Origin of the sequence: Leptolyngbya sp. CCY15150, assembly GCF_016888135.1 — a bacterium.
GTDB lineage: Bacteria > Cyanobacteriota > Cyanobacteriia > RECH01 > RECH01 > RECH01.
The window spans coordinates 1-57,671 of sequence record NZ_JACSWB010000122.1 but is presented as its reverse complement, the minus strand read 5'-3'; the positions used below and the strand labels follow the sequence as shown (position 1 = coordinate 57,671).

The window sequence follows — 57,671 nt, the reverse complement described above, 5'->3', positions numbered from 1 at the left end:
GCCATAGACAACGCTGCCATCTCCTCCTCAATATCGTTCAGGATGTTTTGTAGGCAGCAGGAAAAGCCAGGGGCTGTGGTTTGAATATCGAGCCGGGATAGCAGCAGCAGATCGCTGACTAAACGGGTTAAGCGATGGTTTTGGCGGGCAATTACCTGAAGCGTATCTCGCGCCTCGGCATCTGAGATATCTGGCAGTCGAATCACCGACTCGGTAGTAGCCTGAATGGCAGCCAGGGGGGTTCTCAGTTCGTGGGCGGCGTCTGCTGTGAACTGCTGGATGTTGCGGTATGACATTTGCACCGGCTCTAGCGCCACTCCCGCCAGCCACCATCCCGCCGCTGCAATCAAGGCCAGCGCCAAGGGTAAACCTAAGGCCATATTCCAGCGAACAGTAGCTAAGTAGGCTGCAAAGTCGTTAAGCGAACGACCTACCACGACCCGACCCACTAACTGCTGATCATCTAGAGCATACAGAGGCAGAACCACTTGGCGGTAGGGCCGACCGGATGAATCATGCAACGTTTTCCAGAGAGCGGCAGTATCGGGGCTGGATAGCCCTTGGGGGTAATCACCAGCGCTGGCTACTAATTGCCCGTTGGTGCCTAGCACCCGGATATAGTAATTGCCGGAGTATAGGTCATCGGGATGATAGTGGTTTTGGCTGTGCTCAAAGGGGGCCAGGCAGGGATCCCCCGTTAGGCAAAGGTTTGGAAGCAGGTCAGAAGAACCGCTCTCAATCTGACTATTGGCCGTGAGAGATTTCTCTAAGTTATCGTGAACGGCTTCGGCGACCGACTTTAGCTCTCGATCGGCTGCTACCCGATGGGCATGGGCAATGGCCTCATACATGCCCAGGGCACTAATGGCCAAGACGACGGCCATCACACCGGTATACCAACCGGTGAGTTGCCAGCGGCTGCGGCGAAATAGTCTATTCAGTTTTGAACCGGTATCCCATGCCATAGACGGTTTCAATCATGTGGTCACAGTTATACTGCCCCAATTTGCGGCGCAGTAGCCGCACCTGGGCTGCTACGACGTTGCTGATGGGGTCAGCGCCAAATTCCCAAAGCTGGTTGAGCACCTGCTCTTGGGTAAGAATCTGATCGGGGTGCTCCATCAAATATTGCAGAAGCTGAAACTCTTTTTGGGTCAGTGACATCGTCTGCTCAGCAGCGGTGCCACTATAAAGAAGAGCAATTCTGCGATCGCAATCCAGCGTCAGTGGCCCAACTTGAATTTGAGCCGGTTTAAAGTCAGCGGGGCGACGTCTCAAAGCCCGCAACCGGGCCAGCAGTTCATCCATGCTAAAGGGTTTGACCAGATAGTCGTCGGCCCCGGCATCGAGCCCTGCAATGCGGTCTTCGATGCGATCGTTTGCGGTCAGCATGAGAATCGGGAGAGCATTCTGCTGCGCCCGTAGCCAGCGACAAATCTCCAGACCATTTAGCCCCGGCAGCATCCAGTCAAGTACTCCCAACACGTAAGTGACAGTACTGCTCTCCAGATAGGTCAGCGCTTCATCCCCAGACTGCACCCAGTCCACCACGTAGGCTTCTTGGGTCAGCGTGCGCTTAATCGCTCGTCCTAGGTCGGGCTCATCTTCAACCAGCAAAATACGCATTAATCATTGCTCAAGCTATAGGCAGAAGCGGTAGCAGCAAGTAGCTGCACAACATTGCTACCCAAAAATACGCTACCCAAAAATACCACCTGATCATGAAACCACAATGAAATCGAGCACGGCAGCATTGCTACTCCAGTCAGTGCAGAGACCTTGAAAGAAACCCGGCTTTTCGGTCATGGCTGCGATGCGAAAAGCATTGACCGCTCGATGGCTCATGCGACAAGTCATGGTGGAGCTTTTTCGTTTGCTCCCCGAAACGGCACTGCCCGGACGTAACCCGAGCTAGGAGGTAAAACATAGATTTGGGTCTACACAATCTTGGTGTCGTCTTATGGTGCTAGCAAGATTTCGGCATCCGCAGGCATCCCCGGTTTGGCAAAACCACTCGGTTGGTCAATGCTTAGTTTTACACCAAATACTTGCTCTACGCGATCGCTTTGGAAATAGACATTTTCGGGTGTAAAAGATGCATTGGTATCAATGGCGATCACCGTTGCACTGAGAGGATGTTGATGGTGCGGATCATTGTCGAGATAGACTCTGGTTGCTTGCCCAACCCGAATTTGGGCGATCTGCCCGCCTGGAATGAACCCCCGCATATAAACCTGATCTAAGTCTACGATTCGCAGGAGGGGGCGGCTGGGCAGCACGACGGTGCCTGGTTCGACGCTACGGGTGGTAACGACCCCATCGATCGGGCTATAGACCGTCAAATGTTGCAAACGGCTCTGGATGAGCTGTCGGTTTGCCTCTGCGGTTTGGACATCGGCTTGCGCCCCCAACAACACGACCCGGGCTTGGTCTACCTGAGCTTGCAAACGGCTAATAGTTGTTTCCTGGCGATTTGGATTCAGCGTTGTGGTTTGGGCTTGGGTTAATTTCCCTTCCGCAATTTCGATCGCATGACGAGCAACCTCCACCGCAGCCTGACGACTGTGAAGTGCAGCCTGGGCTGTGTTCAGCACGGTTTGTGCCAAATCAGCGCGTTGTTGGGTTTCGGCACCTAGACTGGCCAGGCTCACAAAGCGATCGCGATCGACCCGCGCCTGTTCTAGCAACGCGATCGCTTCTTCGACTCGGGCTTGTTCCTGCGTTACAGCAGCCCGTGCTGTCGCCACCAAAGCCTCGGCTTCGGCAACTTGTCCCGTCGTATTGCCTTCCGCCTGCTGGAGGTTCAGCCTTGCATCTGCCACTTGGCTCTCTAGCACCACAATTTGTAGACGAGCTGCTGCTTCACGTTGTTTCGCCGCCTCAACCTGTGACTGAGCGGCTACCAACTCAGACTGTAATTCATCGTCGTCTAGACGCACCAACACTTGCCCCTGGGTGACGGTGGCTCCTTCGCGAACGGTGACTTCCTCAACCCGACCCGCTCCTTTCGTGCTGACATCCGTTTCATAGCCCTCAATGCGCCCACTCAACTGAATCAGGTTATTGGGTTGAGAACGGAGCCATAGATACCAGAGTCCAGTGCCGATGGCGGCGATCGCGACTAATCCGACGAGAATCCAGACCCAATGGCGAGACGTGGGTTTGGGCGCAGGGGGCTGGGGAGTTTCGGGCGGTTGGGGTTCTGTAGCCAGTTTCGGTGAAGTTTTTAACTGAGTCATGTTGAGGCGCATCCTTCAATTAGAGATAGAAAAACGTAGGATTGGAAAAGAGCTGAAAAAATGGATGAGTGTTAACTGAGCTGTCTGCGATAACGATTGGCGCTGATCAGGAGAGTGGCGATCGCAAACAAAAGCATGGCGATCGCGTGTAGCCACCAGACCTCCAGCCCCGTACCCTTGAGTAAGATGCCGCGCAGAATGACCAGGTAATGATACAAGGGATTAATTTTGGCAATCCAACGAAAGAGCAGGGGCATACTGTTAACGGATGTGACAGCGCCCCCTAATAAAATGATTGGGATATTTAAAAAGATGCCAACTAAAATTGTTTGCAATTTGTTATTAGAAAAGGTAGAAATCGCCAGTCCAATTGCTACACCAATTTGGATGTAGAGCATCGAGAATATTAACAACAGCAGCAGATTGCCGCGAAAGGGCAGTTGAAATACCCCATAGGCAACGGCAAAGCACATCAGCAAGGTGCCTGTGAGCAGCCCGGAAATAGGTACGATTTTGGAAATAAGAATGGCTGTAGACGCGACAGGAGTCATCAGGAGTTGCTCTAAGGTTCCCTGATCCTTTTCCCGCACTGCTTCCACAGCGGCTGCCAGGATTGCGCTCAACGTTAGGATCGTGCCAATCACACCAGGGACAAAGAACCAGCTATCGAGCGTTCCGGGATTGTAACGAAAGCGAATATCTGCCTGCATGGGAACGGCTAATGGCGTTGATAGGGGTTGGTTTTGCGCCAGCAGAGTTAAGTTAAATTGAGTGGTAATCTGAGCCACATATCCCTTGGCTAGACCAGAGCTGTAAGCATTAATGCCATCGATGGCGATCGCCACTTCTGATGTGCCGGTTTGCAACAGATCGCGGCTGAAGGTGGAGGGAATGATCAACCCAGCATCGACGTGCCCCTGTTCAATGTGTTGCGTCAGGTTTTGCTGGTCATAGGTGTAGCTCTTCGCAAGAAACACCTGATTGGCCGTGAAGGCATCGACTAGATCACGACTGAGCGCAACCTGATTTTGATCCAAAACGCCCAGCCGGAGGTGGGAGATATTGGAGTTGAGGACATAGCCAAAAATCACCATTGAAAGGATGGGGGCGATCGTCAGGAAAATCACCAGTTGACGATTTCGCAATAACTCCGTGGATTCTTTAATCAGGAGAGCCAAGAGACGACGATTCAGCATAAATTAACTCGCTAGTTGCATCCGACGCATACCCCACCAGGCAAGCCCAAACTCAGCCAGTCCCAAGATCAGCATGGCAAGAATCAAAGACCATGTGCCAAACCACCCCGATCCCCGCACAAATACATCCCGACAGAGTTCGATGTAATAGCGCACAGGCACCAGATAGGATGCAATCGAAAACGGAAAGGGCACACTATTGAGCGGAAATAGAAACCCTGCCAGGAGAAATGCGGTTAACACTTTAATGGTGCCGATCGCCTGCACCGCTGCACTCTGGGTCGTGGTAAAAATGCCAATGATCAACCCCAACTGCACACCCGCTAACAGAAACACCGGGGTGCCAAGCAGCAGAGGGAATGGATCGCCGACCAATCGAACGCCAAAGCACAGGAAACCCACGATAAACAGCAGGAGCGCTTCCCCTAGCCCCACAGCGATGTAGGCCAGGGATTTGCCGATTAGCAGTTCCAAGGCGCTGAGGCTGGAGGCATACAGTTGCAGCATCGTACCCTGTTCTTTTTCCCGCACCAGGGCGATCGCAATCAAGAGCGGTGGGAAAATGGCCAGGATTACCCCATAACTTCCTGGCACAATGAACAGGGATTCTTCCCGGCCTGGGTTAAACCACAGCCGCACCTGAGCCACGATACCCAAGGTTTTGGATAGTTCCCCCAACTGTTCTTGCACAACCGCCAGGGTGGTTCCTTTGATAGCCAGGTCGATCACACGGGCATTGATGGTGTCGCTACCATCGATCACCACCTCCACAGTACCTGTTCTCCCTGCCGCCGCATCGGCTGCAAACCCCGCAGGAATGGTAATTTGGACTTGAGCCGTGCCGCGATCGAGGGCATCCGGAAAGCGTCGCCCTTGCCACTCCGCTGGAACAAAGAGATTGGTGGCATAGAGTCGTTCGATATAGCTGCGACTTAGCGTCGTTTGATCTAAATCGCGCGCCACCAGCGGGATATTTTTAGCCTCCAGGCGAATCGCAAAGCCAATAATCAATAAGGCAATGACAGGTAGAATGAACGCCAGTGCCACCCCTAAGCGATCGCGCTGAAACTGCTGCAATTCTTTGAAAAACTGATTGCGAATCCGGCGAATGATCATGGCGGTGCGCCTCCGGCTCGTTGAACTTCGCCAATAAAGGCATCTTCTAGTGAAAAGGCAATGGGTTGAGCTTCACTGAGAGGTAACTGGGCTTGTTCGAGCCGCGATCGCACCTGGGGTAATTCCTGATTGGGATCGTCCAAAACAACGTGGAGGCGATCGCCAAAAATAGAGACGCGCCAGGGTTCCAGGTGTTGTCGCAGGCAATCATAACTGGCTTGCAGTTGCCCCACCCGCAATTCAAATAACTGACCGGGTTGAGCCGCTTTAATGGCGCTTGCCGACCCCTCTGCCACCTTGCGACCCGCTACCATAAAACACATCCGGTTGCACTGTTCCGCCTCATTCATGTAATGCGTTGTGACCAGAATCGCGGTGCCATTGCGGGCAAAGTCGTTGATCAGTTGCCAGAACTGCTTTCGGGCTAGCACATCCACGCCAGAAGTGGGCTCATCGAGAAATAACAGCGTCGGTTCATGCATGACCGAGGCACCAAACGCAACCCGCTGTTTCCATCCCCCCGGTAATTGCCGAGTCAGCAGATGGGACTGGTCTTCCAAGCCACAAATCGAGAGCACCCAGCCAATCTTTTCCTGCCTTTGTCGAGCCGAAAGACCATAGACTCCACTGTAAAACTGCAAATTTTCGAGAATGGTCAAATCATCGTAGAGGGTAAACTTCTGGCTCATGTAGCCAATCTGCTGGCGCAGGGCCGCACTCCGCAGATCGCCCGTTTCCCCGGCGATCGCAATGTCTCCTGAACTGATCGGCAAGAGCCCACACAGCATCTTAATCATGGTGGTTTTGCCCGCTCCATTTGCGCCCAGCAAGCCATACACTTCGCCATAGTGAATGTCTATATCTAGATCGACCACCGCGTGAAATGCCCCAAAGACACGGTTGAGGTGACGGGCAGAGATAGCGATGGCAGAGGTAGATGGGTGGGTGGATGGGTGGGTAGATGGGGGCGATCGCGGAAATGAAATGAATGGAGGAACGCCCCCTTTTCGTTGCAGCAGGGTTGTAAACACATTCTCTAGCGTGGGTGCTTCGGCTTGAATGCGATCGCAGCTCACGTCATTTTGCACGAGGCGATCGCGCACCAACTCTTCCCCATGCTTAGCATCGTTGACGAGTACTTCAATGCGATCGCCAAAGGTCGATACTTCAGCAAGTTGTACGGCGCTTGACCCGTGATCGACCAGCGGCAGTAAGGCCTGTTCAGCGTTTACTAATTCAGTCGTCCGAATCACCAACCGTTGCAGCCCCAACTCTGCTTTTAGGCTGGCGGGCGTGCCCACTTGCTGGATTTGTCCGTCATAAATTAACGCTACGCGATCGCATCGTTCGGCTTCATCTAAATCAGGAGTCGCCACTACAACCGTAATCCCTTGAGCAGTTAAGCTTGCCAGAATATCCCAAAATTCCCGGCGAGCAATCGTATCAACGCCTGTGGTGGGTTCATCGAGCAACAGGACTTGGGGTTCAGCGATCAGCGCACAACAAAGGGCAAGTTTCTGTCTCATACCCCCCGATAGTTGTCCAGCAAGGCGATCGCAAAACGGATCTAATTGCATGAGTTTGAGATACCGATTGCGGCGGGTCTCCAGTTCTTGTTCTGGGACTAGTCGCAGTCCGGCACTGTAGTTAATATTTTCCATCACACTCAAGTCAGCGTAGAGAGAAAACTGCTGGGTGAGGTAGCCCATATCGTTGCGGGCATCCCGAGCGGGCAATCCCAAAATAGTTGCCTCCCCAGCCGTTGCCTCCATCACGCCACCCAGAATATTAAAGGTGGTGGTTTTGCCCGCTCCGTCGGGGCCAATCAAACCAAACAGCTCGCCCCGATTAACGTCTAGATTGAGTCCGCGAATGGCAGCCGTCTTACCGTAGTGTTTGTATAAACCTTGAATACAGATGGTGATATCTGCAAGGGTGGGAAAAGTCGTTGCGATCGCTGAATGTTCAAGGGAAACAGGCATAGAAAAAGCCACGGTATGTTGAACAAAATTAGCTGAAATGAGCAGCGGACAGAGCCTTAAAAGAGAAATTGTCCTAAGGAATGAGACTGAAATAATATCGACTTTTGTAATGGCATAACACAGCTAACGTAGTGTATTAGAGAAACCTGAAAAGCATATTTCAAGAAGACTTGCGATTATTCCCTAATGCATTATGTTAACTGTGTGGCGTTGCTGAATGGCAGTATGATTCCGCAACATGTTGCATGGAGGTTCAGATCCTGTAGCTAGAGGTTCATCTCTCAGTTCAGCAACACCAACAGTGTTATACCACTATGAAAATCGCAGCTTATTCAATCCACGATCCTAAATCACTACGATAGTGATACCGCCACGCGATCGAGGAATGTACGTAGACTTAGGACATCACGTTGGCTTCTACAGCTATCCCTTTTATTTTTTGAACCGCGTCAACGCACGTTCCCAAATAGTGGAGTGCATTGTGACTAACTTACTTCTTTGGAACTTCCGTAGCCGCTTCTACATCCAGCCTGGAGGCGATCGCCTCCAAAGTGGCTTTTTCAGCTTCTTCCATCATCGCTACCTGGCTGTTTGACACAAGTGCCTCAAAGCCTCATTCTGGCGCTAATCGGCGTCCCTAAGTTGCGAGATTGAGATCGATGGCTGAAAGCCCTGATGTGAGGCACTTACAAGATCTGCAGTTTATGAGAATTCAAGGGTTTGACATAGACGTGCCAGATAGTCAGGATATTTCATCTATTATTGTTAGATTTCCAGTAATTATCAGTGTGACAGCCTAATGGTTGATATCAGGGTTGATTTGTTGCTTGAATGAACCAATTAATCGCGAAGTTTGGATCGAGTCTACTCCCTCTGTTGCCGCCGAGTGAACCACTTTTCTGGCGCGATCGCCCAAAAGATGATAGTGCTCAATCCAACACAAATCTCAAGATCGATGGCAGACAGTGATGTTGTTTGGAACAGGGGTTGCAAAACCGGACTATACATTACGGACATTGGTAGCCCAATGGTTAGCACAACAGCGGCTAAAAGCGGTTTGTTGGAAAACAGCCCCAAACGAAACAGCGAATCTCGATCAACGTATCGCTTCAGCCAGCTCAACTCGTGATAAGGTAAGCGTTGTAAATACATCGTCTGCCAATTTGCCTGCTCTGTAGACCAGTTGTGATAGGCAATGGCCAGCAAAAGTAATCCCAGCAAGAGTCCAATCTAAACAAGTTCCCGACCGACTCCACAATTAAACACACTCCCATATCAAGTCGGCTTGAATTGGATAGCGTCGGTGATGAAAACAGCACACATAACATTGGAAGCCAGCAAAGATCTCCTTCTCTAAAAAATGTTGACCGTCTATTGGTTATTTCTTGGAGTGATTTGGTTGATTTGGTTGACTTTGATATCAAATGTAAGAAAAGGATATTAGAGATAGAGCTTTAATGGAGGGGAGGGGCAATGGCTAAGGCTAAAGTTTAGGGTTCGATCAGGCGATCGCCACTCTTCCTATCTCTCTTAGCTTCCTTTTAGCTTAAGCGCTATATATTCATGCCTGAAAGTAACGTTGCAAAACTGTATCAGATATTTCTTTAGTGAGGCCATTGCATGTACTACATTGTCGAAACCCCCAAAACGTTTGACCAGGCAGCAAAAGATCTGGCGGCAGCGGTGACGAGTCATGGCTTCGGGGTGCTCCACATCCACGATTTAGGTGCTACTCTGCGCGGTAAAGGGATTGACTTTGCCGAAGACTGTCAGGTGTTTGAAGTCTGCAATCCAGGACAGGCTGCCCAGATGTTAGCCACCGATATGCGGCTAAACATGGCGTTGCCCTGTCGCATCTCAGTGTTTACAGAAAAGGGCACCACCAAGATTGGTCTAATTAAACCAGGGCCAATGCTGTCTGCTCTGTCAGACAATGCAGAACTGGTGCAGGTTGCCCAAGCGGTTGAGGAAAAAACCATTCAGATGGTTGATGCTGCAATCTGAGCGATCGCAAATTATGCCCAACCCTGGAGGACAGCCCTGTAGTGAAGAAATCAACCATGAGTAAGGCCAAGACGATCAAGGGCATCGGCTCGATTCTCCACCACAAAGGGGTGGCCTTTCGCCTGTGGGCACCCCACGCCCAAAAGGTCTCCGTCATTGGCTCCTTCAACAACTGGAACGGCACCAAGCACAACATGCGGGCCGAGCCAGACGGTTACTGGTACATCAACATCCCCAAGGTTCAAGCGGGCGATCCGTATCGGTTTTTGTTGACTACCCCCCAGGGCGAGTTTCAGCGCATTGACCCCTACGCCCGCGAGGTGACCAGTTCGGTGGGCAATGCCATCGTCCACGACCCCAGCTTTGACTGGCAGGGCGACGACTTTCATATCGCCCCATGGAATGAACTGGTGATCTACGAACTCCACGTCGGCACCTTCAACGATCTGGAAGACGAGAACCATTCGGGCCAGTTTTCTTCGGTGTCGGCGCGGCTGGGGTATTTAAAGAAGCTGGGCGTCAATGCCATTCAAATTATGCCCATTGGCGAGTTTGCGGGCGATCGCTCCTGGGGGTACAACCCCGCCCATATCTTCTCGGTCGAGATCACCTACGGGGGGCCGCTGGCATTTAAGCGGTTTGTTAAACGCGCGCACCAGGCGGGCATCGCCGTGATTCTCGACGTGGTTTATAACCATCTTGGGCCCAGCGACCTAGACCTGTGGCAGTTTGATGGTTGGAGCGAAAACAATCGGGGCGGCATCTACTTTTACAACGACAACCGAGCCGCCACCCCCTGGGGAGAAACCCGCCCCGACTACGGCCGGGGCGAGGTGCGCCAATACCTCTCCGATAACGCTCTGATGTGGTTTGAGGAATACCGCGTCGATGGGCTACGCTTTGACGCCACCCAGTTTATCCGCACCTTCCAGGCTGAGGATGTACGGGATTTGCCCGAGGGCTGGAGCCTGCTCCAGTGGATAAACAGCCAAATTGTGCAGAAATACCCCGGCCGCATCTCCATTGCCGAAGATCTGCAAAATAACCGATGGCTGACTAAAGACGTGGGGGCGGGCGGGGCCGGGTTTGGCAGCCAGTGGGATGCTAACTTCGTGCACACTATTCGCCAGGCGGTGATTGCCGTTGAGGATGGGCAGCGATCGCTGATCGCCATTCGCAATGCCATTCAGTACCGCTACAACGACAACGCCTTCGACCGGGTGATCTACAGCGAATCTCACGATGAGGTGGCCAACGGCAAGGCGCGGGTCCCCCAGGAGATCAGCCCTAGCGACCCCAAGGGCTGGTACGCCCGCAAGCGATCAACCCTGGCGGCGGCGATGGTGTTTACCGCCCCTGGCATTCCCATGCTGTTTCAGGGACAAGAATTTCTTGAAGGCGGCTGGTTTCGCGATACCGTGCCCGTTGATTGGGATCAGCGCGATGAGTTTCACGGCATTGTGCGGCTCTACCGCGACCTGATTGGGCTGCGGCTCAACCGCGATGGCCTGACCCACGGGCTATGCGGCCAGTTCACCCAGGTCTACCACCTCAACGACGATCGCAAGGTGATCGCCTTTCACCGTTGGGATCAGGGTGGCCCCGGCGATGATGTGGTGGTGGTAGCCAACTTTTTCCACGATGCCCAGGATGGCTACACCCTTGGCTTCCCAGCAGGGGGCACCTGGCGGCTGCGGTTTAACAGCGATTGGCAGGGCTACAGCGATGACTTTGGCAACCACCCCAGCACCGATGCGACCGCAGATGAGGGCGATCGCGACGGGCTACCCTGGCACGGGACGGTGTCCATTGGCCCCTACTCTGTGCTGATTTTTTCCCAGGAGTAGGGCTGGCTGGGGCTGGCGGCCCGGCGGGGCGATCAGGCGTTTTTAACCCTGCTAAACGCTGTTTAGTCGAAGCTCGTCTTGCCAACCATCAGCCGATTGCAATGAGCGATCAGGCTGCGACCGGAGAACAATCTGTCAGTGGTGCGGCGGAGAAAATGAAACATTTGCTGAACACTACCCTCTGGCAGTTCATCCATCACTACAATGCATCATTACTTGCGTAGCACTACCGAATTCGTACCGTTTCTGATCCGGTTGCCCATCCAAAGTCTATCCATGCGGTTGAGCGATCGCAGGCATCTCAGGTGCAGCCATCATGCTGTCGTCCAATAGTTCAATAACCTCAGTTCGGGTTAAGCCGAGTGAGGTTAGATTATGGTTTCGGTATGGGTTCAGTCTGCAAGACGGCTCCCCATTTCACCACGCAAGATCTGCAAGTTAAGCACAGAGTTAAGATGTTCGCGTCGCGCACCCAAAGGGCATTCGCTTCACAGGGCGATCGCTCCTAATGCTTTCAACGTCGCCTCTTGAGCTTTTGTCAATCCGATCGCGCCCTGAATATTCATGCCTTCATACAGCCGATCGACCATCAAGGTCTGAATGCAGCGTCCAGTGGCCACATCCCACACCTTAATCGTGCGATCGTCACTGCCACTCACTAAAAACTGACCATCTGGGCTAAAGTTGACCGCCGTCACCCAACTGGTGTGCTCATGCAAGACGTTCAAACAAGCTCCAGTTTGCAGATTCCAGAGCCGAATCGTCTGATCACCACTGCCACTCGCTAATTTCTGACCATCCGGGCTGACGGCAACCGACCAGATCCCACCCGTATGTCCCCGCAAGACATTTACACTTTCGCCAGTTTGCAGATTCCAGACTCGGATGGTTTGATCAAAACTACCGCTGATTAACTGCTGATCGTGGGCTGCAAATGCCAGGGCGAAAACGCCTCCTGTATGCCCCTGAAATATATGCCGACAAACCCCAGTTTGGACATCCCACAGTCGAATCGTTTGCTCAGAACTGCCACTCGCCAAGTGTTGATTGTCATCATCAAAGGCGATCGCGCACACATTGTGTTTGTGCCCCTCCAGCACTTGCAAGCATCGATGGGTTTTGACATCCCATAGTCGCACCGATTCGTCTTTGCTACCGCTGGCCAGAACATTCCCGGTTGCATCAAAAGCGACCGTCCATACAGGCGCATCATGACCAACCCACTGATGCAGCAAACCCATGGACACATTCCATAACAGCAGCGAACCGTCCTGTCCATTTGTCGCGACAGTTTGACCATCTGGGCTAAAGCTTAGGGAAGAAACCCAACTGGTTAACGGAGATGTTAAACCCGTTCGTCTCTGCAAAATTTTGTCGGGGCGTGAGGGGGAGAGGTTGGCATCAAACCGCAACTGCCACAGGTAAATGGCTTCATCCAAACCCCGGCTTGCCAGAGTTGTTCCATTCGGACTGAGGCTGAGAGAACGAATGCCGCTAGTACAACCACACCATGTTTTGAGGCTTTGTCCTTGCAAATTCCACAACCGCACGGTTTGATCCTGGCTCGCACTGACCAGGAGTTGCCCCCGAAGGGCGATCGCCAGCACATCATCCGTATGGCCATCTAAAACATTAGTGCATTGCAACCCTTGCACATGCCAAAGGCGCAGCGTGCCGTCATCACTCCCTGTCGCCAGAATACGACCATCTGAGCTAAACGCCATTCCCCAAACACCACCGGTATGGCCAGACAACACCGTTGAACTCACCCTAGATGGATGACGACTCGTAACCGTCTGCCCGTGCCAAAGTCGAATTGACCCGTCAAAACTACCACTGGCGAGGAGTTGACCATTGGGGCTGTAACGCACACAATGAACCCCCTCACCATAGCCTTGCAATACATTCAGACAGGTTCCACTGCTCGTGTTCCAAATCCGCACCGATTCGTCTTTGCTACCGCTGGCTAGGGTTTGGTTATCCGGTGAGAAGTGGACAGAATAAACGTTTTTAGTATGCCCTTGCAGAACATGAAGACAATCTCCCTGAAGATTCCACACTCTTACCGTTTGGTCATCACTGCTGCTGGCTAAGCGGTGCCCATCCGGGCTAAAGGTCACCGACCAAACGCAGCCTGTATGCTCGGTAGCCACCCATAAACACTGACCGCTCTCCACATCCCATAGCCGCACCGACGTGTCACTACCGCTACTGGCTAGCTGGCGACCATCGGGACTAAAAGCCACACACCAGACCCAACTTGTATGGCCCACAAACGTTGCCAGTAATTGAGTGGTTGCGATCTGCCAAAGATAGATCAGCCCAGTGGAATCTCCCACGGCCACAATCTGTCCATCTGGGCTAAGGTCGATCGACATGGCGCTATTTAAGCTCTCGGAAAAAATGGATTGGGTCAAATCGGCATCTTTAAAGTTGACTCCGGCTAAGTTGACCTGCCGCAAGTCAGCTTGCTGCACAACCAGCCCTGAAAAGTCGGAGCCTCGCAAATCGACCTGAAGCTGTACCAACAGATTGATCAGATTACCTGCGGCATAGCCTGCTCTAGAACTGGATGGGTGTTGTTGCTGGGCGAGGAGTAATTTTGCTCTGGCTTCCACCTCTAATGCATTGGGATAGGAGGATAATAGCCACTCGATCATAGGCTGCATGATCAGTCGCAATTGAATCTCTCGAACATAATCTTTGGCCCGGACGCGAATTAAGGAATGGCTTTGCCATACATCTAGCTGCCGCGTTGTAAATTCGGTGCAAAGCCGTTGAATCAATCGCTCTGTCACATATTCCATGACAACAGGCTGGAGAAAGAAAGCTCCCTCTTTTTTTTGCGCAGGCTTTGCCTTCTCGATGAGAGATCGCCGGAGTAGGGAATTGATGTGTTGAGGAACGCTTTGCTGCTGTACAACTCCCATCACACTATTTTGAATGTCTGTGAGGGTCAGAGGTTCATGGTGAATAGCAAACCAAAATAATGTTTTTTGTTCAGCTTCGGATAAGCGACTGAACTGGCGATCGAGTAAATCACGGATATCTTCAAAGATCAGGATTCTCTGACTGAGGTACGCTAAAAAATCATGAATACTGCTGTTGAATAAATCCTGGGTGGCAGATGCGACCATCTTTAGCGCTAGGGGATTGCCGCCATAGTGATTCACCAAGTCCTGCCATTCTGCTTCTGAGCCTGTAAATATGCCCTTTTGTCGGAAAATGGCGCGTCCATCGTCAGGCGTTAGTCCGCTGAGCGGCAACGTTTTAACCAGGCTTTGTTCTCCTTCCATCAAAGCCATTACGCGGGGTTTCTCGCGGCTGGTAAGTAATAGACAGCTTTGGTGAGGTATTTCACCCAGCATTCTCAAAAATTGCCCGTAGGCTTCATAACCCGATCGCCACTGCCCCACCTGGTCACTCTGCAAAATAGTTTCAGCGTTGTCTAAAATGAGCAGACATCGCTGCGATCGCAAGTATTCCATCACCTTAGATAACTTGCCATCCAGTGAAGCAGGAATAATTGGATCATCCCCTTGAAGCGGCATCAAAAATTTCAGCAGACTGGTTAGCAGGTCATCAAAGGAGGGTGCGTTGGCCAGCGATCGCCACACCACCACCTCAAACTCAGACTGCATTTGCAGGGCTGCTTTGACGGCGATCGTACTTTTGCCAATGCCGCCAATGCCAAACAGTCCTACCACGCGGCAGCGATCGGCCACCATCCACTGCCACAGCTGGGCCAGCTCGGCCTCGCGTCCGTAAAACACCGAAGCATCGGCTGCGTTATCCCAATCCTGCCAGGCATTGCTTCGCGGTAGCGCTGAGGGTGCGGCAAGGGTAGAAGGCGTCGTATAGTCGGCGCTCGTCAACTCCAGCCCAAAGGCTTGAAAGAGTAGTTCCAGGGATTGGCGATCGACCCCCAGTTCACGTTTGATAATACGAGCCAGGGTATTGAGGGATAGACCAGTGCGATGACTCAGCTCTTCCTGGGTAAACCGCTTACCCCAACCCTCGGTAGATTCGGCTTGCTGTTTAACCGTTTGCCACCGCTGCCAACCTTGGGGTGAAAGGGCGACGCCTCGCACCCGCTTAGGAGGTCTGCGATCGCGCTTTGATCGTTTCGGGTTGGCATCCATAGATCAGTATCGGTTCGAAAGAGCAAAGCGAGCCTATATACCAGTCTTTTCTGCCTAAGGGGAAGAACCAGGCTGCCAGGGCATTTCTAGCAACCATAGCCTGCGTTGATTAAAAAATTTATTAGCAAAACTTATCAGTCAAAATCTCTCTGCCTGAAGGATATCACGCCCATTTCCATAAGTCACGTGCTAACTCAACGATTTTGAGTGGGCCGAAAAGGTATGTGGCTGAAGAATGGGGACATATCAGCAACCTAATGACCCTTTTCATTTCTACTCTTAATTTATCCCCAAGGAAAATGTCATGGCAACACTCACCACCCAAGATGGTACTCAACTCTATTACAAAGACTGGGGCGCAGGTCAGCCCGTTGTCTTTAGCCACGGCTGGCCCCTGAATTCTGACAGTTGGGAAGCGCAGATGCTGTTTCTGTCCGACCATGGATTTCGGGCGATCGCCCACGACCGCCGCGGCCACGGACGATCAAGCCAGCCCTGGAACGGCAATGAGATGAATACCTATGCTGACGACCTGGCCACGCTGATCAACACCCTAGGCCTAACTGATGCCACGCTGATTGGCTTTTCAACTGGCGGCGGCGAGGTGGCTCGCTACATCGGTCGTCATGGCACCCGTCGAGTTTCTAAGGCAGCGCTGATCTCGGCGATCCCTCCGTTAATGGTGAAAACGGAGGACAATCCCGATGGTCTGCCCATTGAGGTGTTCGACGGGCTGCGGACGGGCTCCCTTGCCGATCGCTCCCAGCTCTACCGCGACCTGGCCAGCGGCCCCTTCTTTGGCTTCAACCGTCCTGGAGCCAAAGTTTCCCAAGGCATGATCGACTGGTTTTGGCTCCAGGGCATGCAGGCGGGCCACAAGAACGCCTTCGACTGCATCAAAGCTTTCTCTGAAACTGATTTCACTGAAGACCTGAAAAAGTTTGACGTGCCCACGCTCATCCTGCACGGTGATGATGACCAGATTGTGCCGATTGGAGCTGCTGCGATCGCCGCTGCAAAATTAGTGAAAAATTCCACCCTGAAAATTTATCCTCGCGCACCTCATGGACTAACCGACACCCACAAAGATCAACTCAATGCTGACCTGTTGTCATTCCTTAAAAATTAACGCTGGATAGTTAGAAAACGTCCAAATCAGAGCGATGAACATCGATGTTGTCGAAAACGGATTTGGCGATACGTGCTACGCACAAGCTGCGCTAACGCAGACATCGCCTTACACGTCGGCTTTTCCAGGCAAAGCCATTTGACACAGCAGTTTAAGCGACTTGCTGGAGTAACACCTAAACAGGCTCGCCAATATGATAAGAATCTGACAAACTGACCTAAGAATCTAAAAACCGTTTCGTTACCAATTGTGGAGACTATCATGGTAGATTTCATTCAGCATATTATCGCGCCCCATATCCAAGATTTAGGAGGGTTGCAGGCCCGTCGTCTGCTGCCTTCAGACGTTCTTACTCTGGTAGGCCCGTTTATCTTTTTTGACCATATTGGGCCTGCTACATTTCCACCTGGCAAGGGTGTTGATGTCAGACCCCATCCGCACATCAATCTGGCAACCGTCACCTACCTATTTGAAGGTGTTTTGATGCACCGTGATAGCGTAGGCAGCGTCCAAGCGATTCGTCCCGGCGATGTAAACTGGATGACCGCTGGCAGAGGAATTGTCCATTCCGAACGAACCCCTGACTATGAGCGCAGTATTGAAACAACGCTGCACGGAATCCAAACTTGGATCGCCCTGCCGGATGAGCATGAGGAGACAGATCCCTGGTTTCGGCATCACCCCGCTGCCGAGTTGCCTACTTGGGAAGAGGACGACATCTCCTTCACTCTAATTGCCGGTGAGGCTTATGGTCGTGTTTCTCCAGTGCAAACCTTTTCACCGATGATTTATCTAGATGTACAGCTAGCTGGGGGAGCACAGTTTACATTGCCAGATGGCTATCGTGAGCAGGCTGTTTACAGCGTGACTGAAGGGTTGAAAATTAATGATGTTCCGCTGGAGAAGCACCGGCTAGCTGTGTTGACTTCTGGCACGGCAGCTCGCATATCTGCTGAACAGGATGCTCGCTGTATTGTCGTTGGGGGAGAGCCTGTTGGAAAACGAGATAAGTGGTGGAATTTCGTTTCCAGCCGTCATGATCGCATTGAACAGGCCAAGCAAGATTGGCAAGCGGGCCGATTTGATCAAGTTCCCCAAGAAACAGAATTTATTCCCTTACCTCAGGAGATAACTACTCGTAAAGAACAGCCGTTGTAGCCTGTCTAAACGTTGAAAGGTTGAACAACTATTCGCACTTGATGAGAAAATAACCTGACGAAGCCATTTTGAGCGGCAGTTGCCCGTTAAATTCCCATTCGATACATCAACGATTATGGGGTGAAACTCCTGGACTAAGAAGAACATGAGATTTTAGGGCAATCCTTATCTTACTAGGCATGAGCGAACGGGCGGAGCGCATCGACGCACAACCCATGATTAGGAATCAACCTGGATCAGGAACAGAGATACTTGTTACCGTTAATCGGGAGTAGCAGCACGATGAGTCAAGCCACGACCCTTCGGATTCTAATTGCGGACGATCACGCCATTTTTCGGCAAGGATTAGCTACGATTATTAACCGTGACCCAGAGATGCAGGTGATTGCCCAAGCCAAAAATGGGGAACAGGCGATCGCCTTATTTCATGAACACCAACCGAATGTCACGCTCATGGATCTGCGAATGCCGGCAGTGGAAGGAGTTGGTGCCATCGGGGCAATTTGTGCTGCTGCTAAATCTGCTCGGATTATTGTACTGACTACCTATGATGGCGACGAAGATATTTATCGAGGGTTGCAGGCAGGCGCAAAAGGATATCTGTTGAAAGAAACTGAACCAGACGAGCTTCTGAATGCGATTCGTACCGTTCATCGGGGTCAGAAGTATATAACCCGATGTGGGAGCAAAGTTGGTACAGCGCCTCCGCAACCCAGAACTGAGTGAAAGAGAGCTAGATGTACTCCGCTCACTGGCGCAGGGGATGAGCAATGCTGATATTGCGGCTGCTTTGAATATCGGTGCAGGCACGGTTAAGTCTCATGTTAATCGGATTTTGAATAAGTTGGACGTCAGCGATCGCACCCAGGCTGTGATTGTTGCCGTTAAGCGCGGCATTGTCAGTTTATAGGATATACTTTCGATCAAATTCGAACTCTAACTTAAGTTAGAGTCAGCATTCTACTGAGCGATAGCATAGCTACTCTATCAATTTGTACTGCAAAGGTTTTACCTCACTGTAGACGACAGCTTGAAAGCGATCTCCTATACTGGGCTTATTCTGAAAGCAGCTAAGTATTAGAACTAGCCACACTTCAGATAGATAGGAAAGAATGACATCGACTGAATTTAAATGAAAAAGGAGACCAACCCATGAGCAACACCATCGACACAATGATCGATCCCAACGACGCCGTGCTGCTGCTGATTGATCATCAGAGCGGACTCTTCCAACTTGTGCGTGACATCGAACTCCCAGTCCTCCGCTCCAATGTCACGGCGCTCGCCAAGATTTCCCAACTCGCCAAGATTCCGACCTTCACAACTGCTTCAGTGCCCGATGGACCCAATGGGCCCCTGATTCCCGAAATCCACCAGTACAATCCTGAGGCGGTTTACATTCCGCGCACAGGCCAGATTAACGCCTGGGATAACCCGGCTTGGGTCGATGCTATCGAGAAAACCGGGCGCAAGACCCTTCTCATCGCCGGAACTCTCACCAGTGTGTGCATGGCGTTTCCGACCCTGAGCGCACTGGCTGCTGGTTACAAGGTCTTCACGATCATTGACGCTTCCGGCAACTGGAGCCAAATGGCGACCGACCTCACTCTGGCCCGCGTCGTCCAGGCGGGAGCCATGCCCATCGACACTTACGCAGTCATCGGCGAACTCATGAACACGTGGAACCGTCCGGACGCAATGGAGTTTGCCGCTGTCATGGTTGACCACATCGTGCCGCCTTACCGCGCCCTGATGGAGAGCTATGACAAAGCTCAATCTGTGCAACGAGATGGACTAGAGACCAACCTCGATCGGCAAATGGCACATGTGTAAAAGCGTTTAGTTACAATGCGCACGCACAAAATAAGGGAAGGGAAGGCAAGGAGTTGGTTATCCGTTCCTCACCCTGCATTCCCGAGCTGAATTGATAGATGATTTGCCCTCATCCCCAACCCTTCTCCCCAGGGAGAAGGGAGCTAGAACTCCTGTCCCCTCTCCCTAGGGCTAGGGAAAGGGAGAGGGCGGATTGGGCAATTCATACTTGTATTCAGCAACGCCGGAATTTACATTGATTGGCTACGGATTGTTGCGATCGCGCAGCCTGTGCACAGCACGTATCGTCTGTTCCAACCCATCTAAATATGTCTGTTCCCGTTGCTTCACTAAGTCCAAAACCAGTCGATGCAGTTTTTGTTCCCGCGATGCAGTCGGATGACTCAACGATAGGGACGCGATCGCCTCACACTGGGCTAGCTTTTCTTGCCGTGCTTCCAGTTCCTGCTCTAGCAGAGACACGATCGCTTCGTTAGGCAACTGAGCCGCAAAATAGAGTTGCACCAGCAACGGCTCTCGCAACACAGGCAACGGATGATGCGTCTGAAGCCAGTGGGTTAACTCTGCTTCGCCTGCTTGGGTAATTCGGTAAACCTTGCGATTGGGGCGATCGCGCTGAATCTCAACGGTACAGGTAATCCACCCCTGTGACTCCAGTTTGTCTAACGTCCGATAAATCTGTGCCTGATCTGCTGGCCACAGATGGGACATACCATCGTCAAAGCAATCGGTTTTGAGGTCGTAGCCGGTTCGCTCCTGTTGTTGGAGCAGACCCAGAATCACATGGGCAAGAGACATAGGCGGTTTACCGAACGAATAGGGAGGACAAGCCCTACCCATAGAATTTATATCCTTCTATGTTACTATATGACTAGTCATATATAGGACAAATCTTATAACCTGTCTGCTTGGAGGCAACTGTATGACCACTCAAACGCTCCGAACCGTTGCTGGCATCATTAATAGTGTAGAAACCCTTGAAGGAGCGGGCTTCCTGGTGCGTCGTCCCTTTCCTAAGAGCAGTTTCTCTGAGTTTGACCCCTTTCTCCTCCTCGATGAATTGGGGCCCGCGACTATGAAACCTGGTCAAGCGAAGGGCGCACCGGATCATCCCCATCGTGGCTTTGAAACCGTCAGCTACGTCCTGGATGGACGACTGGAACATAAGGACTCGGTCGGTCATGCCGGACTGCTCAATCCTGGTGATGTGCAGTGGATGACCGCTGGGGTAGGCGTCGTGCATTCCGAAATGCCAGAGGCTGAGTTTACCCGCACGGGTGGGCGCCTGCACGGCATCCAACTATGGGTCAACTTGCCGCAGCGAGACAAGATGATTGCTCCTCGCTATCAGGAGATTCCATCAGCGCAGATTCCGGTAGCTCAGACCAAGGATGGGCTCGTGACCGTGCGCGTGATTGCGGGAGAGGCGTTGGGGGCGAAAGCGGTGATTGAAACCCGCACCCCGATTATCTACCTGCATTTCACGCTACAACCAGGAGGAAGCATTGTGCAGCCGGTACCGAACGAGTACAACGCCTTTGCCTATGTCCTCGATGGGTCTGGTTTGTTTGGCACTGAGCAGGAACGGGGTGAGCATGGGCAAATGGTGATGTTTGCACCGGATGGTGACGACGTGGCGATCGCCAATCCGGTGGATGCCACCCGCCCCCTGGATCTACTGCTGATTGCTGGAGTGCCGCTGAATGAACCTGTAGTGCGCTATGGCCCCTTTGTGATGAACACTGAAGCTGAAATACAGCAAGCGATCGACGATTACCGAAATGGAAGGATGGGACATATTTATGCCTAACACACCTCAACACCGCATTCCCCAACATCAACTGCTGACTGATCTACGCATCAAGTTATTGCATTTGCATAAGTTGTTGTTGGATACAGAGCGTATTCGTTACGAACAGGTGCGCGGACAGGTCTCTAAAGGTGAGTTGCTACAACTGGTGATCAATCACGATCAATTTGCCTGGTTGCGTCGCCTCTCAGAATTGATTGTGCAAATTGATGAGGTAATCCACTCCGATGAGCCGATCACCTCCGAAGCGATCGCTGCTCTCATGGCTGATGTTCGGATTCTACTCACACCTGATGAAGCTGGCAATGACTTTGCTGTGAGGTATGATGCAGCGCTTCAACGCAATCCCGATGTGGTGTTCGCTCATGCTGATTTGGTCACACTGCTAGCAACTAAAGTTCAACTATAAATTGAGCCGTTCGTCCAGATTGAATTTGATCTGGACGAACTACTTTTATGCATTGTATTTAGAGAATCGTAAGCATTCGCAGCAGATTTATGTTTATTAATTTCCTAGTTCAACGATTTGGGAATCCACTCTATTGGGAAAAAACGCTTGACGGACGACACTGCCCAATCTGACAGTTCATCTGCGAAATGATGTATGTCCTAGACGCATCGATGCGCCCGATTCTAACTTAAGTTATGGCTAGCCTTCTACTCTGCGATCGCATCATGACTCTATCAATTTATACTATAAACATTTTAACTTGCTATAGACGACAGACGGAAAGCGATCGCTTATATTGAATTTATGCCAACAGTCATGCAGTCAATTAATTGCGTAAGTTAATTGCTAGATTTCATGGCTGATACTGATTTAAACCTATGAGCGACGATCGTAGCCAGAGTTCCTTACTTGTACCCCCTTCAACCCAAGATTGGATTCAAGGTGTACTAAGTGCCAAGGTCGTGCTGGTGATGTATGGAGACTATCAAGACCCTAGAAGTGCAGATGTTTACAAGCTGATTAAAGCCATCAAACAAGAACTGAGTGCTGCTTTTGGAGAGGATTATGTATGCTTCATCCTCCGTCATTTTCCACAAACAAAGATTTATCCCCATGCTCAACGGGCAGCGCAAGTCGCCGAAGCCGCCGCCGCCCAAGGAGAGTTTTGGTTAATGACCGATACTTTATTTGACCATCAACAAAGATTGGAGAATGGTTATCTTGTCGAGTACGCCAATGATTTAGGGCTTGACATTCCTCAATTTCTCAAAGAGCTGTCTAAACAAGTGCATATCGATCGCATCAATGAAGACATTGAAGGCGGAATACAGAGCGGAGTAACGACTGCCCCAGCCCTGTTTATCAATGGACGTCGGTATATCGGGCACTGGAACACGACGGAGTTGATGACAGCTATGACGGCTGCAAGTCATTAAATCCCCCAATCTTTGCTCCCAATTTATCTTTGACTTGCTTGTTCGTGCTAATCAGCGATCGCATGAGCGATGGCTAGCTTTTGTGTGTTTTGTTGAGCAAATTGCCATTTTTTGAACCATGCTAACAATTACGACACCAACCCTTGAAGCCAAGCGCAAAGGCTTAACGCAAACCCGATTGCAGCAAGTACTCGATTATATTTGTACTCACCTTGATCGAGATTTGTCGCTAACTGAACTTGCAGACGTGATCAATATCAGTCCGACTTATTTTGCGAGTTTGTTTAAGCAAACAATGGGGATTTCTCCCCGTCAGTACGTGATTCAACAGCGCGTGGAACAGGCGAAATTGATGCTGTCGAAAACAGATTTGGCGATCGCAGACATTGCCCTACAAGTCGGCTTCTCCAGTCAAAGCCATTTAACACAGCAGTTTAAGCGTCTCACTGGCATGACCCCAAAACAGATTCGCTAATACCCCAAAAATTCGATAAGACATCGCAAGAACCTGAAAGAAACTGAGCGCTGAAACTCCTTATATTCAAGTTGAGTTAGGCTCACGCACTAGAACGTATCTGCAAAGTAAAGACTGAATGGAGACTCATAGCCATGTCTAAAAATCCAAAAATCGGACTAGAAGGTCTGCTTCGTCCAGACGATAGCATCCTGGTACTTATTGACCATCAGCCTTACCAGTTCACCAACTTGAACAGCTATGAACCTACGATGATCATTAACAACGTTATTGGTCTTGCCAAATCGGCAAAGTTGTTCAATGTGCCAACAATTCTTACCACAGTAATTGAAGAAAGAGGGGGTTATATCATTAAGGGATTACAGGATGTTTTTCCTGATCAAAAGCCGATCAACCGTACTCTTATCAATACCTGGGAAGATCCAAGCGTTACAGATATAGTGAAGAAAAGTGGCCGCAAGCAACTTATACTTGCTGCGCTTTACACCGAGATCTGTCTCGCAATGCCAGCAATCCAGGCGCTTGGTGAGGGTTATGAAGTATTCATCGTTACCGATGCTTCGGGAGGTGTTACTGCGGAAGCTCATGATATGGCTGTTCGCCGTATGGTTCAGGCTGGCGCAATTCCAATCAACTGGATGGCTGTACTTGCTGAATGGCAACGTGACTGGGCACGTACAGAAACAACTGCGGGTGTATCAGACATTACTCTTGAGCATGGCGGTGCTAGTGCGGTTGCTCTTGCATGGGAACTTCAGCTCCTTGCCACCACTCCTCCAGTGGCCTCTGGTGGACATTAATACATGAGTTTGGTAGTGCTCAAGATGTAATGCTGTCTATCACTAGAAACCTTAAGAATCAGAGGTTTCATTCCCCTATCATTACCAATTTTGAGCACTATCCATGAGTTTTTCTCGTTTATTCTAAATCAAGGAGAGTTGGCACAGATGGAATCTATGAAAGCAGCCGTATTAACTGCATTTGGTGATGCCGAGAAGTTTGAGATTCAAACGGTTCCCATACCAACCATGAAGGCAAATCAGGTGTTAGTCAGAGTTTGTGCAACCTCCATTAACCCGGTCGATTACCAAACTCGTCGTGGTGATTACAAAGAACTGGTTCAATTACCCGCTATCATTGGAGTCGATGTTTCAGGGGTGATTGAGGCCATTGGCAAAGCTGTGACTGATTTCAAGGTGGGAGACAGCGTGTATTACTCGCCGCAAATTTTTGGAGAATTCGGTAGCTACGCCCAATATCATGTGGCTGATGCAGCGATTGTTGCATTAAAGCCTGCAAATCTATCGCACATTGAAGCAGCTTCTTTTCCGCTTGCAGGCGGAACTGCTTGGGATTGTCTAGTGACTAGGGGCAATCTACAAGTTGGTGAAACAGTTCTCATCCATGCGGGTGCGGGTGGAGTGGGTTCGATCGCCGTTCAACTCGCCAAAGCGAGAGGGGCATACGTTTTTGCGACCTGTAGTTCTAGAAACCGAGATTTCGTGACAGAACTGGGTGCAGATCGGGTAATTGATTACAAAAATGAAGATTACGTAGACGTCATTCATCAAGAAACAAATGGACTGGGCGTTGATTTAGTTCTAGATACGATCGGCGGAGAAACCATTCAGCGTAGTCTAGACATCCTTCGTCCCTTTGGTAGGCTGACCAGCATTGTGGACATTGCAATACCGCAATCGCTTCTTAAAGCCTGGGGTAAGAATCTGACGATTCATTTTGTTTTTTCACCACAGTACCGAGCAAAGCTAGAGGCTTTGACAAAACTCATTGAGCGTCATCAGCTTCGCCCAGTGATTGATTCAGTATTTTCTTGGGATCAGGTCGTTCTGGCACATCAACATCTAGAGCAGGGAGGAACACGGGGCAAAGTTGTGCTGACGTTTACAGAAAATTAGACCAGCTTTACGGCGTTGGCAATTGCTAAACGGATCGGAGTTTGATTGGGTGCTGAAGGTCAATTTGAACAGAGGAGAGATTCAAATGTCAGCCAAAAATAAAGCCATCTTAGAAGCGGCAAACGCGGCGATCGCCCAAGGCAACACTGATTCTCTCTATGACTCTAAAATTAACTCTGTCCTGATTGCGATCGCGCAAGAAGTTGCCGAGTTGCTGAAACAATCCTATCTAGTACAAGCTGATGAAATCGATAGCGTAGAATTGATATCTGATAAATCACCGCAAGTATCTGAAAGAAGCTGAGCATTGGAACGCACTACACTCAAATTAGCTAAGAACAAGACAATCTGTATAAAAAGTAATCCCGGATATAGTGGCAGTCGCCAGGAGTGCCCTCACCCCTAGCGACTGTGACGGAGTCTCTCAGATGTCATTCCCTTACCGGCATGTCCAACGCCTGAATAGCTAGTTGCCCACATGAAACTTGCTGCTTGGCAAACCAACCTCTTGCCAACAAGTGTCACTTAGCGCTATATTGTCATTTAGTGACAGTTATTAAATGAAGACTGTTGTGAGGAGTGACGGTGCCAAGGATATGACGAAGAACAAGCGCAAACCAGGGAGGATGAGTGAGCAGCGGCGCGAGCGAATACGTCTGGAGATTTCGCGCGAGGCGGCACGGTTGTTCTGGGAGCAAGGCGTCGCCGCTACGAGCGGTGAGCAGATCGCGGACGCAGTAGGCATTTCGGTACGCACTCTCTGGCGATACTTCCGCAACAAAGAGAGCTGTGCCGAGCCAGTCTTGGTACAGGATGCCGAGGAATTTGTGTCAGTCTTGCGGCGCTGGCCGAGGGAGATCTCTCTTGAAGAACATCTCACCACATGGGTGACGGAGCGCCCCAAAGATCCTGATACGCAGGCTTACGACCAGGCTGTGATCAGGATGACCGTCCTGGCCAACACAGAGCCAGCGCTCCGCTCGGCCTGGCTGATGGCTAACGATCAAGTAGAACGCGAGTTTGTCGAGATCATTGCGAACCGCCTACGACGACCTACCGACGATCTTGAGGTGCGGATGCACGCAGCGGCGGCCACCTCGGTTCTGCGTGTGATCAGCGAAGACATCAGCGCCGCCCTGATGGCAGGTGCCGACCATGCCTCTATCAAAAACAGTAAACCACTCGAACGCATGGCCGATGCCGTGCGTGTAGCCACTGACGGCGTCCTCGGCGACCCTGTCGAGCCGTGAAACTATCAGCAACTAGAGCATAAGGAGCGAATCACCATGTCTCACGATCGCCATAACCACCACAAGCGATGGACTGGAATGACACCGAAATAGGTTTGCTAAAGTCAATAAGAATCTAACAAACTACTGTAAGAATCTGAAAGCAGTGAAGTGTTGAAATTCATTACACTTCAAGTACACAGAACCCAAGCACTTAAAACAGAAATCATGAAATCTAGTCAAAGCGTCGTCATAGAGCAACTGCAACCAGCACAGAACGAACATGCCCCGGAAGCACGTTTAACCTGTTTTATATCCGACGTTCAAGGTAATCATCCACGCCATCCTGATCGAGCCTTCCAGGGGATTGAGCATGGCTGTAAAAATTGGTCTATCATCTTCCAGGACATCCCAAACTTTCCCGCAGAGTGGCTCCGTTCGGCAGTTGTGGGTGGCACTACCTGGATTGCAGGCACAGAAGCAGATCAGATTAAGTGGAGCCATTTGTACATGGAATCTGTGCAGGCATCTGGTAGGAAGTGGTCTAAATCACGTCTAACCACCATCCTTGCCGCAGTGTTGATCGGGGTTTTTCTGCCCAATGGGGCGATCGCTTCCAGTTATCCCCAAACACCGGAATTATCTCAAGAATCACCCGTTTTGATGGCGACCGCCTATACCGATAGCACCCTACCCACGCTGCAACGGGGCGATAGTAGCAGCAGCGTTCAACTCCTACAGCAGATTCTCCTAGACAATGGTTTTTTGGGAGCCGCCGCAGTCAGACTGGGAAATCCAAGTGGTGTAGCGATAGATGGAATTTTTGGCCCTGTGACTGAATCTGCGGTGAGGGATTTACAGCAACGATATAACCTTCCAGTTACAGGGCAAGTGGATCCTCTTACCTGGGAAGTGCTGGATATGCAAGCAAATCCCTATCGCTCTCCCCTTCCCTGGAAATAATAGACGCCATCGGCATTGGAAAAAGCAATTAATTCTTAGCCCGAAACCTATCGATCTTATGGCTAGTACATCCATGTAGATGTCGGGTAACTAATTGCCGATAAGGTCTCATGATTCTCGATGATCGCCTGAAGCGCACTGGAAGCGATCGCACAAACACTTGTCCCATAAACCAATGAGAAATTCCTCATGAACAAGATTCTCTCCAAAATCCAACACCTTTCGCCAATCGTTGCAGCAACAATCTTCCTCGGGATACTCTTGCTGTTCAATTTTCCATCCTTAGCTCAGGTGCATCCAAACATCATTCCTCGAATTGAAACCATTGAGGGTTCTGAAAATCTTCCACCCGCCTACCGTTTAATCATCAGTCAGCCACAAGATAATGTATACGTCTTCTGTCCTTCTAACTTTGAGCCTGAACTGACTTATCTCCGAAACGTTGAGACGCTTCAATGCAAGCCATTTACCACTCCCTAAAAGGCAATATCCTGTTGTCAGCCCTAGCCAGAAGGAAAAACATAAGGTTACTTCAAGATACAGTCCGCGCCTTGAAGTAGCCCATGGCGGAAGCATCGATAACCCATCAGACCCTGAAAACAATAGAAAAGACAATTAGCAACGAGATCTAAGCGCTACATGCACGCGTAAAGAACACAAAAATAAGGATCATGACAACCCAGGGAAAACAGGAAATCGTAATAGACGTGAACGACGCAACTTACGTTTCTTCTAATCACCCACGCGACGACCTGCACCCTATGACCGCAAGATCGCGAAGGCTTGATAACACCGCAGATCAATACTTTCATCTACTCGGCACGTTCGACCGTGTCATTGACTTGTACAGGCCAATTCTAGAATGACGTTGAGGATGAGTCATGGCTAAGCATAAAAACATTCGGCTGCAACTGTTTGGGCTGCTGTGGTTGGCAGGCATGGCTGGGGTGATGTCCCTGGTGTTGCTGCCTTTGCCCTCGCTCCCAGAGGGTGCTCCACCTGCCGCCGTGGTCAGATTACTGATGCTGGTGCAGCCCACGGTTTTGCTGTCGGTGGCGGTGCTGATAGGCGTGCTCTTGACTCCCCGGCTAGGGCTCATGGCACCGGGGGCAGAGGCGCTGGCCATTGGGCGATCGTGGCGGAAAGCCATGGTTCCTCAACTGTTGCCCGGCGTGGTGGGCGGGTTGATCAGCGGCGCACTACTGACGGCGATCGCCCTGCTGTCTCGCCCGCTGCTGCCACCCGCCTATGAGGCGGCTGAGCCCACGCCGCTGCTCGTGCGATTTCTCTACGGCGGTATCACCGAAGAACTTCTGATCCGTTGGGGACTGATGACGCTGCTGGTATGGCTGGGCTGGCGATTTGGGCAGCAGCGCCAGGGTAAACCCCAGATCCGATGGGTGGTCGTCGCCATTGCCGTCTCCTCCCTAGGGTTTGCTATGGCCCACTTACCCTATGCGATCGCCCTCGGACTGCCGTTAACCCCAGCCCTAGTGGGGCTCTTGCTGATCCAAAATTCTTTGTTTGCAGTAGTTGCGGGGTATTTATTCTGGCGCTACGGGCTAGAGACCGCCATGATTGCCCACTTGACGGTTCATGCCGTGCTGGCCCTCCTAGGTTGAGGCATGGCAAGGCCGTTCTGGATATCGCCAGTAAGCCGACGCTCGCCCTCAAGCCCGGCGAGGGGTTCGATGATCTCGAATCCCCGCCACAGTTAAGGCGTTAAACACCCTGTCTCACGTTTCCCTTGACCCCTTCCAGGATTCTAGAAAGACACCCGCCTCGCCCTCGGAACGGCCTGCACTTAGCAAAGCCTCGCGCCTGGTCTGTCCCGCTGTCGCCGTCCACGTCGTCGTCAACCTGCCCACGGTTCCGGTGATGGTGCTCGCCGACATGGGCTGAACTTGCTAGCCCCTAGATGAAAAGGATCGATCCCTATGAAACTTTTTTCTGATCACTCGCGAGAACGAAACCTAGACAAGGTGATCGAGTCCGATCGATCTTGGCTAGACCGCCTTTATAAGCGATGGCGATCGCCCTGGATCACCTCCGGCCTCATCATTGCAGTTGTGGCTACCGCTGGCATCGGCATGGCAGCGTTCCAGTTCGGCCTGCCCTGGTGGATGCAGGAGGGAGACCACAATCACCTGTACGAAAGCGATGCCGGTTCTCTGCGTTATCAGGTTCACCTGCCACCTCAGTACGATGGCACGACCCAACTGCCGGTGGTCATGGCGATTCACGGCTGCGGCATGACGGGTTACGGATGGAACTCGATGAAGGCCACGACGCAGTTCAACAGCCTGGCCGACCGTGAAGGCTTCATCGTCGTCTACCCAACGCAGCGGATGTTCCGCAGCGCGATCAACTGCTGGAACTCGGCTGACCCACGGCAGCAGCACCGCAACAGCGGAGAACCTGCGCTGATCGCTGGCGTGGCCCAACAGGTGGTCGAGGAGTACAACGCCGACCCAGCCCAAGTGCATGTTGCGGGTGCCTCGTCGGGTGCTGGTACCGCCGTTATTCTCGCTGCGACCTACCCCGATGTCTTTGCAACGGTGACATCGGTTGCGGGTGGTGAGTATGGACTGAACCAGGTAAACCCGGATGATCCTGACTCCACACCACCGGACTACACCGCACGTCAGGCGTGGGCTCAGATGGGCGATCGGGCGCGGCAGGTGCCGCTGCTCGTGATCCAGGGCGAGGAGGATACCGTCGTTCCGCCCATCGTTGCCTATCGTCTGGTTGCCCATTGGACTGCGGTAGGCGACTTGGTTGACGACGGTCTGCTCAACGACAGTCTGAACCAAGTCGAAGAAACAACAGCGGTGCCTGCAGAACAGGGCAGGCATTCGTACACCCACACCACCATCACGGCACCGGACGATCCGTTTCTCATCGAGTTGTATCTCGTCCAGGAGATGGGGCACGCCTGGCCGGGGCCTACCGGAGACGGCAGTTACGTCGATCGCGCCGGGCCCGATGCCAGTGCCATTGTCTGGGATTTCGCCCAGCGCCACCGGCAGCCATAGCGGGTCGAGGCACTGTCTTAAAAGGAGTTCATCATCATGGCTTACGTTTCTTCTAATCACCGCGCGATCGCGACCGACTCACGCACGATTCAAGACCAACAGTTTCCCCTAGGAGGAAAATGATGCGCGTTCCCAAGATCTACATCAGACACTTACTAACGGCCATAGCGGTGATGGTGCTGCTCCTCGCTGGGGCACCTGCCGCATTGACCCAGTCTGCCCAGGAGCCAGCGGCGGAACTGGGGCACTTCTACAATCAGGAACTGACCTTTGGTTCCTGTGAGGGTTTTGCAGCGACTGCGCTTGAGGAACAACTGTACGTTGACCCGTTCAATTGTGCTCGGCTTGAGGTGCCACTAGACTACGACGACCCCACCGGCGAGACCATGCAGATTGCGGTGCTACGCCTGCCAGCGCAAGGTGAGCCGAGGGAGCGCATCGGTTCGCTGGTGATTAACCCAGGCGGGCCAGGCGGCTCGGGGATGCAAATCGCCGTCCTTTCAGCGTTGGGTCTAAGGAACAGTCCACTGCTGCAACACTTCGACTGGGTCGGCTTCGACCCGCGCGGCGTCGGGGCGTCAAGCCCAGCGATTAGTTGTTTCACCGATGCAGAGAGTGACCGGGGCGAAAACAAAACAACCTTGTTGGGTACGTCAGGGGAGTGGACCGCGGCCGACACCCGTGAGTTGATGGAGAAGTGCGCCAATGGGTCGGGTGGTGAAGCGGTTCTCGCTGCTGTCGGCACCCGGAATGTAGCCAGGGATATGGACGTGCTCCGCACTGCCCTAGGTGACGAGACCCTCACCTTCTTCGGACAGAGCTACGGCACCCGGCTCGGCGCGGTCTACGCCGAGATGTTTCCTCAAAACGTGAGGGCAATGGTTTTGGACGGTGTGCTAGACCCTCGGCAGGGCAGCGCGGAACGCCGCTTGGCACTCCACGCCGGGTTCCAGCGATCGTTCGATCTGATGGCTGAGTTCTGCGCGGAAAGCTCAGACTGCCCACTCGGCACCGACCCCGAGCAGTCTACCGCCTTGTTCCAAACCCTGATGCAGCCGCTGATTGATGATCCGGTACCCGCCGGGAACGGACGCACGCTGAACTTCTTCCAGGCCACGGGTGGCGTGGGTGCCGGGCTCTACACCGCTGAGGCATGGCCGCGCATCATCGACGGGCTCGCCCAGCTCAAGCACGAGGGTCGCGGTGACAAGCTGCTTACCATCAACGATGATTTCCTCGGTAGGGATCCCAACGGCACCTGGAGCAACTTCATCGAGGCCAACCTCGCCATCAACTGCAATGACGAACAGCGCCGCACTCCCGAGCAAGAGGCCGACCTGCGCCGCCAGATCTTTGACGTGAATCCCTTCCTCGACACCGGACGACCCGTCGAGGGCGTCACCCGCGATGCCTGCGAGTTCTGGCCCGGTGAGCCGACCCTTGGCTTCCCCTACGCTCAGGACGTTGAGGGGCTACCCGACACGCTGATCGTCTCTATCACGGGCGACCCTTCCACCCCTTACGCGGCTGGGGTCAGCCTCGCCGACTCCCTCGGCGGCACCCTCCTCACCGTCGAAGGTGAGCGGCACACCGTCGCCCTTGAAGGCATCAGCCCCTGCGTCAACGAGATCGTTGCCGACTACCTGATCGACCTTGAACTTCCCGCAGAGGGCGATCGCTGCGTTCTCTAGCCCCCGCAGCGCAAACCTAAGGGTTTAGAAAATCTATCAACCATTGTACTGAACGGAGAAACACCATGGATAAGCCCGAGTTTTTTGTCACCCCCGGTTATGGAGCATACATGCTGGATAACTTGCGTTACTCGCAAGCAGTAAAAATTGGCGATCGCGTGGAGACATCCGGCCAAGGTGGCTGGGATGACGATCTGCACATTCCCGAATCGCTCGCCGACGAAATTGCTCAGGCGTTTCGGAACGTAGAGCGCACCTTGGCCACTGCCGGTGCAAGTTGGGAGCATGTGGTTCATATCAATTCTTACCATGTTGGCGGTTTGCCCCCAGAGGTTAACGACGCCATGGTCAGGCAATATCTCCATTACATGCCCAACCACGCCCCCATTTGGACACAGGTAGGAGTTGCGGCGCTGGGACTGCCCACGATGCGGATTGAAATCCGCGTTACTGCAATTGTTCCGTAAGTTTCGCATTAGCGGTAGCCCTGTGACCAGCGCTGCCGCTGATGCAAAGAACGAAAATTTTTATCGCAGCACCATAGCATGATGAATCATCCCTTCCTTTTACTTATCTCTTCGGTCATAGGTAGTGCAGGACTACTGTTTACTTCATCTATCTCAGCAGAGCTTAGCAGTAAACTGCTTGCTCCGAAAATTGCACAGCAGCCAAAGATAAGTATTTCGACTTCCGTAGATAATAGTCCATTAGACAGGGTAGACAGGCAAGAGCGGCCGGATTGGGCCAGGTTCTTTGACGACGCTGAGGCTCAAGGAACTATTGTGGTATTAGATCAGCGCGGAGGTGCTCAGCACCTGTGGGTCTACGACCAGGAACGCGCCGACAGAGCTTATTCCCCAGCATCAACGTTTAAGATTCCGCATTCTCTCTTTGCGCTTGATGCCGGTGTTGTGCGTGATGAATTTCAAGTTTTTGAGTGGGATGGCGTGGAAAGAGACTTTGCCACACACAATCAGGATCAAACTTTGCGCTCAGCGATGCGAAACTCAACCGTTTGGGTTTACGAAATGTTTGCCAACGAAATCGGAGAAGCAAAAGCAAGAGAGTATCTGACACAAATTGATTACGGAAACGCAGACCCAAGTACTGGCGAAGGTGCTTATTGGATTGATGGCGCGCTAGAAATCTCGGCACAAGAGCAAATTTATTTTCTACAAAAACTGTATCAGAACGAGCTCCCTTTCAGGGTTGAGCACCAACGATTAGTTAAGGATATGATGATCGTTGAAGCAGAGCGGACTTGGATTCTCCGGGCTAAAACTGGCTGGGAAGGGCGCTGGGGCTGGTGGGTAGGGTGGGTCGAGTGGCCAACAGGCCCTGTGTTCTTCGCTCTTAATATAGATACGCCAAATCGACTCAACGACCTCTATAAAAGAGAAGACATTACACGCGCTATCTTGCAATCCATAGATGCCTTGCCTGAAGCAGACTATTGGAACTAGCTGATACAGGTTTCCAAAGCCCATGAGGGACAGAATCAGGGCTGACCCCCTTGCCCAACAATGCTCTCATGTACATCATCAGATTGCAAAAGGCTATTCTCTTCAACCCTATCCTCCGCCCGCACCTGCCGCATCTCGCTGACAGACGGTGCAGGTGCAGATGAAGAACAGCGATCGCTTCTTTGGGCTCAGCTCCACCACCTGCTCGAACTGATCTGCCGACCAATCGTGCTGAACTTGCGTTTTTGGTGAAGGAGGTCAAACGGCTCCAGCAGGAGAGGTTGGCGTGGAATGACATTCTGGAGGCTTGCTTGTAACGGTTCCAACCGCTCGTCTATCATCGCGCCGAGATGTCCCGTCTGGCAGGTGCCCACTGTTGAGCGCACGTATTGACTAGAGCGCAAGTAGTGGACAACCTGCATCTGCTGAGGCTGTCCGCTGGTGGGACGCAGGCTGACGTAGAGTCCATGCACTGAAGCAGTTGTAGCATAAAGGCGATCGCCATTGTTGGGTTGACCGCGAAACGTTCCTTCAAACGGCAATTGAGCATAGTCGGCATCGGGAGCCAACTGCTCATAATCCTGCAGCAGAGACCCATTCAGCAACGTTTGAACGCGACCATTCTGATCGCGCCACTGTACGGTTAGCGTCATGGATGTTCCCATCGGATTTTGAGGTATTTCCGTCCTAGTAGTCTCTGGCAGGCTGCCCGCCAGTTGATACGTCAGGCTGCCGCCTTGACTCAAAGAAGCGGTCGCTTGACAGGTGATACGGTAGAAATTGGTTTGGGCATCTGCGGGCGTCGTCGTTGTAACTAGAGCGATCGCTAAGGCACAGCTTAACGGCTTCAACCATTGCATCTTAGGCATGAGCAAGCACCTCCAAACGGCACATAACTTATAAAACGAGACGTAACGTAAGAAAAGTTGAATCTCTAACTTGAACTATACATGTATGGTCTGCCGCTGACGTTTTGTACAGCTTTTCGCTCTTAAACCAGTGAGAAAAAAGGGCGATCGCCCCCTAGCCTCCCGTCTTGATGAACCGACAAAACTTGCCAGCCCAATCATCAAGAGCCCTCTGGGAGAGTTGACAACATTGATATTGGTTAGGAACTGTAAAGAAACAAATTCACGCTTTGACGCCGAAAGCCTATCCAAACTGGAATAGAGGAATTTCAGAAACATGAGCTTAATTTTTTACAGTCCCTTAGCCCCTGTCTAGTTGATACCCGAAAATGGCATTAAGCAACGCTAAAATCACGTCGATCGAGGACATCCACATCCACACCTCTGAGTTCAGCGAGAACTTTATTGCCCTCGCGGATTAAGACACTGTTGTTTCTTTGGGTAAAGCTAAGGCTGCCAAAACGAACGCCATCCAATAAAAACCTATCTATGCCGTCTCTGTAATCCAGAATCTTATCTGCCCCTATGAATGAATCGATCACAAAGATATCGGCACCTGCGCCTCCCTGCAGCACATCTCTACCTTGCCCTCCCGTTAACCAATCGTTCCCGTCACCCCCGATCAATGTATCCTGACCGCTATTGCCACTCAGGATGTCATTGCCGCTATTACCAATGAGGGTATCGTTGCCGTTGCCACCTGTGAGATTATCGTTACCATCTCCACCCAGCAACCGATCGTCTCCGACATCTCCAAACAGGCGATCGCTGCCTGCAAGACCAGAAATGGTGTCGTTGCCTCCAAAGCCATTTATCGTATCCCGACCCGATGTGCCCGACAAAGTATCATCGCCACTAAAATCAGGAACCGGATTGAGCGTTAACCTGTAGTGAGTGGAATAGGTAAAGGTAGAACCTGAAGGGGGCGCAGCTTGTAAGAAATAAGTCCCTGCCTCCAGAATGACAGAGGCAGTTGTGTTATTCTCCCCGCTAAACGTATCAATGGTTTCGTCCGAATCATAGACCCCGTTTCCATTGGTGTCTGCTGCAAAATAAAGCCTGAGTCGTTCCGTCGTCCCATTGATCAAGACACCAATATTGGTTTTTTGAGAGAGCGTGAATTTATAGGTATCAACGGGGTCGATGGCATTCCCAATATAGTCTCGGAGGACGCGCCGTGTCGAGAGTGTGCCCAGGTTCAACGCTTGACCAAAGGTGCTCCCCGGATCAGGAGAAACATTACCGGGTCTCGGTGTTGCACCCAGTTGAATACTATAGTCTCGCGTCAACAAGTTACTCGTTTCGACTTCGAGATAATAGGTTCCAGTGGGTAACGACTGAAAAAATGATGTATCTGCACCTGCGGACAGTGTTCTAATGCGCTCATTATTTTCGATGAGGCCATTGCCATTAAAATCGGCTATCAATCGCAGAAATGCAGGATTGCCTGAACCCGTGGCCCAGTCAACCGCTCCAGAGATGTTGCTATTGGCAGCGAGGGTAAATCTGTAGTACGTGACTGGATCGGTTCCCCCAATGACATCAGAGATATTGGTGGTGCTTGAAAGGGTTCCCAAATTATTGGCGGTTTCGAGCGTGTTATCGGTAAGTGCCATAGATTAATCGTTCAGAAAGGAATAAGCAACAGGTCAGCAATGCTAGCTGCATGACTGAATTGGGATGAGTGGCTACAGTCCTCCCTTGGTCGCCCGTGATGACCTGTAGCCGGAGCCGGACATACTCTTGCAGAAAAGGCAGAGCAAGAACAGACGTACAAATGGAGACTATGCTATGCTATCCGCTCAGATTTTTCTCCTATTGACCATTCGTGCCAAGAAATTGACCGATCGCGCCTTTTGGGACAAGCTCAGTCATCAGGCACGTTCGCGCAACCGGTCTAGCCCATCTAGAACAAAATCGAGGCCAAACTCAAAGTCATACAGACCGTCATAACTGCCATCAATGATGTAAAGCGACAGTTGGTGCATATAGGGATATTGGTCTGGAGGAATGTATGAAATGAAGCTTTCGGCAGTCTCGGCATAGGCTGAGGCTTCTACAGGAAAGTTGAGTTCTTGAAGGGTAAAGCCGTAGATGTGACTGTCGATGGCATTCCAGGCATGATCCGCCATCTTCCACGAAAATCCTGCTTCCCGCAGGCAGCCGATCGTTCGATCAACATAGTGCAGCATGGCTGGCCCGATGTTGATCCGTGACATGATCGCGATCGCTGCCCAGGGATGTTTGAGCAACACCTCGTGAGCCGAGAGCGCCCGCTGCCGCATGGCAATTTTCCAATCGAGGTCAAAGCGAGGCAAGTCAATTTTACCGACCACAATATCCACGATGCCGTCGATGATGTCGTCCTTGCTGGCAACGTGGTTGTAGAGTGACATTGCTTTTACGCCTAATTCTTGAGCCACCTTTCGCATCGAAAGCGCTTCAAGCCCTCCCTCATCTGCTAAGCGGAGAGCTGTCTGCAAAATCCGCTCTCGACTTAGCGGGGGCAGGGGTGGTGTGTTGGATGTGTCGGTCTTAGCCATCTATTTTGTTGTGTATCGCCCTACAGTTAACCGTTCTAGCCTCCGTCGAGATGGATGTTACATCATTACACTTGACAGACTTACAGCGTAAGCTAAACTAGCGTTATGAGCAGGCTTACACTGTAAGTTTAGCTCAGGAACGACAGGTTCGCTTCGCATAAATTCTCCTGAAAGCTCAAAATCTTATGTCAGCAACAAAATCGCATATTCCATCTCCAGCAACAAGCCCAGTACATGACACAACACATCAGACAATGAAGGCGATCGCCCGTTCAGACTATGGTTCCCCCGATGTCCTGAAGCTGGAAGAGGTCGATAAGCCTATCGTTTCCAACCATGGCGTATTGATTAACGTTCATGCCACATCAGTGAATGCGGGGGATCTGCATCTTATGTATGGAACGCCCTTGATCACTCGCCTGATTTACGGCGGATTACGCAAGCCCAAGGTGAAGATTCTCGGCTTTGACGTCGCTGGACGGGTTGAAGCCGTTGGTCAGGATGTCACCCAATTTCAGCCTGGGGATGAAGTTTTTGGGGATCTCTCAGAGTGTGGCTTTGGGGCTTTTGCCGAGTATGTCTGTGCCCCAGAATCTGCGTTGGTGTTGAAGCCTAAAACTAGTTCTTTTGAGGAAGCTGCGGCTGTTCCTGGTGCAGGGATGACGGCCTTACAAGGGCTGCGCGACTGCGGACACATCCAGCCCGGACAGAAAGTTCTCATTAACGGCGCATCCGGGGGGGTGGGTTCGTTTGCCGTGCAAATGGCCAAGGCCTTTGGTGCTGAAGTAACGGCAGTGTGCAGGACACAAAAAATAGACAAGGTGCGATCGCTTGGGGCAGACCACATCCTTGACTACACTCAAACCGATATCACTCAAACTGGACAGCCTTACGACCTGATTTTTGATGCAGCCGCCTACCGTTCTGTGTTCGACTATCTACCCATGTTGACTCCTGACGGCATCTACGTCATGGTGGGGGGCTCCATCGCTCGATTTTTTCAGGCGATGTTTCTCGCACCCTGGATTTCCAGAACCCGTCGCCAAAAAGTGAAGTGTTTAGCAGTGAAACCGAATCAAACTGATCTAATAGCTTTGAAGGATCTCTTGGAGGCAAGGGCGATCGCCCCCCTGATCGACCAATGCTATAGTCTGAGCGATGTTCCTGCCGCCATTCGCCACCTAGAACAGCGGCAAGTGCTGGGGAAAGTCGCCATTCGTGTTTAATAACTTCTCCAAATTGAAACTGTACACAATGAAACCCAACGTATGGCTGATTACAGCCAGTCTCGTCCTCCTTTCCCTCGGTTTGCAAGCATTCTCCTGTGAACCAACGTCTGCCCCAGAGGCTTCACCTCCGACTTCGCCAAACCCAGAGTCAGGAGTGGAAGAGGCAGAAAGCGCTCAACCCCCGATTCCTGACCCTTTACCCCCCCTCTCTGCATCTGAGATCGAAGCCTTGCAGGCGGAAGTGGCCCAAAATATCGACCTCTGGTTTGATTTGGCAGGTGTCTCTGCCATGCCGCCTCCGCCCTCTGTAACAGAAGAGCTTGAGGATTATCGGGAAACGTGGAGTGCTGTCAATTCTGATGTAGCGACCTTTTTAGGAACGTGGGTCTACAGGGACAGTGTAGGCAACTTTTACTCTGTGACCGTTTTTCCTTCTCGTACTCCAGGGCAGGTCTGTGTATTGGAATTCATTCCCGAATCGAGCCTTCTCATTTATAACGAAGCTACGGGAGAAACTGTCCAAGATATTCTTGCTGAGCAACTTCTCACCGTTTCCGTTGCCAGCGTGCAAGATGGACACCTGCGTAGCAGCCAGGTTCGTTCTGTTGGCTCATCTACAGTTTCGACAATTTATGCCGAAGACCATCCCGTTGTGTTTATGGGTCTAGTGGACAATCAAAACACCAGCCGTTTTGTAGCACTGGATTCACTCCCTGTCTTACCCAGCGATCTACCTGAAGCCCTGGTGGAACCCGTTTCTCAAACCCTGAATAACTATAGCTGCATTACAGATCAGGGTCTACCTGGAGAGTAGTACCAGTTTGCGTAAAAGCGATCGCAATAATTATCTTATCCATTATAGAATCGGTTGATGCAAGAAAAAACTTTCTCTGGATATCTGACCCGTAGCGTGATTCAGTTTGCAGCTCATCAGGGATTGGATGTCGAGGGGCTATATTCTAGAGTTGGGCTTGATCCCATCGTCCTGACTACACCGGATCAGCGAATCCCAGCATCTGTTCATTATGCGGTATGGCGCGAGGTCGTCAAGCAAACAGGTGATGAAAATCTGGGACTCCATTTTGGGGAAGCCTTTAATGTCGGCAATTATGGCATCGTTGGGTACATCCTACTCAATTGCCAGACCTTAGCCGATGTCTTTGAGAAATATTGCCGCTACACCTTTCTCTTTTGCCAGGGGGTTCCTAGCCAACTTTCAGTTTCAGATGGCATGGCCTTTTTTGAGTGCCATTTGAAATCTGACTTCATGCCCCAGGATGACCTGTCAACAGAATCGCGTTACGATTCTGAATGCACGTTTGCCTCAACCTTAGCCGCTGTCAAAACGCTCACAGGAAAAGAGTTACGTCCGTCCATGGTGTCATTTTGCCATGCTCCTCCTGTGGATTTATCGGAGTATCAACGCATTTTTCAAACCGATCTAAAATTTTCAATGCCGTTCAACCGTCTGGTGTTTAATGCGGCATACCTGGACTGGCCTGTGTTGTCTTGCAATGCGCATCTACTATCTTTTTTTGAGCAACAGGCGGACGCAATGTTAGGGGCGATCAATGGGGGCGATCGCTACAGTCAAAAAGTTGCCCATCTCATTGCAGAGCATCTTCAAGGAGAACTCCCAAAAATTGACGCGATCGCCTCTGCACTCTCGATTAGTACTCGCCATCTCCAGCGAGAGTTACAGGCGGAAGGCACCTCGTTTCAGAAATTACTCGATAAAACTCGAAAAGAATTGGCGTTGAGACATTTGGAAAATCCAACGATCTCGATTCACGACATTGCATTTCTGCTGGGCTTTTCAGAACCGAGTGCGTTTAACCGAGCCTTCAAACGCTGGACAGGAAAAACCCCTCGATTCTGTCGATCTATATAGTAAACCTCATCAGTAATTAGTTGCTCGACATCCAAATAGATGTAGTAGCTATAAGATCGATTGGTTTCGGGCTAAGAATTGATTGCTTTTTCTAATTCCGATTAAGTCTAGTCAATAGAACAAACCCAGTTTAGGACTGATTGTATCAGGCGATCGCCCTTTCAAGTTCTCTATCGCAGTAAAAGCAGCGATCGCGCGAGTTTTTGCTTGCCAGATCAGACGCTTGACGAGAGGCGATCGTCACGGGGTAAGCTAACGGTTCGCTTGAGCGGATGCTAGCAATCTTTGCAATACATCAAGATTTTTCAGCAGTCCGCTCCGAGCAAATTATTAGCTAGGTAAATCTCAACAACTCGGACATGACCTATTGGCAAGATTAAGAAGGTTTAGAACATCAAACCATTGCGCTAACGCTGCCACCAACGATTTGCCAGCCGCTTTCGCCTCTACGCCAAACTCTCGTATAGCGGTAATTCCCTGCAAAGGCATTTCCTAAATAGGTACCGCTCAAGAAAATTTTAGCCGATGCAAGAGCAAAATGTTCGCTCCAAACACGTATTTCTAGCTCTTTAGGCACAAACTCGCGAAACTGAGTACCGCCAGTGCGGTGCAAGTCTAAATCCATGGCTTTAGTTGCCAGTTCACCCGTTGGCCCAGCGAAAAGTAGATCATCAGCAATGAGTATATCTAATTCAGAGACATCAGAGGCTAACATTGCGGTATAAAGCCGCGCTTCACACTCACGAATCTGGTTTTCAATGTCTAAATCCATGGTTCTCACTACAGTTCTAACTATACTTAACTCTTCTTCGTTACGGGTCGCTTCATCAACATGCCTCAACGGGTAGTCAATCGCCCTATCTATAAGTGTACTTGCTGTGTGCGCCGCCAGCTAGCGGACTCGTTCGCCCACCGCTAGAGCCTCTCGAACTCAACGAGAAGACTTTCAAGGGTCGGTGTGCAACGAAATGGTTAGATGTTTCTTTAGGTACGTTAAATACTGCCAGAAGCGATCGCAACCGATAACTGAAATCAAGCTGCTTCCAATTCGATAGAATCACCTTTTTTCAATACTCCTTCAACTAGAACCGCACAGTAAATTCCAGCAAAGTTGCCGTGTGCTTGGGCAACTTTCCGTGAAACTTCTGGGTTATGTTCACCTGTATCTGGATCGAGCGAAATCATCTTACAACGCGGATCTCGCTCAAGAACCATGACCGTCGCGATCGAACCAATCCGTAGACGGCGACCGACAAAATTATCTTCAGCAAATCCGATTTCGTCTGACGCAAAATCGACGTAGACGTTTGCTCGAAAACGCCGCTTATCAATTGGAATTGAGCATTCTGATTCAATTTGTCGAATCGTGGATAAGCTGATTAACGAAATCGGGCGACAATCGGTCAAAGCCCGGTCTGAACGCACAAGTTTCAGTTGGGTCTTTTCGTCAAGTCCTTCACCCAGGAGTTGTATCAATTCTGGGTCATCGACAGAAACTATTGTGCCTGCCGGAGTGACAATATCCAACATCATGTCTTCTGGATCACTGTTAGCAGGTGTCACTCCAGGTGCTATGCTCGCTGCTTCGATTAAATTCGGCGGTTTCGAGGCTCGTTCTGGGTAGCGATAGTGCGGACGATACTGCAACATTTGTTGCTGCACATTCGCGTTCAAATAAGGAAATCCTTTGCGGGCAGTGGAACTTTTGAAGGCGTAGCAGCGATCGCCATGGACACCAGAAAATCCCATAAAGATCTCGGGCATTTCCACGCCGCGCATACTTTTAACTGGGTAGCACCATAAGCTTTCGACGGTTCCGATAATTGTCATATCAAGCTTGGAAGCCTCATTTTAGCTAAAATTGTCTGCCTAACCACACTCCTTGGGGTGCTATACCAACCTTGATCAGCCTATACACCTAACAAGGGTGACTATGGCGATTGGATGCTCGATAACACCCCAAAAAGGGTGATTATGTATGCTGATATCGGCATAATACGCCCATTTCAGCATGTTATGCGGCTAGTTTCAGACAATCTTCACGATCGGCCAGGATCGTAGTATTGAGCACAGGCATTCTAGTCGAAGGTTCCTGGCTTATGTATCGATCCTCGCCCCAGAGTCATCCTACTATTCGGCACCATCCGTTGTTTCTTGGATAGCAAGTGCAGCAGACAGTTAAGGATGATGTCGTTCTTCCAACCAGATACACACCGCTTCCTCTGAGTCGAAGGTATGGTGAACATCTTGCTTAGGATCATAAACCCGGAAGTAACGCTCACCTTTTCGATTATAATGCTCAGAAATATAGGGTTCTGGATCGAGCGTAAAGCTTCTCACAAGGTATGTGCCAAAACGTGTCACTCGCTTTGCAAGCCAAATAAGAAAACCCTTCTTAGCTTTTCTTGTAGCCCAATCAGCGGCATGAAACGTAACGTTTGTAGAATCTATTGGATGACAGGATCTTGAGTGCTTCATCGCCTCTTACCTCTGAGATGAAACGTCATTTTTGGATTAAGTTGTTCTATCAAATCCGGTTAAGCACACAATTCATTGAAGGCTGTGGCAGCACCAGGATGTCTGTCACCCCTTGATATGGGGGCAACGAAGCGGGGGATTGATGTGGGATGTTCTAACGATGACCATCCCACCGGACTTGATAGTAAAGCAACCTTCGCTGGCAACTTTCGCCCATGACAAACACAGGTATACTAAGCCACCCTTGTAGTAGGTTTAATCGAGAACGGCTTGGATACGGGCATCGTTTTTGATGACGCCCCCTAAGCGCCCAACCTTAAACATTGATCAGCGGTTGACCGTACTCATATCGGGATAGCGATCGCCTACCGCCGCCCCCTGAGGCATCACCGCGTTGATCTGCTCCAGTTCCGTTGTGGTCAGAGTGATGTTCACTGCCGCTACATTTTCTTCTAGGTAACGCCGCTGCTTGGTACCAGGAATGGGTACAATGTCCTCCCCTCGGGTCAATAGCCAAGCGATCGCCAACTGGGCGGGAGTGACTTGCTTAGCGGCAGCGATCGCCTTGATCTGCGCGACAAGCTGCAGGTTTTTGGCAAAATTTTCCCCTTGAAAGCGAGGGGAATGGCGGCGATAGTCATCGTCGGCAAAATCATCAGGACTCTGAAACTGACCGGACAGGAAGCCACGCCCCAGGGGACTGTAGGGCACAAAGCCAATCCCCAATTCCCGCACGGTGGGCAAAATCTCGTCCTCCGGTTCTCGGCTCCACAGAGAATATTCCGTTTGCAGCGCCGTAATAGGATGCACCGCATGGGCGCGTCGAATCGTGGCGGGAGCCGCTTCCGACAGTCCCAAGTAGCGTACTTTACCCTGTTGCACCAGCTCAGCCATTGCGCCAATCGTTTCCTCAATCGGCACGTTGACATCAACCCGGTGTTGGTAATAGAGGTCAATCACCTCTACCCCTAAGCGCTGGAGTGAAGCATCACAGCATTGCTTAACGTACTCGGGCTTGCCGCAGACGCCGCCCCACCCGCCATCTGGGGTTCGTACATTGCCAAATTTAGTGGCAATCACCACCTGTTCACGACGATTCGCGATCGCCTTGCCTACCAGCTCTTCGTTGGTAAACGGCCCGTACATATCAGCAGTATCGAGCAGCGTTACGCCCAAATCGAGGGCCCGATGCAGGGTGGCGATCGCTTCGGCCTCATCTCGACCGCTATAAAACTCCGACATACCCATACAGCCTAAGCCAATGGCGGAAACCTTTAAGTCTTGTCCTAAGGTGCGTGTTTTCATGCTGCAAATACCTCCTTTACGGCGGTCATGCCATTGAGGGCCGCCGGAAATCCGGCATAAACCGCCATTTGCATGACAACTTCCACAATTTCTTCTCGGGTGCAGCCCACATTGAGGGCCGCTTGGATGTGGACTTTAAGCTGGGGCTGAGCATTGCCCATGGCGGTGAGGGCGGCGATGGTGGCAATCTCGCGAGATTTTAGATCGAGTCCAGGGCGAGCATAAATATCGCCAAAGGGAAACTCGATGACATACCGAGCTAGATCGGGGGCGATCGCTTGCAGACTGTCGATGACTTGCTTGCCCGCTTCCCCATCAATGGCTTCAAGCTGCTGCCAACCCCGTTGAAAGCGCTCAGACTGGGGTGTCTTTCCCAGGGGTATTGACGTTTTCATGAGTTCGTAGCTCCGCTTCGAGGTTTGAATAGTGCTGAATTTTCCAATCAATGACGGCCAGATTTGCCTGGAGTTGTTCAAGTTGCTCCACGACCATCTCACGATGGGCGACCAGAATCTGTCGTCGTTCTTCAAAGGTGCTGTTGGGGGAATTCCTCACGAGCTCTGCATAATGCTGCATCTGCCGAATGGGCATTCCCGTCAGCCGCAACTTGTTCAAAAACTCAATCCAGTGCAGGTCGCTTGAGGAATAGCGCCGATGACCGTTGGACAAACGGTCAATGGGCGCGATCAGATGGCAGCGCTCGTAATATCGCAAGGTGTGAACGCTTAGTCCGGTGGCCTCGGCAACTTGTTGAATGGTGAGTGTTTGTTCCATACCAGCACGTTAAAAGCTAGAGCGCACTCTAAGTCAAGTGGTCAGGCTAAAAAAATATCGCCCGCCAGATGCGGTTTGCATCTTTGGGTCATTTTAGCGGGGTCATCGCCAATTGAGCACCGTCCACATTGAGCACCGTCCACAAACAGACCTTCGGGGTCACCCTCCCGGTTTCACCTTCGGCAGCAAGGGCTCAAGCCACTCAAACGGGCCACGGGTCAAAGTATTCTGATTGGCAATGGGCTAGAGCTAAGTTATATCAAATCTAGGCGTTGCTGAATTGCGATTAAGATACGTCATGACTGGATTCGTTAACCACCCCCAAACCAGCGCAGGAAAAGGTCAGGCGATCGCCACAACCCATAGCCCAGTAGACCAAACATCGCCGTAATCAGCCCGGTAGCTACGTATCCCAGAACCATGATCACACCATCAGCTTCCAGCATAGCCACCACAAAGATCAGAATGCCGACGGTGGGTATGGGATTGGTCATGGGTATTGGGCACATCAGCAAAAGGGTCAACCAACTGATGCAAGCCCCATTGATGTGCCACGCTGGAGCGCTATGGGCCAACTGGATAAAACGAGGCCGCACAAACCGTTCGCTTAGGCGAGTTACCCGTCTGAGGTTACTCAGCACCTGCCGCGCCAGTAGTGAGGGAAACTGAAACTGAGCCATGCGGCGAGGTAGCCAGGGTGATTTTCGCCCCACCGCCATTTGTACTGACAGCAGCAGGCAGGCTGACCCCAAAATGGTTGTGAAGCCTGGCGGCATGGGAAAGAGAAACGGCAGCACCAGTAAACCAATCACCAAGCAAAAGCTTCGCTCGGCGGTTTCACTGAGCACGTGGGCCAGGGTTAGCGGCTGGTCGGCCAGCCTTTCTAGTAGGGATTGGATATCCTGGGAGAATCGGGAGGCGGGCGCGTTAGAGTCCATATGCGGCAATGATTAGAGGGGGAGTGATCAGGGCCATGAGGATGTTTAAGGGTGTACCGACCCGGAGAAAATCGACAAATCGGTAGCCGCCAGGGCCATAGACCATAGTATTGGTCTGGTAGTCAATGGGCGTCATGAAACTATTCGATAGAATTTGCCGGCTGGCACAGAGTCATGGCTGAGGAGGCTCCACAGCAGTGGTCGGATCGACGGCAGGAGCCGCTTGGCGTTGGGGTTGAACATACAGCCAGTCTAGGGCGGTAGCTAGGGCGACCACGGATGCCAAGGCAACTGACATCAGCAAGGGCCAAGGACTATTGAAAACAGCTTTGATAGTTTTCATCAGATTCCTCTCGCAGTGTTAGCGATCGCGGCACCGGGCTGCTGACGGCGAAGCACGAGCTGTATCAAGAGCTTTTCAGCTTCTAGCCAGATAAACATCAGAGCGCTGACCCCAAAGCACAGGGCTAGCTCACCGCCAGATAAGGGATGTAGGCCAAAAAACTGTTGCAGTGCCGGCACATACATCAACCCCACTTGCAGCCCCGTGGTGACCAGTACGGCCCCCCAGATAAAGGGATTGGTCATGGGGTTAAGCTGTATCGTCAGACGAGTCTCGGAACGGGCCGCTAAGGCATGGCCCATCTGGGCTAGACAGAGGGTGGTAAACACCATGGTTTTCCAAGTATCTGGGTTGCCAGAGTAGGCAGGGTCATGGGTGTAGCGATAGGCCCAGCCCATTAGACCAATGGCCAAGATCGCCAGCACGATACCGACTCGCACCACGTAGCTACCCAGCCCTCGGGCAAAAATGCTCTCCCTGGGGTTGTGAGGTGGGCGCTGCATGACGTTGGGTTCTGCCGGTTCCATGGCCAGGGCCAGGGCCGGTACGCCATCGGTGACGAGGTTCATCCACAAAATTTGCAGCGGTGACAGGGGCACGCCGCCCAGACCAATCAGGGGCGCTGCCGCAATGGTGAGCACTTCACCAACGTTGCTGCCCAGGATGTATTTGATGAAGCGGCGAATGTTGTCGTAGACCACCCGGCCTTCTTCTGTAGCGGCGACGATGGTGGCAAAGTTGTCGTCGAGCAGCACCATATCGCTGGCCTCTTTGCTGACGTCGGTGCCGGTGATGCCCATGGCAATGCCAATGTCGGCCTGTTTGAGAGCAGGCGCATCATTGACACCATCCCCGGTCATGGCCACAAAGTCTCCCTGTTTTTGCAGGGCCTGCACGATACGCAGCTTGTGCTCTGGGGCAACCCTAGCGTAGACGCTGACATGGGGCACGGTCTGCTCTAACTCGGCGGTGGAGAGATGGGTTAGCTCACGCCCGGTGAGGATGGTGTCACCGGGTTGGGCAATGCCAAGGGTTTCGGCGATCGCCTTTGCGGTTAAAGGATGATCGCCGGTGATCATCACAGGACGAATCCCCGCTCGACGACAATCGGCTACGGCATCCCGCACCTCAGGACGGGGGGCATCGAGCATCCCGACCAGTCCCAGCCAGATTAGATCGCGTTCCTCCGCTTCTAGAGAGTCGCTGGGGGTGACGCTGTCTAACGGCTTCATGGCCAAGCCCAGCACCCGCAGGCCATCGGCAGCTAGAGCATCGGTTTGAGCTAAGATAGCTTGTCGTTGAGCCGCCGTGAGGGGTTCAGGATCTCGATGGCCTTGGCTAGTGGCACATCGTTCGAGCACCAGTTCGGCAGAGCCTTTGGTGAACATCATCTGGGGGTCTAAGGGCCAGGCGGCATGGGGTTGGGTCTGAATGACGACGCTCATGCGCTTGCGCTCTGAGGTAAAGGGCACCTCGTGGATGCGTTGGCTGTGCTTCAGGTTCGATGCCTCAAACCCGCCTTTACCCGCCACGGCCAGGAGAGCTCCTTCGGTGGGGTCGCCCAGCAAGGTCCAAATGCTGCCAGACGGGTTGAGGGTCGCGTCGTTGCAGAGGGCGCAGGCAATCAGTAACGCCTGCAGGGCTGGGTCAGATTCAGGGGCGATCGCTCCCTCGTCGTTCAAAATCTGACCCACGGGCGCGTAGCCCTCTCCTGTCACCCGATACGGATGGGCGACTGTTTTGACCTGCTGCACCACCATCTTATTTTGGGTCAGGGTGCCGGTCTTATCCGAACAGATCGTGGTAACCGAGCCCAGGGTTTCGACGGCGGGCAATTTGCGAATCAGAGCATGGCGACGCACCATCCGCTGGGTGCCCAAAGCCAACGTCACGGTAATCACCGCAGGCAACCCTTCCGGCACGACGGCCACTGCCATGCTCAGGGAGACTTCTAACAAATCATCAAACAGACTGAGGTCTCCCGTGCGAACCAGCCCCACCGCCACCACCACGGCCACCAGCACCAAAGAACCCGACACCAGCACATTGCCCAACTGGCCCATGCGCTGCTGCAGGGGCGTGGGTTCTGATTCCACAGACTGAATCAGGGTGGCAATGCAGCCAAGTTCGGTCTCCATGCCGGTTTGCGTAATCAACACAGTGCCGCGCCCCTGCAACACTTCAGTACCCTGATAGACCAAGTTGAGGCGATCGCCCAAGGCGGCTTCTTCGTCCAAGATAACCTCGGGCTGCTTGGTCACTGCTTCGGCCTCGCCGGTTAGGGCAGCCTCTCGCACCTGCAGGTTCGCCGCGTTCAACAAACGCCCGTCCGCAGGCACCTGCATACCGGCTTCAAGCAAGATCACATCCCCCGGCACGAGGGCTTTGGCATCCACCTCCTGCTCTTGCCCCTGTCGCAGCACCCGCACCCGAGGCGAAGTCATGGTCTTCAGCGCCGCTAAGGCTTGTTCAGCCTTACTTTCCTGCAGATAGCCCAGCAGCCCGTTGAGCAGAACAATGGCAAAGATGGCGATCGCATCCTTAGGAAAGCCACCCTGCTGCAAGTCGAGCACCAGGGATACGAGGGCCACGGCGATCAACATCAGCAGCATAATGTTTTTGAACTGATCCCAGAGAATCTCCCAGGGGCTGCGGCTCGATCCTTCTTGCAGTTCATTGGGGCCGTAGATCTGCTGCCGCTGCTCTACGGTACTGGCGTCTAGACCCTCAATATGGGCTTCAAGTAACGTCAGGGCCTGGGCAGCCGTGAGAGTATGCCAGTGAGTCGATACGGGACGAGACGGTGGATGGAGGGGAGTACCCGACAAGACATCAGACTTAGAACTAGGAACCACGGCAGCTCTTTACCTCAGAGACTAAGTGTTACGATTCAAACGTGCTCAAAAACTAGTTATAGCACTAAAAAATAGTGTCAACATAAAACGCAATGTTAAATCCGTTCATGCCCGAGTCACTGATGAGCCGCGAAACCGAGCTACGGCGAGTCTGTGCCCTAGTCAAGCAAGATAGGGATTTTGTGGTCACAGGCGTCCCCGGCATTGGACGACGAACCCTGATTCGCAATGCAGCAAAACGTCTAGGGGCGCGCTGGTTGGAGATCGACTTTCTCCGCTGCCGCAATGCTGGTCAGTTCCTGAGGTTTTTGGCGGATGGCCTCGTCAACGCCTTTACAGAACCCCATGAACTCGCCAACATTCAGCAATGGAGCCTGAATCAGCCCCTGTCTTTCGACCAGTCTCTCTCGTCCCAGCCGCGCCTGACCTGGCCTCCAGCATCGGGTAAAGAATGGCCCCTCTTTGAAGGGTTGCTCTCCCTACCCCAGCACTTAGCCGAAGCACTCGACTGTCAGGTGATTATTGGGTTTCATAACGTTCCCCACATTCGCTCGTGGGATCGGCAGGGCAAGTGGGAAAGTCATCTGCGCCAAGAAATTCAGCGTCAAAGCCGGGTCAGCTATGCCCTAGTGGCCACCGTAGCGGAACCCTGGATGACCGCCAGCCATCTGCCGGTGATTGCCCTTACCCCCCTCAGCGATGCTGCCTTAGAGCACTGGGTGGTCAATGCCCTGGCAAAAACAGGCCTCACCTTTGACCCCGATAGCCAAGCCCTAGAGCTGTTTTTGAGCTACGTCCAGGGGCACCTCAAGGATGCCACGACCCTGGCCCAGCGTCTGTGGCTCAACTGTCAAGCGATCGCCCCCGATCCCCCAGGACTCATCCAGGCCCACCAGGTTCACAGCACCATGCTGGCTCTGATGCAAGACATGGGCGTCACCTTTGAAGCCCTGCTCTTACTCCTACCCCCCACCCAGGCTCGGGTGCTCGAAAGCCTAGCCCTCGATCCTACCGGTAGCCCCCAAGCCAATGCCTACATCAAAAAACACCAGCTCTCCCGTGGCGGCGGGCTGCAGGGAGCCCTCACCAGCCTAGAGCACAAGGGCCTCATCTACGGCCCTCAGCTTGGCTACCGCATTGCCCTACCCCTGTTTGATTTCTGGCTCAAGCAGCGTCTGCAATAATCATCCCCTATTGATGACTCTGTAAATTAGTGCTAGTCTTAGGAGGTTTGTTTAAGCCATCGGCCTAATTCGGTGTGAACCGAAGCGGAGGACCCACCTTGGGGCGCACCCTGTACCGACAGGGGGGAGACTTCTCACTCCTAGCCCGTCAGCTAACTTCGCCGGCCTTGAGAGGAGACTCACAATCTCCTGGTTGATCGCTTAAATCGTCTCTTACCCAGGAGATACATTATGGAAAGCTGGTCTGCAGTTGCGGCCCTGGCCGTGGTTGTGCCTGTGATGGTTTGCATCATTATGGAATGGTTGCCTCTAACCATCGCGGCACTGTTGGGAGCTATGGTGCTCCTCTTGATCAACGTGTTGACGCTGAACGAAGCCGTTGACTACATTGCCCAAAGCTCCGCTACCTTAGCCCTCTTTTTTGGCGTCATGGTGATGGTGCGGGCCTTTGAGCCAACTCAAGTGTTTGACTACTTAGCGACGCAAATGGTGCGTCTAGCCGGGGGCGAGGGCAAACGCCTGCTGCTGGGGATTGTGGCTGTTACTACCCCCATCTGTGCCGTACTGCCCAATGCCACCACGGTGATGCTGCTGGCTCCGCTGATTCCACCGATCGCGGAGGAGTTGGGGGTCAACTTTGTTCCCTTGCTGATCCTGATGGTGCTGGTAGCCAATAGCGCCGGGCTGCTGACCTTGGTGGGGGATCCGGCTACGTTCATCGTAGGCGATGCCATCAACATCAGCTTCATGGATTATCTAAAAACGCTGAGCTTGGGAGGGGCGATCGCTATTGGAGCCATTGTGGTGATGCTGCCGGTTCTATTTCCCTCAATTTGGCACAAAAAATTGGATAACTTAAACCAGTTGCCCCATCCTAAGATTAACCATCCCCGGATGTTGATCTTGGGCAGTATCATTGTGGCACTGGTGCTGATCTTTTTTGTGATTGGCGAGTCGATGCCCATCCCAATTTCTCCGGCAACAGTGGCATTGGCGGGGGCTGCCCTTTGTCTGCTGATCACTCACCAAAGCCGAATTGACTCGATCCAGCATATTCTGCGCGACGTGGATTGGAGCACTCTTATTTTCTTCATGAGCGTGTTTGTGCTGGTGGGCGGACTCGAAAAAACTGGTGTGCTCAGCGCTGCCTCCCACCTCTTAGCGCTGGTTTTGGGGCGCAACATTGCCTTGGGTACCCTGCTGCTGCTGATGTTGGTCGGGGGACTGTCTAGCTTGGTGCCCAATATTCCTCTTGTGGTAGCCATGGTGCCGATGCTGAAAGAATATGTGGTGACGGTGGGGCTGGCGACACCGGAGATTTTGGCACCGGACTTTGCTGGGGTTTTGCCTGTTGCCGTCCTGCCCTTGTTTTACGCCATGATGTATGGCGCAACCCTAGGCGGCAATGGCACCTTAGTGGGAGCCTCGTCGAATATTGTGGCGGCGGGCATTGCTGAGCAGCACGGCAGGCGTATTTCGTTTCACACCTTTCTGCGCTATGGGGTGCCTGTTGCCTCGGTGCAATTGGTGTTGACCGGACTCTACCTATGGATACAATAACTACTCCAGACTGAGGAAGGATTAGATAGGAGCGATCGCCCCTTAGGATAGGTATAACGAGAGTCAAAGTGATCAAGAATCCCTCGTCTAACTCTCCCACAAACATTATCGTTGCTTATGGTGTAATGTCGAGAAGATGTTAGAAAAACCAACCCAAGAATTCTTTCCATTTATTGCCACTCGATCGCTTCTCTTTGATTACACACAGGCGATCGCTTTTATGTACCCCAGGGAAAACCTGTAGGTGACCAGACTTAAGCTTACCTCAGTTACCATCAATAGTTATTTATCAATCTGCAGAATATTGGATAAAACCGTTAGGCTCAGGTTTAACTGGTGGAGCAGAGAGGCTTCAGCGGCGTGAATAAAAAAGTGGTTGCCCGGCAAGACATGTTGAGTAAATTTGGCCTGGGTTTGCGATCGCCAGGCCCGCAGTCGCCCCCGCTGGGTGGACGGATCACGGGTGCCGCCAAAGGCGGTAATCGGGCAGGGTAGGGGTGGTTCGGTCGCGTAGGTGTAGGTTTCACACAGGGTAAAATCGGCCCGCAGCACCGGCAGCAGCAGGGCCATAAACTCGTCGTTAGCCAAGACGGCGGGGGCAGTGCCCTGTAGTCGCATCAGCTTTTCGCGAAAGGCATCGTCGGGCAAGGTATGCACAGGCGGTTCCGGATCGGGCAAGTGAGGGGCGCGATGGCCTGAGACGTAGAGGTGGACGGGCGTAGGCAAGCTGTGGCGACGGCAGTAGCGGGCCAGCTCAAAGCTAATCAGCGCTCCCATGCTGTGCCCAAACAGAACAAAGGGGCGATCGCAGAGGGGCTGAATCACCTGGGCGATCGCCCCCAGTAGTTCATCTAAATTCTTCAGAGGTGGCTCGGTTAGGCGGGCACCATGACCCGGCAGTTCGAGGGCACACAGGTCCACGCTAGCAGGCAGGTGCTGGCTCCATGACTGAAAGATACGGGCGCTACCTCCCGCATAGGGCAGACAAAAGCAGCGCAGGCGGGCTTCGGGATTGGAGTCAACGCGGCGCAGCCAGCGTTGGGCGTCAGGGGTGGTCATCATGGCAAACCTTAGGTTAGGACTTGGAGCTGGGAAAACTGGTGCAGGAGATCATCCACCTCGGATTCTGGGAGGTGATCGATCTGGTCGAGCAGTTGTTGAATCTCGGCAGGCTCGAAACGGGGCAGGGCGGCGATCGCGAAAGGCTGGCCTTGGGCAACTGCATCTGTAAGCAATGAGGTTTCGCCTTGCTGGTGGGCGATCGCTTGGGCCAGGCCCGCTACCGTCGGGGTATCAAACAGGCAGCGCAGGGGAATATCCACCTGGAACTGCTGGCGTAGGTGAACCATGATTTGGGTGGCGAGCAGAGAATGGCCCCCCAGCTCGAAAAAGCTGTCGTCAACGCCAATGGGGCTAATGCCCAAAAACGACTGCCAGATCTCCGCAACAGCATGTTCCACAGAGTTCCGAGGAGCCTGATAGTCACCCGTTAGGGCAGGGCGATTGGATAAAGGGCGAATATCTCCCACTGGATTAGGCAGGTTAGACGGTGCTGAAGACGACTGCCACTGCCGTTGGCGAAGGCTGAGATCGCCCGTGGAAACGATGATTTGGGGAGCGACGGCGTAGGCCAAGAGCCTTTGCCAAACGGCGCTGCCCTCTGCCGGAGTTAGGGCTAAATCAGCCATGGTCTGCCCGAGTCCCTGGTGGGCCTCAGGCTGAAATCGCCAGCCATCCCAGTTGACGCTCATCCAAGGAAACGTCGCCGATCTAGACTGCTGCTGGGCAAAGGCATCCATGAAGTGGTTGGCCGCGCCATAGGCCGCAAACCCCAGCCCGCCCAACACTGAGGCCAGGGAAGAGCAAAGTAGGCAAAAGTCTAAAGATTTACCTTGCAGGGCCTCGGCCAGGTTTTCTAACCCCAAAACTTTGGACTGAAACTGCTGCGCTAGGTCAGCACTACCGGTTTCAGCAATCACCCGAAAGGCCTGTTCACCCACGGCTCCAGCGGCATGAACAACGCCGTTGAGGGGGCCGAAGTGGGCTTCGGTTTGGGCGATCGCTCCCTGCATCTGAGCCAGATCCCCCACGTCTGCTTCGAGGATTAACACCTCGGCTCCAGCCGCTTCGATCGCCTGCACCTGGCGAATTTTGTCGCTGATGGGATCGTTGGGAGTATTTTCTAGCCGGGTAGGCCAGTGCGATCGCGGTGGCAGCCCCTGCCGACTGAGGAGGGCAATTTTAGCCTGCCAGGGAGCCAGCGCCGCCGCCAGGGTCAGTCCAATATTCCCCAGACCTCCTGTGATGAGGTAGACGCCCTGCGATCGCAGCCGGGTTTGATTAGGCGCAGGTTCCGGCAGGGGCAGGGGTGCAAACTGCTGCACCCACCGTAGACCGTGACGATAGGCAATAACGGCCTCAGCTTCAGGAGCGTTCAAGTCTGCCAACAGCCGCTCTAGGGGAACGCCATCGTTAAGCGCCACCGGCCAGTCCACTACGCGGCAGGTAATTTGGCGATATTCCTGGGGAATGACCGTGCTGGGGCCGAGCAGGGTCGCGTGGGCGGGCAGGAGCAGCTCGTCCCCGGTGACGTTGAAAATACCCGGCGTCATCACCGTGAGCCGTAGGTCATGGTGCCAGCCGCCCTGAGTCAGAGCCTGGGTCAGACACAGCAAACTCTGGCAGCCCCGCGCTTGGATATCAGCAAAATCCACAGGAGATGTCAGGCTCCAGCCGTGGAGAATTTGGGCAGGACGGTGATTGCCCAAGGCATGAAGCAGGGCACGGTAGTCCTCCGATCGCCGGGGATTGAGGGTAAAGGTACGGTCATCCAAACGGCTGAAGGCCTCTCCCGATCGCACCTGAACCGCCGTTGAGAACTGCTGAACCATGGCCTGAGCCAGGGGAGACTCATCCAGAAACAGCAGCCAGGATGCCTCAATTGGAGGAGCATTCACGGGTAGGCATAGGGGCGATCGCTGCCACGATGGACTATAAAACCAATCAGTCAAGTCAGGCTTTTTCTGAAGAGTGGGTGGGGCGGTAGTCCCGATTGGTTGGGCTTCGACCCAGTAGCGCTGCCGCTCAAAGGGATAGGTCGGCAAGGGCACCCGCCGCCGCTGCTCGTGGGCGTAAAATCCCGACCAATCGATGGCAACATTCGCCAGCCACAGTTGCCCCAGGGCCGATAGTAAACAGGCTCCATCGTCTTGGGCATCGCGAGGATGGCTCAGGGAAGGAATTTTAGTCAAGGTTTTGAGGGTAGGATGCTGGCGGGCCAGAGTGGTTAGGGTCTGCCCCGGCCCCACTTCGAGCAGCAGCGGCTGGGCCTCGCCGAGGGTCTGTAGCCCAGTGCGAAACTGCACGGGCTGCTGTAGATGCTGTACCCAGTAGTCGGGGGCGATCGCCTGCTCTGGGGTAATCCAGGTGCCGGTCAGGTTAGAAACCCAGGGAATTTGCGGCGGTTGCAGGTTGAGTTGACTCAGCGCTTGCCGGAAGGGAGCCACAGCCCCCGCCATTAGAGGTGAGTGGAAGGCGTGGGAGGTTTTGAGCCGCCGATAGGGGATGTCCTGGGTATCAAGCTGCTGCTGATAACGGGCGATCGCCTCCACAGCCCCCGCCACCACGCACAGATTTGGGGCATTATCTGCCGCTAAAACCAGATCTCCAGGCAATTGCGCCACCACCTGCTCGGCAGGCTGGGCCACGCTCAGCATCGCGCCCTCCGGCTGCTGGGCCATCAGTTTTCCCCGCAGGGCCACCAGAGGCAGCAGGGTTTCGAGATCGGCCACCCCCGCTAGGCAGGCGGCGACGTATTCGCCCAAGCTGTGGCCGACCAGGGCTTGGGGTCTAATACCCCACTGCTGCCAGAGCTGGGCCAGGGCATACTCCACCAGAAACAGGGTGGGCTGGGCGATGTCGGTGCGGTGAATTAGCTCCATCGCCTGGGATAGTTGGCTGTCGTCAGGGTAGAGAATGTGCCGTAGATCTAGCCCCAGGTGGGGATACAGCAGGTCAGCACCGCGATCGATCCAGTCGCGAAAGGTGGCTTCCGTGTCGTAGAGCTGCCGTCCCATGCCGATGTGCTGAGATCCCTGCCCCGGCAGCAGAAAGACAATCTGGGCGGCCGAGTCGGGGGCAGTTTGAGATTTCACGCGCTGGGGGGCCGCAACCGTGAGGGCGGTGAGGGCATCGAGGCGATCGCAACACACCGCCATCCGCCGCTGGGCAAAGGCCTGCCGTCCCACCTGGAGGGTATAAGCGACATCGGCCAGAGCGATCGCCTCTTGTTCCAAGGACTGGGTCAAATTCTGGGTTGCGGTTTCCAGCGCTGTCGCCGTTTTAGCCGACCACAGCAATAGCTGCCACGGGCGCGACCCACTGGTGGCGGGAGCGGGCGGGGCTTCTTCCACAATCACATGGGCGTTGGTGCCGCCGATGCCAAAGGAGCTAACCCCTGCCCGCCGTGGGCCTTGGATCGGAACGGGCCAGGGCTGGAGTTGGGTGTTGACGTAGAAGGGGCTGTGGTCGAAATCAATCTGCGGGTTCGCCGCCTCGAAGTGCAGGCTGGGGGGAATTTGCCGTTGCTGTAGGGCCAGCAGGGTTTTGATCAGCCCTGCCGCCCCCGCCGCCGCATCCAGGTGGCCGATATTGGTCTTCACCGATCCCAGAGCGCAGTAGCCTCGCCGAGCGGTTTGAAACGCCTGGGTCAGGGCAGCGACTTCGATCGGGTCGCCCAACATCGTGCCTGTGCCGTGGGCTTCGATCACCTGAATGCTGTCGGGGTCAACCTCCGCCACCTGCTGAGCGGCGCGAATGACAGCGGCTTGGCCTTCAATGCGTGGGGCCGTGTAGCTGATTTTGTCTGCGCCGTCATTGTTGATGGCCGATCCTTTGATCACGCCGTAGATGGTGTCGCGATCGCCCAAGGCATCCTCCAAACGCTTCAGCACCAGCAGCCCCACACCGCTGCCGCCGACCGTGCCCTGGGCGCGGGCATCAAAGGCGCGACAGCGGCCATCGGGGGACGAAATGCCCCCCTCTTGGTAAAGGTAGCCCCCCTTCAGCGGCAGCCGAATCGAGACGCCCCCAGCCAAGGCCAGATCACATTCGCCGCTGAGCAAGGCTTGACCGGCCAGGTGAACGGCGACGAGGGCGGTGGAACAAGCCGTTTGCACATTCACACTCGGCCCCCGCAAATTCAGCAGGTAGGACGTGCGGGTGGTGAGAAACTCGCGCCCATTGCCCAGCACCAGCGGAAACTGGCCCACGGTCTGCATCAGTTGGGAGTTGCTGAAGAGGTTGAACAGATAGCCGCTGAGGGTCGCGCCGCCGTACAGCCCGATCGCCCCGGTAAACCGCTGGGGGTCATACCCAGCCTGTTCTAGGGCAGTCCAAGCCGTTTCTAAAAACACCCGCTGCTGGGGGTCGAGAATTTCGGCATCGCGGGGGCTAAGGCCAAAAAAACCGGCGTCGAACTCGTCGGCATTCTCTAAAATGGCGCGGGCTTTAACGTAGTTGGGCTGCTTGAGCGTGGCTGCATCGACACCAGCCGCCAGCAGTTCCGCCTCGGAAAAGTGGGAGACTGAATCGACCCCAGCTTGCAAGTTGCGCCAAAAATCCGCCAGGGTGGGAGCACTGGGAAAGCGCCCGGCCATGCCGACGACGGCAAGTTCTAAACCTGTGTAGTGAGTGGTCATGGTGAGTCTTTAATAAATGCTGGGGCTAGTATCAAAAGGCAGAAGGCAGAAGGCAAAAGGCAGAAGGCAAAAGGCAGAAGGCAGAAGGCAAACCTCTTATGCATCAAGGCTTTCCTGCAGTACAAGTAGCAGATTTGGTAGTGGATTAACGTAAAGGATAGAGAAAAACAAGGCATTGCCGTCGCATTGCTCGATTCTGAGGGAGTAGGACCCATGAAAATTGAGATGACCTGTCCAACGTGCGGGTCTCACAACATCTCCAAGAACGGCACTACCAGGCGCGGTAAGCAAAACTACAAGTGCCGAGACTGCAACCGTCAATTCGTCGAGAATCCCCAGTGGAAACCGAA

49 protein-coding genes, 3 pseudogenes and 1 riboswitch (1 of these 53 running past the window's edge) are annotated in these 57,671 nt (G+C 52.8%); of the genes and pseudogenes, 28 read left to right on the top strand and 24 right to left on the bottom strand.

The annotated features are described in order from the left end of the window. The 8 genes and pseudogenes from rppB to JUJ53_RS02520 form a co-directional block, all read right to left on the bottom strand. Positions 1-965: pseudogene (gene rppB / locus JUJ53_RS24995) on the bottom strand (two-component system sensor histidine kinase RppB); its annotated part reaches 379 nt to the left of the window's first position; the annotation flags it as partial. Next, positions 934-1,626 (bottom strand): two-component system response regulator RppA, encoded by a 693-nt coding sequence (rppA, locus tag JUJ53_RS02550; protein WP_204150406.1) that lies wholly within the window; start codon positions 1,624-1,626, stop codon positions 934-936. The gene rppA and the pseudogene rppB, both read right to left, overlap by 32 nt. 93 nt (positions 1,627-1,719) lie before the next feature. Beyond that, entirely contained in the window at positions 1,720-1,857 is a 138-nt protein-coding gene (locus JUJ53_RS02545) for a hypothetical protein (RefSeq protein ID WP_204150405.1), read from the bottom strand. Between the two features lie 101 nt (positions 1,858-1,958). Continuing rightward, the gene (locus JUJ53_RS02540) at positions 1,959-3,239 is read right to left on the bottom strand and encodes an efflux RND transporter periplasmic adaptor subunit (RefSeq protein WP_204150404.1); all 1,281 of its coding nucleotides are present in this window, start codon (positions 3,237-3,239) and stop codon (positions 1,959-1,961) included. Positions 3,240-3,310: 71 nt separating this feature from the next. Continuing rightward, positions 3,311-4,435: an ABC transporter permease gene (locus JUJ53_RS02535; protein WP_204150403.1), complete on the bottom strand. Its 1,125-nt coding sequence runs from the start codon at positions 4,433-4,435 to the stop codon at positions 3,311-3,313. Positions 4,436-4,438: 3 nt separating this feature from the next. Then, positions 4,439-5,551, bottom strand: coding sequence for an ABC transporter permease (locus tag JUJ53_RS02530; RefSeq protein WP_239124719.1), 1,113 nt, complete (start codon positions 5,549-5,551; stop codon positions 4,439-4,441). Beyond that, on the bottom strand, positions 5,548-7,533 hold the full coding sequence (locus JUJ53_RS02525; RefSeq protein WP_204150402.1) for an ATP-binding cassette domain-containing protein: 1,986 nt from the start codon (positions 7,531-7,533) through the stop codon (positions 5,548-5,550). The genes JUJ53_RS02530 and JUJ53_RS02525 overlap by 4 nt, the downstream gene beginning before the upstream one ends. An 864-nt stretch (positions 7,534-8,397) precedes the next feature. After that, a complete protein-coding gene (locus JUJ53_RS02520) occupies positions 8,398-8,754 on the bottom strand; it encodes a cation-translocating P-type ATPase C-terminal domain-containing protein (protein WP_343327876.1) in 357 nt (118 codons plus the stop codon). A gap of 399 nt (positions 8,755-9,153) precedes the next feature. Here JUJ53_RS02520 and JUJ53_RS02515 point away from each other — a divergent pair, with 399 nt between their 5' ends. Both JUJ53_RS02515 and JUJ53_RS02510 read left to right on the top strand, forming a co-directional pair. After that, positions 9,154-9,537 (top strand): DUF302 domain-containing protein, encoded by a 384-nt coding sequence (locus JUJ53_RS02515; protein WP_204150400.1) that lies wholly within the window; start codon positions 9,154-9,156, stop codon positions 9,535-9,537. Between the two features lie 56 nt (positions 9,538-9,593). Further along, on the top strand, positions 9,594-11,384 hold the full coding sequence (locus JUJ53_RS02510) for an alpha-amylase family glycosyl hydrolase (protein ID WP_239124718.1): 1,791 nt from the start codon (positions 9,594-9,596) through the stop codon (positions 11,382-11,384). 488 nt (positions 11,385-11,872) lie between these two features. Here JUJ53_RS02510 and JUJ53_RS02505 read toward each other — a convergent pair whose 3' ends face one another. Continuing rightward, a complete protein-coding gene (locus JUJ53_RS02505; protein ID WP_204150399.1) occupies positions 11,873-15,526 on the bottom strand; it encodes an NB-ARC domain-containing protein in 3,654 nt (1,217 codons plus the stop codon). A gap of 304 nt (positions 15,527-15,830) precedes the next feature. Between JUJ53_RS02505 and JUJ53_RS02500 the strand changes: the two genes are divergently transcribed. From JUJ53_RS02500 to JUJ53_RS02480, 5 genes and pseudogenes are all read left to right on the top strand, one after another. Next, positions 15,831-16,655 (top strand): alpha/beta hydrolase, encoded by an 825-nt coding sequence (locus tag JUJ53_RS02500; protein ID WP_204150398.1) that lies wholly within the window; start codon positions 15,831-15,833, stop codon positions 16,653-16,655. A gap of 72 nt (positions 16,656-16,727) precedes the next feature. Beyond that, positions 16,728-16,871, top strand: a complete 144-nt coding sequence (locus JUJ53_RS24535; protein WP_343327875.1) for a helix-turn-helix domain-containing protein — start codon at positions 16,728-16,730, stop codon at positions 16,869-16,871. A 45-nt stretch (positions 16,872-16,916) separates the two neighbouring features. Continuing rightward, entirely contained in the window at positions 16,917-17,813 is an 897-nt protein-coding gene (locus tag JUJ53_RS02490) for a pirin family protein (protein ID WP_204150397.1), read from the top strand. Between the two features lie 282 nt (positions 17,814-18,095). After that, positions 18,096-18,723: pseudogene (locus tag JUJ53_RS02485) on the top strand (response regulator transcription factor). A gap of 242 nt (positions 18,724-18,965) precedes the next feature. Next, a complete protein-coding gene (locus tag JUJ53_RS02480) occupies positions 18,966-19,646 on the top strand; it encodes an isochorismatase family protein (RefSeq protein WP_204150396.1) in 681 nt (226 codons plus the stop codon). Between the two features lie 243 nt (positions 19,647-19,889). Here JUJ53_RS02480 and JUJ53_RS02475 read toward each other — a convergent pair whose 3' ends face one another. Next, positions 19,890-20,444 carry a PadR family transcriptional regulator gene (locus JUJ53_RS02475; RefSeq protein ID WP_239124715.1) on the bottom strand — a complete coding sequence of 185 codons (555 nt, stop codon included), beginning with the start codon at positions 20,442-20,444 and terminating at the stop codon, positions 19,890-19,892. A 124-nt stretch (positions 20,445-20,568) separates the two neighbouring features. Between JUJ53_RS02475 and JUJ53_RS02470 the strand changes: the two genes are divergently transcribed. The 15 genes from JUJ53_RS02470 (at position 20,569) to blaOXA (ending at position 33,614) form a co-directional block, all read left to right on the top strand. Then, positions 20,569-21,456, top strand: coding sequence for a pirin family protein (locus JUJ53_RS02470; RefSeq protein WP_204150394.1), 888 nt, complete (start codon positions 20,569-20,571; stop codon positions 21,454-21,456). Next, positions 21,449-21,865, top strand: a complete 417-nt coding sequence (locus JUJ53_RS02465) for a hypothetical protein (RefSeq protein ID WP_204150393.1) — start codon at positions 21,449-21,451, stop codon at positions 21,863-21,865. Before JUJ53_RS02470 ends, JUJ53_RS02465 begins: the two co-directional genes overlap by 8 nt. A gap of 419 nt (positions 21,866-22,284) precedes the next feature. Further along, complete coding sequence (locus tag JUJ53_RS02460) at positions 22,285-22,842, top strand: DsbA family protein (protein ID WP_204150392.1); 558 nt, start codon at positions 22,285-22,287, stop codon at positions 22,840-22,842. A gap of 118 nt (positions 22,843-22,960) precedes the next feature. Continuing rightward, on the top strand, positions 22,961-23,317 hold the full coding sequence (locus tag JUJ53_RS02455; protein WP_204150391.1) for an AraC family transcriptional regulator: 357 nt from the start codon (positions 22,961-22,963) through the stop codon (positions 23,315-23,317). Between the two features lie 134 nt (positions 23,318-23,451). Then, positions 23,452-24,117, top strand: coding sequence for a hydrolase (locus JUJ53_RS02450; protein ID WP_204150390.1), 666 nt, complete (start codon positions 23,452-23,454; stop codon positions 24,115-24,117). A gap of 147 nt (positions 24,118-24,264) precedes the next feature. Further along, complete coding sequence (locus JUJ53_RS02445) at positions 24,265-25,233, top strand: zinc-dependent alcohol dehydrogenase family protein (protein ID WP_204150389.1); 969 nt, start codon at positions 24,265-24,267, stop codon at positions 25,231-25,233. Between the two features lie 85 nt (positions 25,234-25,318). Next, positions 25,319-25,537, top strand: coding sequence for a hypothetical protein (locus tag JUJ53_RS02440; RefSeq protein WP_204150388.1), 219 nt, complete (start codon positions 25,319-25,321; stop codon positions 25,535-25,537). Positions 25,538-25,793: 256 nt separating this feature from the next. Then, on the top strand, positions 25,794-26,483 hold the full coding sequence (locus JUJ53_RS02435) for a TetR/AcrR family transcriptional regulator (protein ID WP_239124713.1): 690 nt from the start codon (positions 25,794-25,796) through the stop codon (positions 26,481-26,483). Positions 26,484-26,690: 207 nt separating this feature from the next. Then, on the top strand, positions 26,691-27,425 hold the full coding sequence (locus JUJ53_RS24525) for a peptidoglycan-binding domain-containing protein (RefSeq protein ID WP_239124712.1): 735 nt from the start codon (positions 26,691-26,693) through the stop codon (positions 27,423-27,425). Between the two features lie 189 nt (positions 27,426-27,614). Continuing rightward, on the top strand, positions 27,615-27,905 hold the full coding sequence (locus JUJ53_RS02425; protein ID WP_204150387.1) for a hypothetical protein: 291 nt from the start codon (positions 27,615-27,617) through the stop codon (positions 27,903-27,905). 401 nt (positions 27,906-28,306) lie between these two features. Further along, the gene (locus tag JUJ53_RS02420; RefSeq protein ID WP_204150386.1) at positions 28,307-29,047 is read left to right on the top strand and encodes a CPBP family intramembrane glutamic endopeptidase; all 741 of its coding nucleotides are present in this window, start codon (positions 28,307-28,309) and stop codon (positions 29,045-29,047) included. Positions 29,048-29,362: 315 nt separating this feature from the next. Further along, the gene (locus JUJ53_RS02415) at positions 29,363-30,460 is read left to right on the top strand and encodes a PHB depolymerase family esterase (RefSeq protein ID WP_204150385.1); all 1,098 of its coding nucleotides are present in this window, start codon (positions 29,363-29,365) and stop codon (positions 30,458-30,460) included. Between the two features lie 122 nt (positions 30,461-30,582). Continuing rightward, the gene (locus tag JUJ53_RS02410; RefSeq protein WP_239124711.1) at positions 30,583-32,151 is read left to right on the top strand and encodes an alpha/beta hydrolase; all 1,569 of its coding nucleotides are present in this window, start codon (positions 30,583-30,585) and stop codon (positions 32,149-32,151) included. A gap of 65 nt (positions 32,152-32,216) precedes the next feature. After that, positions 32,217-32,618 carry a RidA family protein gene (locus JUJ53_RS02405; protein WP_204150384.1) on the top strand — a complete coding sequence of 134 codons (402 nt, stop codon included), beginning with the start codon at positions 32,217-32,219 and terminating at the stop codon, positions 32,616-32,618. A gap of 81 nt (positions 32,619-32,699) precedes the next feature. Beyond that, the gene (blaOXA, locus tag JUJ53_RS02400) at positions 32,700-33,614 is read left to right on the top strand and encodes a class D beta-lactamase (RefSeq protein WP_204150383.1); all 915 of its coding nucleotides are present in this window, start codon (positions 32,700-32,702) and stop codon (positions 33,612-33,614) included. 188 nt (positions 33,615-33,802) lie between these two features. Here blaOXA and JUJ53_RS02395 read toward each other — a convergent pair whose 3' ends face one another. The 3 genes from JUJ53_RS02395 to JUJ53_RS02385 all read right to left on the bottom strand — a co-directional run bounded on the left by JUJ53_RS02395 (position 33,803) and on the right by JUJ53_RS02385 (position 37,065). After that, positions 33,803-34,483 (bottom strand): hypothetical protein, encoded by a 681-nt coding sequence (locus tag JUJ53_RS02395; RefSeq protein WP_204150382.1) that lies wholly within the window; start codon positions 34,481-34,483, stop codon positions 33,803-33,805. 374 nt (positions 34,484-34,857) lie between these two features. Next, a complete protein-coding gene (locus JUJ53_RS02390) occupies positions 34,858-36,138 on the bottom strand; it encodes a hypothetical protein (protein WP_204150381.1) in 1,281 nt (426 codons plus the stop codon). A 258-nt stretch (positions 36,139-36,396) separates the two neighbouring features. Continuing rightward, the gene (locus tag JUJ53_RS02385; protein WP_204150380.1) at positions 36,397-37,065 is read right to left on the bottom strand and encodes a TetR/AcrR family transcriptional regulator; all 669 of its coding nucleotides are present in this window, start codon (positions 37,063-37,065) and stop codon (positions 36,397-36,399) included. A 254-nt stretch (positions 37,066-37,319) separates the two neighbouring features. Here JUJ53_RS02385 and JUJ53_RS02380 point away from each other — a divergent pair, with 254 nt between their 5' ends. The 3 genes from JUJ53_RS02380 to JUJ53_RS02370 are packed head-to-tail and all read left to right on the top strand — an operon-like array spanning position 37,320 to position 40,185. Next, entirely contained in the window at positions 37,320-38,291 is a 972-nt protein-coding gene (locus JUJ53_RS02380) for an NAD(P)-dependent alcohol dehydrogenase (RefSeq protein ID WP_204150379.1), read from the top strand. Positions 38,292-38,319: 28 nt separating this feature from the next. Then, positions 38,320-39,108 (top strand): hypothetical protein, encoded by a 789-nt coding sequence (locus JUJ53_RS02375; protein ID WP_204150378.1) that lies wholly within the window; start codon positions 38,320-38,322, stop codon positions 39,106-39,108. A gap of 57 nt (positions 39,109-39,165) precedes the next feature. Then, positions 39,166-40,185, top strand: coding sequence for an AraC family transcriptional regulator (locus JUJ53_RS02370; protein ID WP_204150377.1), 1,020 nt, complete (start codon positions 39,166-39,168; stop codon positions 40,183-40,185). A gap of 394 nt (positions 40,186-40,579) precedes the next feature. Here JUJ53_RS02370 and JUJ53_RS02365 read toward each other — a convergent pair whose 3' ends face one another. The 9 genes from JUJ53_RS02365 to JUJ53_RS02325 all read right to left on the bottom strand — a co-directional run bounded on the left by JUJ53_RS02365 (position 40,580) and on the right by JUJ53_RS02325 (position 48,851). Then, positions 40,580-40,957, bottom strand: a complete 378-nt coding sequence (locus JUJ53_RS02365) for a nuclear transport factor 2 family protein (RefSeq protein WP_204150376.1) — start codon at positions 40,955-40,957, stop codon at positions 40,580-40,582. Positions 40,958-41,217: 260 nt separating this feature from the next. Then, positions 41,218-42,015, bottom strand: a complete 798-nt coding sequence (locus JUJ53_RS02360; RefSeq protein WP_204150375.1) for an MOSC domain-containing protein — start codon at positions 42,013-42,015, stop codon at positions 41,218-41,220. A 975-nt stretch (positions 42,016-42,990) separates the two neighbouring features. Beyond that, a complete protein-coding gene (locus JUJ53_RS02355) occupies positions 42,991-43,968 on the bottom strand; it encodes an aldo/keto reductase (protein WP_204150374.1) in 978 nt (325 codons plus the stop codon). After that, positions 43,965-44,363 carry a carboxymuconolactone decarboxylase family protein gene (locus JUJ53_RS02350; protein WP_204150373.1) on the bottom strand — a complete coding sequence of 133 codons (399 nt, stop codon included), beginning with the start codon at positions 44,361-44,363 and terminating at the stop codon, positions 43,965-43,967. Before JUJ53_RS02350 ends, JUJ53_RS02355 begins: the two co-directional genes overlap by 4 nt. Next, positions 44,323-44,742, bottom strand: a complete 420-nt coding sequence (locus JUJ53_RS02345) for a MerR family transcriptional regulator (protein WP_204150372.1) — start codon at positions 44,740-44,742, stop codon at positions 44,323-44,325. The genes JUJ53_RS02350 and JUJ53_RS02345 overlap by 41 nt, the downstream gene beginning before the upstream one ends. A gap of 311 nt (positions 44,743-45,053) precedes the next feature. Continuing rightward, positions 45,054-45,680, bottom strand: a complete 627-nt coding sequence (locus JUJ53_RS02340) for an exopolysaccharide biosynthesis protein (RefSeq protein ID WP_204150371.1) — start codon at positions 45,678-45,680, stop codon at positions 45,054-45,056. Then, entirely contained in the window at positions 45,670-45,816 is a 147-nt protein-coding gene (locus JUJ53_RS02335; RefSeq protein ID WP_204150370.1) for a hypothetical protein, read from the bottom strand. Before JUJ53_RS02335 ends, JUJ53_RS02340 begins: the two co-directional genes overlap by 11 nt. A gap of 36 nt (positions 45,817-45,852) precedes the next feature. Next, positions 45,853-46,023 carry a hypothetical protein gene (locus JUJ53_RS02330; RefSeq protein WP_204150369.1) on the bottom strand — a complete coding sequence of 57 codons (171 nt, stop codon included), beginning with the start codon at positions 46,021-46,023 and terminating at the stop codon, positions 45,853-45,855. After that, entirely contained in the window at positions 46,023-48,851 is a 2,829-nt protein-coding gene (locus tag JUJ53_RS02325; protein WP_204150411.1) for a cation-translocating P-type ATPase, read from the bottom strand. Before JUJ53_RS02325 ends, JUJ53_RS02330 begins: the two co-directional genes overlap by 1 nt. 134 nt (positions 48,852-48,985) lie before the next feature. Between JUJ53_RS02325 and JUJ53_RS02320 the strand changes: the two genes are divergently transcribed. Continuing rightward, complete coding sequence (locus tag JUJ53_RS02320) at positions 48,986-50,062, top strand: ATP-binding protein (protein WP_239124710.1); 1,077 nt, start codon at positions 48,986-48,988, stop codon at positions 50,060-50,062. Between the two features lie 51 nt (positions 50,063-50,113). Beyond that, positions 50,114-50,244: riboswitch (cyclic di-AMP (ydaO/yuaA leader) on the top strand. A 49-nt stretch (positions 50,245-50,293) separates the two neighbouring features. Beyond that, positions 50,294-51,622, top strand: coding sequence for an ArsB/NhaD family transporter (locus JUJ53_RS02315; protein ID WP_239124709.1), 1,329 nt, complete (start codon positions 50,294-50,296; stop codon positions 51,620-51,622). A gap of 282 nt (positions 51,623-51,904) precedes the next feature. On the opposite strand, the gene JUJ53_RS02310 is transcribed toward JUJ53_RS02315, so the two are convergent. Further along, entirely contained in the window at positions 51,905-52,681 is a 777-nt protein-coding gene (locus tag JUJ53_RS02310; protein ID WP_239124708.1) for an alpha/beta fold hydrolase, read from the bottom strand. A gap of 11 nt (positions 52,682-52,692) precedes the next feature. Beyond that, positions 52,693-57,321: a type I polyketide synthase gene (locus JUJ53_RS02305; RefSeq protein ID WP_204150366.1), complete on the bottom strand. Its 4,629-nt coding sequence runs from the start codon at positions 57,319-57,321 to the stop codon at positions 52,693-52,695. Positions 57,322-57,546: 225 nt separating this feature from the next. On the opposite strand from JUJ53_RS02305, the pseudogene JUJ53_RS24520 reads away from it, so the two are divergent. Continuing rightward, positions 57,547-57,671: pseudogene (locus tag JUJ53_RS24520) on the top strand (IS1 family transposase); the annotation flags it as partial.

What these genes read in the sequence shown, in the direction of transcription:
- JUJ53_RS02530 (WP_239124719.1), bottom strand. Translation starts at nt 5,551, where the DNA reads ATGATCATTCGCCGGATTCGCAATCAGTTTTTCAAAGAATTGCAGCAG.
- JUJ53_RS02370 (WP_204150377.1), top strand. Translation starts at nt 39,166, where the DNA reads ATGCAAGAAAAAACTTTCTCTGGATATCTGACCCGTAGCGTGATTCAG.
- JUJ53_RS02420 (WP_204150386.1), top strand. Translation starts at nt 28,307, where the DNA reads ATGGCTAAGCATAAAAACATTCGGCTGCAACTGTTTGGGCTGCTGTGG.
- JUJ53_RS02405 (WP_204150384.1), top strand. Translation starts at nt 32,217, where the DNA reads ATGGATAAGCCCGAGTTTTTTGTCACCCCCGGTTATGGAGCATACATG.
- JUJ53_RS02310 (WP_239124708.1), bottom strand. Translation starts at nt 52,681, where the DNA reads ATGACCACCCCTGACGCCCAACGCTGGCTGCGCCGCGTTGACTCCAAT.
- JUJ53_RS02500 (WP_204150398.1), top strand. Translation starts at nt 15,831, where the DNA reads ATGGCAACACTCACCACCCAAGATGGTACTCAACTCTATTACAAAGAC.
- JUJ53_RS02390 (WP_204150381.1), bottom strand. Translation starts at nt 36,138, where the DNA reads ATGGCACTTACCGATAACACGCTCGAAACCGCCAATAATTTGGGAACC.
- blaOXA (WP_204150383.1), top strand. Translation starts at nt 32,700, where the DNA reads ATGAATCATCCCTTCCTTTTACTTATCTCTTCGGTCATAGGTAGTGCA.
- JUJ53_RS02515 (WP_204150400.1), top strand. Translation starts at nt 9,154, where the DNA reads ATGTACTACATTGTCGAAACCCCCAAAACGTTTGACCAGGCAGCAAAA.
- JUJ53_RS02350 (WP_204150373.1), bottom strand. Translation starts at nt 44,363, where the DNA reads ATGAAAACGTCAATACCCCTGGGAAAGACACCCCAGTCTGAGCGCTTT.
- JUJ53_RS02395 (WP_204150382.1), bottom strand. Translation starts at nt 34,483, where the DNA reads ATGCCTAAGATGCAATGGTTGAAGCCGTTAAGCTGTGCCTTAGCGATC.
- JUJ53_RS02315 (WP_239124709.1), top strand. Translation starts at nt 50,294, where the DNA reads ATGGAAAGCTGGTCTGCAGTTGCGGCCCTGGCCGTGGTTGTGCCTGTG.
- JUJ53_RS02490 (WP_204150397.1), top strand. Translation starts at nt 16,917, where the DNA reads ATGGTAGATTTCATTCAGCATATTATCGCGCCCCATATCCAAGATTTA.
- JUJ53_RS02320 (WP_239124710.1), top strand. Translation starts at nt 48,986, where the DNA reads ATGCCCGAGTCACTGATGAGCCGCGAAACCGAGCTACGGCGAGTCTGT.
- JUJ53_RS02470 (WP_204150394.1), top strand. Translation starts at nt 20,569, where the DNA reads ATGACCACTCAAACGCTCCGAACCGTTGCTGGCATCATTAATAGTGTA.
- JUJ53_RS02540 (WP_204150404.1), bottom strand. Translation starts at nt 3,239, where the DNA reads ATGACTCAGTTAAAAACTTCACCGAAACTGGCTACAGAACCCCAACCG.
- JUJ53_RS02545 (WP_204150405.1), bottom strand. Translation starts at nt 1,857, where the DNA reads ATGACTTGTCGCATGAGCCATCGAGCGGTCAATGCTTTTCGCATCGCA.
- JUJ53_RS02440 (WP_204150388.1), top strand. Translation starts at nt 25,319, where the DNA reads ATGTCAGCCAAAAATAAAGCCATCTTAGAAGCGGCAAACGCGGCGATC.
- JUJ53_RS02415 (WP_204150385.1), top strand. Translation starts at nt 29,363, where the DNA reads ATGAAACTTTTTTCTGATCACTCGCGAGAACGAAACCTAGACAAGGTG.
- JUJ53_RS02365 (WP_204150376.1), bottom strand. Translation starts at nt 40,957, where the DNA reads ATGGATTTAGACATTGAAAACCAGATTCGTGAGTGTGAAGCGCGGCTT.
- JUJ53_RS24525 (WP_239124712.1), top strand. Translation starts at nt 26,691, where the DNA reads ATGAAATCTAGTCAAAGCGTCGTCATAGAGCAACTGCAACCAGCACAG.
- JUJ53_RS02535 (WP_204150403.1), bottom strand. Translation starts at nt 4,435, where the DNA reads ATGCTGAATCGTCGTCTCTTGGCTCTCCTGATTAAAGAATCCACGGAG.
- JUJ53_RS02510 (WP_239124718.1), top strand. Translation starts at nt 9,594, where the DNA reads ATGAGTAAGGCCAAGACGATCAAGGGCATCGGCTCGATTCTCCACCAC.
- JUJ53_RS02460 (WP_204150392.1), top strand. Translation starts at nt 22,285, where the DNA reads ATGAGCGACGATCGTAGCCAGAGTTCCTTACTTGTACCCCCTTCAACC.
- JUJ53_RS02360 (WP_204150375.1), bottom strand. Translation starts at nt 42,015, where the DNA reads ATGACAATTATCGGAACCGTCGAAAGCTTATGGTGCTACCCAGTTAAA.
- rppA (WP_204150406.1), bottom strand. Translation starts at nt 1,626, where the DNA reads ATGCGTATTTTGCTGGTTGAAGATGAGCCCGACCTAGGACGAGCGATT.
- JUJ53_RS02465 (WP_204150393.1), top strand. Translation starts at nt 21,449, where the DNA reads ATGCCTAACACACCTCAACACCGCATTCCCCAACATCAACTGCTGACT.
- JUJ53_RS02410 (WP_239124711.1), top strand. Translation starts at nt 30,583, where the DNA reads ATGCGCGTTCCCAAGATCTACATCAGACACTTACTAACGGCCATAGCG.
- JUJ53_RS02330 (WP_204150369.1), bottom strand. Translation starts at nt 46,023, where the DNA reads ATGAAAACTATCAAAGCTGTTTTCAATAGTCCTTGGCCCTTGCTGATG.
- JUJ53_RS02525 (WP_204150402.1), bottom strand. Translation starts at nt 7,533, where the DNA reads ATGCCTGTTTCCCTTGAACATTCAGCGATCGCAACGACTTTTCCCACC.
- JUJ53_RS02375 (WP_204150378.1), top strand. Translation starts at nt 38,320, where the DNA reads ATGAAACCCAACGTATGGCTGATTACAGCCAGTCTCGTCCTCCTTTCC.
- JUJ53_RS02475 (WP_239124715.1), bottom strand. Translation starts at nt 20,444, where the DNA reads ATGTCTCTTGCCCATGTGATTCTGGGTCTGCTCCAACAACAGGAGCGA.
- JUJ53_RS02340 (WP_204150371.1), bottom strand. Translation starts at nt 45,680, where the DNA reads ATGGACTCTAACGCGCCCGCCTCCCGATTCTCCCAGGATATCCAATCC.
- JUJ53_RS02480 (WP_204150396.1), top strand. Translation starts at nt 18,966, where the DNA reads ATGAGCAACACCATCGACACAATGATCGATCCCAACGACGCCGTGCTG.
- JUJ53_RS02435 (WP_239124713.1), top strand. Translation starts at nt 25,794, where the DNA reads ATGAAGACTGTTGTGAGGAGTGACGGTGCCAAGGATATGACGAAGAAC.
- JUJ53_RS02355 (WP_204150374.1), bottom strand. Translation starts at nt 43,968, where the DNA reads ATGAAAACACGCACCTTAGGACAAGACTTAAAGGTTTCCGCCATTGGC.
- JUJ53_RS02385 (WP_204150380.1), bottom strand. Translation starts at nt 37,065, where the DNA reads ATGGCTAAGACCGACACATCCAACACACCACCCCTGCCCCCGCTAAGT.
- JUJ53_RS02455 (WP_204150391.1), top strand. Translation starts at nt 22,961, where the DNA reads ATGCTAACAATTACGACACCAACCCTTGAAGCCAAGCGCAAAGGCTTA.
- JUJ53_RS02345 (WP_204150372.1), bottom strand. Translation starts at nt 44,742, where the DNA reads ATGGAACAAACACTCACCATTCAACAAGTTGCCGAGGCCACCGGACTA.
- JUJ53_RS02505 (WP_204150399.1), bottom strand. Translation starts at nt 15,526, where the DNA reads ATGGATGCCAACCCGAAACGATCAAAGCGCGATCGCAGACCTCCTAAG.
- JUJ53_RS02380 (WP_204150379.1), top strand. Translation starts at nt 37,320, where the DNA reads ATGAAGGCGATCGCCCGTTCAGACTATGGTTCCCCCGATGTCCTGAAG.
- JUJ53_RS02335 (WP_204150370.1), bottom strand. Translation starts at nt 45,816, where the DNA reads ATGACGCCCATTGACTACCAGACCAATACTATGGTCTATGGCCCTGGC.
- JUJ53_RS02305 (WP_204150366.1), bottom strand. Translation starts at nt 57,321, where the DNA reads ATGACCACTCACTACACAGGTTTAGAACTTGCCGTCGTCGGCATGGCC.
- JUJ53_RS02450 (WP_204150390.1), top strand. Translation starts at nt 23,452, where the DNA reads ATGTCTAAAAATCCAAAAATCGGACTAGAAGGTCTGCTTCGTCCAGAC.
- JUJ53_RS02425 (WP_204150387.1), top strand. Translation starts at nt 27,615, where the DNA reads ATGAACAAGATTCTCTCCAAAATCCAACACCTTTCGCCAATCGTTGCA.
- JUJ53_RS02445 (WP_204150389.1), top strand. Translation starts at nt 24,265, where the DNA reads ATGGAATCTATGAAAGCAGCCGTATTAACTGCATTTGGTGATGCCGAG.